This is a genomic window from Trichocoleus sp. DQ-A3, assembly GCF_039961975.1.
Taxonomy (GTDB): Bacteria; Cyanobacteriota; Cyanobacteriia; order Cyanobacteriales; family FACHB-T130; genus FACHB-T130.
The window spans coordinates 1-56,493 of the sequence record NZ_JAMPKC010000029.1 but is presented as its reverse complement, the minus strand read 5'-3'; the positions used below and the strand labels follow the sequence as shown (position 1 = coordinate 56,493).

The 56,493-nt window shown below is 47.2% G+C and carries 46 protein-coding genes and 3 pseudogenes; 29 read left to right on the top strand and 20 right to left on the bottom strand.

What is annotated here, in order from left to right; all coding sequences use genetic code 11:
• A pseudogene (locus tag NDI44_RS24995) lies at positions 1-546 on the top strand (photosystem II q(b) protein); the annotation flags it as partial.
• 232 nt (positions 547-778) lie between these two features.
• Here the strand turns inward: NDI44_RS24995 and NDI44_RS24990 are convergent.
• Positions 779-1,066 (bottom strand): hypothetical protein, encoded by a 288-nt coding sequence (locus tag NDI44_RS24990; RefSeq protein ID WP_190414334.1) that lies wholly within the window; start codon positions 1,064-1,066, stop codon positions 779-781.
• Positions 1,067-1,124: 58 nt separating this feature from the next.
• Here NDI44_RS24990 and NDI44_RS24985 point away from each other — a divergent pair, with 58 nt between their 5' ends.
• The 3 genes from NDI44_RS24985 to NDI44_RS24975 all read left to right on the top strand — a co-directional run bounded on the left by NDI44_RS24985 (position 1,125) and on the right by NDI44_RS24975 (position 6,267).
• Positions 1,125-4,148 carry a HEAT repeat domain-containing protein gene (locus tag NDI44_RS24985; protein WP_190414332.1) on the top strand — a complete coding sequence of 1,008 codons (3,024 nt, stop codon included), beginning with the start codon at positions 1,125-1,127 and terminating at the stop codon, positions 4,146-4,148.
• Positions 4,149-4,310: 162 nt separating this feature from the next.
• Positions 4,311-5,405 (top strand): chorismate synthase, encoded by a 1,095-nt coding sequence (gene aroC / locus NDI44_RS24980; RefSeq protein ID WP_190414330.1) that lies wholly within the window; start codon positions 4,311-4,313, stop codon positions 5,403-5,405.
• Between the two features lie 7 nt (positions 5,406-5,412).
• Positions 5,413-6,267 carry an MBL fold metallo-hydrolase gene (locus NDI44_RS24975; protein WP_190414328.1) on the top strand — a complete coding sequence of 285 codons (855 nt, stop codon included), beginning with the start codon at positions 5,413-5,415 and terminating at the stop codon, positions 6,265-6,267.
• Between the two features lie 41 nt (positions 6,268-6,308).
• Here NDI44_RS24975 and NDI44_RS24970 read toward each other — a convergent pair whose 3' ends face one another.
• Positions 6,309-7,247, bottom strand: coding sequence for a phosphodiester glycosidase family protein (locus NDI44_RS24970; protein WP_190414326.1), 939 nt, complete (start codon positions 7,245-7,247; stop codon positions 6,309-6,311).
• Between the two features lie 164 nt (positions 7,248-7,411).
• Here NDI44_RS24970 and NDI44_RS24965 point away from each other — a divergent pair, with 164 nt between their 5' ends.
• Together NDI44_RS24965 and NDI44_RS24960 are read left to right on the top strand one after the other, a co-directional pair.
• A complete protein-coding gene (locus tag NDI44_RS24965) occupies positions 7,412-8,473 on the top strand; it encodes a hypothetical protein (RefSeq protein ID WP_242037124.1) in 1,062 nt (353 codons plus the stop codon).
• Between the two features lie 159 nt (positions 8,474-8,632).
• Positions 8,633-9,781, top strand: a complete 1,149-nt coding sequence (locus NDI44_RS24960; RefSeq protein WP_339380736.1) for an isomerizing glutamine--fructose-6-phosphate transaminase — start codon at positions 8,633-8,635, stop codon at positions 9,779-9,781.
• Between the two features lie 27 nt (positions 9,782-9,808).
• Here the strand turns inward: NDI44_RS24960 and NDI44_RS24955 are convergent, their stop codons facing one another.
• Both NDI44_RS24955 and NDI44_RS24950 read right to left on the bottom strand, forming a co-directional pair.
• Positions 9,809-10,669 (bottom strand): SH3 domain-containing protein, encoded by an 861-nt coding sequence (locus NDI44_RS24955; protein WP_190414323.1) that lies wholly within the window; start codon positions 10,667-10,669, stop codon positions 9,809-9,811.
• 929 nt (positions 10,670-11,598) lie between these two features.
• Positions 11,599-12,714 (bottom strand): serine/threonine-protein kinase, encoded by a 1,116-nt coding sequence (locus tag NDI44_RS24950; protein ID WP_190414321.1) that lies wholly within the window; start codon positions 12,712-12,714, stop codon positions 11,599-11,601.
• A 235-nt stretch (positions 12,715-12,949) separates the two neighbouring features.
• On the opposite strand from NDI44_RS24950, the gene NDI44_RS24945 reads away from it, so the two are divergent.
• Entirely contained in the window at positions 12,950-13,699 is a 750-nt protein-coding gene (locus NDI44_RS24945) for a DUF561 domain-containing protein (RefSeq protein ID WP_190414319.1), read from the top strand.
• Between the two features lie 190 nt (positions 13,700-13,889).
• Here NDI44_RS24945 and NDI44_RS24940 read toward each other — a convergent pair whose 3' ends face one another.
• Entirely contained in the window at positions 13,890-15,014 is a 1,125-nt protein-coding gene (locus NDI44_RS24940; protein WP_190414317.1) for an aminotransferase class I/II-fold pyridoxal phosphate-dependent enzyme, read from the bottom strand.
• 346 nt (positions 15,015-15,360) lie between these two features.
• Here NDI44_RS24940 and fetB point away from each other — a divergent pair, with 346 nt between their 5' ends.
• Positions 15,361-16,140, top strand: a complete 780-nt coding sequence (gene fetB, locus NDI44_RS24935) for an iron export ABC transporter permease subunit FetB (protein WP_190414315.1) — start codon at positions 15,361-15,363, stop codon at positions 16,138-16,140.
• A 296-nt stretch (positions 16,141-16,436) separates the two neighbouring features.
• Here the strand turns inward: fetB and NDI44_RS24930 are convergent, their stop codons facing one another.
• Complete coding sequence (locus NDI44_RS24930; RefSeq protein WP_190414313.1) at positions 16,437-18,374, bottom strand: hypothetical protein; 1,938 nt, start codon at positions 18,372-18,374, stop codon at positions 16,437-16,439.
• Positions 18,375-18,617: 243 nt separating this feature from the next.
• Here NDI44_RS24930 and NDI44_RS24925 point away from each other — a divergent pair, with 243 nt between their 5' ends.
• The 3 genes from NDI44_RS24925 (at position 18,618) to NDI44_RS24915 (ending at position 22,112) form a co-directional block, all read left to right on the top strand.
• A complete protein-coding gene (locus NDI44_RS24925) occupies positions 18,618-19,535 on the top strand; it encodes an SDR family oxidoreductase (RefSeq protein ID WP_190414311.1) in 918 nt (305 codons plus the stop codon).
• 135 nt (positions 19,536-19,670) lie between these two features.
• Complete coding sequence (locus NDI44_RS24920) at positions 19,671-20,972, top strand: ATP-grasp domain-containing protein (RefSeq protein ID WP_190414309.1); 1,302 nt, start codon at positions 19,671-19,673, stop codon at positions 20,970-20,972.
• 210 nt (positions 20,973-21,182) lie between these two features.
• Positions 21,183-22,112 (top strand): CoA-binding protein, encoded by a 930-nt coding sequence (locus NDI44_RS24915; protein WP_190414307.1) that lies wholly within the window; start codon positions 21,183-21,185, stop codon positions 22,110-22,112.
• A gap of 64 nt (positions 22,113-22,176) precedes the next feature.
• Here the strand turns inward: NDI44_RS24915 and NDI44_RS24910 are convergent, their stop codons facing one another.
• From NDI44_RS24910 to NDI44_RS24900, 3 genes are all read right to left on the bottom strand, one after another.
• Positions 22,177-23,796, bottom strand: a complete 1,620-nt coding sequence (locus NDI44_RS24910) for a hypothetical protein (protein WP_190414305.1) — start codon at positions 23,794-23,796, stop codon at positions 22,177-22,179.
• A 113-nt stretch (positions 23,797-23,909) separates the two neighbouring features.
• Positions 23,910-25,640, bottom strand: a complete 1,731-nt coding sequence (locus tag NDI44_RS24905; protein WP_190414303.1) for an ABC transporter permease — start codon at positions 25,638-25,640, stop codon at positions 23,910-23,912.
• A gap of 106 nt (positions 25,641-25,746) precedes the next feature.
• Positions 25,747-26,697: an ABC transporter ATP-binding protein gene (locus NDI44_RS24900; RefSeq protein WP_190414301.1), complete on the bottom strand. Its 951-nt coding sequence runs from the start codon at positions 26,695-26,697 to the stop codon at positions 25,747-25,749.
• 908 nt (positions 26,698-27,605) lie between these two features.
• Between NDI44_RS24900 and leuB the strand changes: the two genes are divergently transcribed.
• The 11 genes from leuB to NDI44_RS24845 all read left to right on the top strand — a co-directional run bounded on the left by leuB (position 27,606) and on the right by NDI44_RS24845 (position 34,691).
• Positions 27,606-28,697 (top strand): 3-isopropylmalate dehydrogenase, encoded by a 1,092-nt coding sequence (gene leuB / locus NDI44_RS24895; protein WP_190414299.1) that lies wholly within the window; start codon positions 27,606-27,608, stop codon positions 28,695-28,697.
• Positions 28,698-28,793: 96 nt separating this feature from the next.
• Positions 28,794-29,057 carry a hypothetical protein gene (locus NDI44_RS24890; RefSeq protein WP_190414298.1) on the top strand — a complete coding sequence of 88 codons (264 nt, stop codon included), beginning with the start codon at positions 28,794-28,796 and terminating at the stop codon, positions 29,055-29,057.
• 87 nt (positions 29,058-29,144) lie between these two features.
• Positions 29,145-29,966, top strand: coding sequence for an A24 family peptidase (locus tag NDI44_RS24885; RefSeq protein WP_190414296.1), 822 nt, complete (start codon positions 29,145-29,147; stop codon positions 29,964-29,966).
• A 54-nt stretch (positions 29,967-30,020) separates the two neighbouring features.
• The gene (locus tag NDI44_RS24880; protein ID WP_190414294.1) at positions 30,021-30,233 is read left to right on the top strand and encodes a hypothetical protein; all 213 of its coding nucleotides are present in this window, start codon (positions 30,021-30,023) and stop codon (positions 30,231-30,233) included.
• Between the two features lie 42 nt (positions 30,234-30,275).
• Positions 30,276-31,214 carry an acetyl-CoA carboxylase, carboxyltransferase subunit beta gene (gene accD / locus NDI44_RS24875; RefSeq protein WP_190414293.1) on the top strand — a complete coding sequence of 313 codons (939 nt, stop codon included), beginning with the start codon at positions 30,276-30,278 and terminating at the stop codon, positions 31,212-31,214.
• 72 nt (positions 31,215-31,286) lie between these two features.
• Positions 31,287-31,481: a translation initiation factor IF-2 N-terminal domain-containing protein gene (locus NDI44_RS24870; protein WP_190414291.1), complete on the top strand. Its 195-nt coding sequence runs from the start codon at positions 31,287-31,289 to the stop codon at positions 31,479-31,481.
• A gap of 179 nt (positions 31,482-31,660) precedes the next feature.
• Entirely contained in the window at positions 31,661-32,152 is a 492-nt protein-coding gene (gene psbV, locus NDI44_RS24865; protein WP_190414289.1) for a photosystem II cytochrome c-550, read from the top strand.
• A gap of 84 nt (positions 32,153-32,236) precedes the next feature.
• Positions 32,237-32,728, top strand: coding sequence for a photosystem II cytochrome PsbV2 (gene psbV2 / locus NDI44_RS24860; RefSeq protein ID WP_190414287.1), 492 nt, complete (start codon positions 32,237-32,239; stop codon positions 32,726-32,728).
• A gap of 138 nt (positions 32,729-32,866) precedes the next feature.
• On the top strand, positions 32,867-33,286 hold the full coding sequence (petE, locus tag NDI44_RS24855) for a plastocyanin (protein ID WP_190414285.1): 420 nt from the start codon (positions 32,867-32,869) through the stop codon (positions 33,284-33,286).
• Positions 33,287-33,443: 157 nt separating this feature from the next.
• Entirely contained in the window at positions 33,444-33,776 is a 333-nt protein-coding gene (gene petJ / locus NDI44_RS24850; protein ID WP_190414283.1) for a cytochrome c6 PetJ, read from the top strand.
• 189 nt (positions 33,777-33,965) lie between these two features.
• Complete coding sequence (locus NDI44_RS24845; protein ID WP_190414281.1) at positions 33,966-34,691, top strand: rhomboid family intramembrane serine protease; 726 nt, start codon at positions 33,966-33,968, stop codon at positions 34,689-34,691.
• A 220-nt stretch (positions 34,692-34,911) separates the two neighbouring features.
• On the opposite strand, the gene NDI44_RS24840 is transcribed toward NDI44_RS24845, so the two are convergent.
• The 9 genes and pseudogenes from NDI44_RS24840 to NDI44_RS24800 form a co-directional block, all read right to left on the bottom strand.
• On the bottom strand, positions 34,912-37,083 hold the full coding sequence (locus tag NDI44_RS24840) for a tyrosine-protein kinase domain-containing protein (protein WP_190414279.1): 2,172 nt from the start codon (positions 37,081-37,083) through the stop codon (positions 34,912-34,914).
• 168 nt (positions 37,084-37,251) lie between these two features.
• The gene (locus tag NDI44_RS24835; protein WP_242037123.1) at positions 37,252-38,547 is read right to left on the bottom strand and encodes a polysaccharide biosynthesis/export family protein; all 1,296 of its coding nucleotides are present in this window, start codon (positions 38,545-38,547) and stop codon (positions 37,252-37,254) included.
• Between the two features lie 377 nt (positions 38,548-38,924).
• Positions 38,925-39,659: a cyanoexosortase B system-associated protein gene (locus NDI44_RS24830; protein WP_190414277.1), complete on the bottom strand. Its 735-nt coding sequence runs from the start codon at positions 39,657-39,659 to the stop codon at positions 38,925-38,927.
• A complete protein-coding gene (gene crtB / locus NDI44_RS24825) occupies positions 39,656-40,540 on the bottom strand; it encodes a cyanoexosortase B (protein ID WP_190414275.1) in 885 nt (294 codons plus the stop codon). Before crtB ends, NDI44_RS24830 begins: the two co-directional genes overlap by 4 nt.
• An 86-nt stretch (positions 40,541-40,626) precedes the next feature.
• A complete protein-coding gene (locus NDI44_RS24820; protein WP_190414273.1) occupies positions 40,627-41,772 on the bottom strand; it encodes a DegT/DnrJ/EryC1/StrS family aminotransferase in 1,146 nt (381 codons plus the stop codon).
• A 252-nt stretch (positions 41,773-42,024) separates the two neighbouring features.
• Positions 42,025-42,993 (bottom strand): hormogonium polysaccharide biosynthesis glycosyltransferase HpsE, encoded by a 969-nt coding sequence (gene hpsE, locus NDI44_RS24815; RefSeq protein ID WP_190414344.1) that lies wholly within the window; start codon positions 42,991-42,993, stop codon positions 42,025-42,027.
• 774 nt (positions 42,994-43,767) lie between these two features.
• Positions 43,768-43,929: pseudogene (locus tag NDI44_RS24810) on the bottom strand (Uma2 family endonuclease); the annotation flags it as partial.
• 226 nt (positions 43,930-44,155) lie between these two features.
• The gene (gene uvrB / locus NDI44_RS24805) at positions 44,156-46,153 is read right to left on the bottom strand and encodes an excinuclease ABC subunit UvrB (RefSeq protein ID WP_190414271.1); all 1,998 of its coding nucleotides are present in this window, start codon (positions 46,151-46,153) and stop codon (positions 44,156-44,158) included.
• A gap of 78 nt (positions 46,154-46,231) precedes the next feature.
• On the bottom strand, positions 46,232-46,357 hold the full coding sequence (locus NDI44_RS24800; protein ID WP_348235328.1) for a hypothetical protein: 126 nt from the start codon (positions 46,355-46,357) through the stop codon (positions 46,232-46,234).
• A 532-nt stretch (positions 46,358-46,889) separates the two neighbouring features.
• On the opposite strand from NDI44_RS24800, the gene NDI44_RS24795 reads away from it, so the two are divergent.
• The 3 genes from NDI44_RS24795 (at position 46,890) to NDI44_RS24785 (ending at position 48,333) form a co-directional block, all read left to right on the top strand.
• Complete coding sequence (locus NDI44_RS24795) at positions 46,890-47,078, top strand: CsbD family protein (RefSeq protein WP_190414269.1); 189 nt, start codon at positions 46,890-46,892, stop codon at positions 47,076-47,078.
• Between the two features lie 130 nt (positions 47,079-47,208).
• A complete protein-coding gene (locus NDI44_RS24790) occupies positions 47,209-47,661 on the top strand; it encodes a hypothetical protein (protein ID WP_190414267.1) in 453 nt (150 codons plus the stop codon).
• Positions 47,662-47,808: 147 nt separating this feature from the next.
• On the top strand, positions 47,809-48,333 hold the full coding sequence (locus NDI44_RS24785) for a hypothetical protein (protein WP_190414265.1): 525 nt from the start codon (positions 47,809-47,811) through the stop codon (positions 48,331-48,333).
• Between the two features lie 272 nt (positions 48,334-48,605).
• On the opposite strand, the pseudogene NDI44_RS24780 reads toward NDI44_RS24785, so the two are convergent.
• Together NDI44_RS24780 and rpe are read right to left on the bottom strand one after the other, a co-directional pair.
• Positions 48,606-49,343, bottom strand: a pseudogene (locus tag NDI44_RS24780) (WD40 repeat domain-containing protein); the annotation flags it as partial.
• 613 nt (positions 49,344-49,956) lie between these two features.
• The gene (rpe, locus tag NDI44_RS24775; RefSeq protein WP_190414261.1) at positions 49,957-50,664 is read right to left on the bottom strand and encodes a ribulose-phosphate 3-epimerase; all 708 of its coding nucleotides are present in this window, start codon (positions 50,662-50,664) and stop codon (positions 49,957-49,959) included.
• A 202-nt stretch (positions 50,665-50,866) separates the two neighbouring features.
• On the opposite strand from rpe, the gene NDI44_RS24770 reads away from it, so the two are divergent.
• The 4 genes from NDI44_RS24770 (at position 50,867) to NDI44_RS24755 (ending at position 56,264) form a co-directional block, all read left to right on the top strand.
• Positions 50,867-52,480 carry a S8 family serine peptidase gene (locus NDI44_RS24770; RefSeq protein WP_190414340.1) on the top strand — a complete coding sequence of 538 codons (1,614 nt, stop codon included), beginning with the start codon at positions 50,867-50,869 and terminating at the stop codon, positions 52,478-52,480.
• A 289-nt stretch (positions 52,481-52,769) separates the two neighbouring features.
• A complete protein-coding gene (locus tag NDI44_RS24765) occupies positions 52,770-54,050 on the top strand; it encodes a serpin family protein (RefSeq protein WP_190414338.1) in 1,281 nt (426 codons plus the stop codon).
• The gene (locus NDI44_RS24760; protein ID WP_190414259.1) at positions 54,047-54,445 is read left to right on the top strand and encodes a hypothetical protein; all 399 of its coding nucleotides are present in this window, start codon (positions 54,047-54,049) and stop codon (positions 54,443-54,445) included. The genes NDI44_RS24765 and NDI44_RS24760 overlap by 4 nt, the downstream gene beginning before the upstream one ends.
• Positions 54,446-54,857: 412 nt before the next feature.
• Positions 54,858-56,264, top strand: a complete 1,407-nt coding sequence (locus NDI44_RS24755) for an LCP family protein (RefSeq protein ID WP_190414257.1) — start codon at positions 54,858-54,860, stop codon at positions 56,262-56,264.
• The last annotated feature ends 229 nt before the right edge of the window (positions 56,265-56,493 follow it).

The window sequence follows — 56,493 nt, the reverse complement described above, 5'->3', positions numbered from 1 at the left end:
TTCAACTTCATGATCGTGTTCCAAGCCGAGCACAACATCCTGATGCACCCCTTCCACCAACTCGGTGTAGCCGGTGTCTTCGGGGGTGCCCTGTTCTCCGCCATGCACGGTTCACTCGTGACCTCCTCCTTGGTGCGTGAAACCACCGAAACCGAATCTCAGAACTACGGTTACAAATTCGGTCAAGAAGAAGAAACCTACAACATCGTGGCAGCCCACGGCTACTTCGGTCGGTTAATCTTCCAATACGCTTCCTTCAACAACAGCCGTTCCTTGCACTTCTTGTTAGGTGCATGGCCCGTCGTCGGCATCTGGTTCACCTCTTTGGGAATCAGCACGATGGCATTCAACCTGAATGGTTTCAACTTCAACCAGTCAGTGATTGACAGCCAAGGTCGGGTCATCAACACTTGGGCAGATGTCATCAACCGCGCCAACCTGGGTATGGAAGTGATGCACGAGCGCAACGCTCACAACTTCCCCCTCGACTTGGCAGCCGGTGAGTCCACCCCAGTGGCTCTGATGGCTCCTAGCATCAATGGTTAATCGCTAGAGACACGATATATCTCGTCTCTATAAAATAAAAACGCTCTTCCGTTAGGAGGGGCGTTTTTTTGTTTGAGGAGAAAGAGAACGCAAAAGACGCAGAGGAAGCGATCGCGCCAAAACCATATTTCGGCTATCGTCTAAATGGGCTGTCCCGTCCATATCATCAGAAGAGCTAGATTGGTCAAGAAAGCGATCGCGAGCAACCTCCAAAGATTATGAAGCCGGGAAATCAAAAGCGCGTTTTTGCTTCTAGTACAGTCTTATTTAGCTTTTTACTGGCAAGTACGAGTGTTGCCCAAAATCCAAAACCACCCGCAGCCAGTCCAGTCGCCTCACCTACTGCGAAATCTTCTCCCGCACCAAAGCCTGCTGGTACAAACAATCCAGCCGCCTCACCCACACAAACGCCCCCGCCTTCACAGTCACCCAGCACAGTTGCTTCACCAACCTCCACTTCAGTGCCAAGCATTGCTGGCAGTTGGATTGCGTTTTGGGCGAGTATCACAGTCGCTTTCATAGCTGGTGGATTTGCATTGTGGCAGTTGAGAAAAAATCATCAGCTAGAACGACAGAAAATGCAATTGCAAAAGGACTTGGAGCAAGAGAAGCTAAAGGCTCAACAAGAACTGGAGCGAGAAAAGCTAAAGGCTCAATGGGAGTTGGAGGAATTTAAGCATGAAAATACCCTGGAACTGAAAACTTGGGAAATAGAACAACAAAAGCAGCGACAGGCGGAAGAAGCTGAGGAAGCAGCAAAACGGGAAGAACAAGCCAATGCCAAACAAGTATTGATTGCCGAGGAATGCGCTAAAGCCTACCGCGAAAAACTGAAGCACGAACTCTGTCATCTGAGTATTTCCGACTTGCCTAACGTGCCGTCTACTCTGAACTTAGAGAGCATTTACGTGCAGATGCAAGTGCGGGAAGAAGAAACCCTGCGCTATGCCAAAGACGAAGAAATGGCACCACTGGCAGCAGGAGAACCCAGCCAACTGCTGCGACGCTCCCAGGTACACATAGTAAAACAAGCAGAAATTGCCCTCTCTCCAGAAGATACCTTGGTGAAATTCCGACGCATAGTGGTGTTGGGCGATCCGGGTGCTGGCAAAACTACGATGCAGCGGTATTTAGCCCTCCAAATGGCTAAACAGGCTGAACCAAAATTGCCCTATTTGCCTGTTTATGTGGAACTAGGCAAATTTGTAGAAAGCAAGAAAAATGATTTGCTCGATTTCATAGCTGATGAGTGGGAGAAGCGCTATGGCTTTAGCAATGCTCTCCCTTACCTAGAGCAACAGCTAGATGATGGCAAAGCCGCGCTGTTGTTAGATGGACTCGATGAGGTGCTGGGTGGTGGGACTCAGGAGGAGGCTCAAGCCGCTTACAAGCAGGTGGCTGATGAAATTAATCGACTAGCGACGCTGTTTTCTGCTGCTCCCATTGTGGTAACTTGTCGAAAAGCTGGCTGGCGCGGAGGATTGAAAGGATTTCAGACGCTGGAAGTGCTGGATTTCAGTTGGGAGCAGATTCAGGAGTTTGTCAATCTTTGGTTTAAATCAAACTCCGATAAGGCTGAAGGACTACGGCAAGCACTGGAAAAGAATTTGCGAATGCAGATACTGGCAGCGAACCCGCTGCTCCTCTCCCTGATTGCCATTGTTTACCAAGAAGATTTAGAATTGCCGGAGCGTCGCGCTGAGTTATACAAACGATGCCTAACAGTGTTACTGAAAGAGTGGGATTCCCATCGAGACATCAAGCGATTCAGCCAGTTTAGTACAGATGGCAAACGCAATCTTTTGAAGGAGGTGGCTTGGCATTTCCACAAGTCAGGAAAACGCTACTTCCCCGAAGATGAGTTGCTGGAGTTGATTGCCGATTTCTTGCCAACGATAAATATCCCGCGAGAAGACAACAAAGCCATCTTGGATGAAATTGCTGCTCAGCATGGGCTGCTGAAGGTGCAAGCGCATGGATGGTATGGGTTTGTGCATTTGACATTTCAAGAATATTTTGCAGCCCTAGCAGTTAAGGACAACGGTGCAGCTGCGTTGTCAGAGGTTATTGTTCATCGCCACGAGCCTTGGTGGGAAGAAGTCATCCTGCTGCTGTCTGAGATGTTAAAGGATGCCACACCACTGTTGCTGGGTATCTTGGGACATTCCACAGGTTTACCAGAATTACCAGAAGGTAACTTAGCGGCGAACGATGACCGTTTCCACAGCGATTTGCTCTTAGCAGAACGTTGTCTGGCAGGTACTCCTCAAATTCTGATGAATGGTTTGCGCGATCGCATTATTGCCGATGTTAAAAATTTGCTGCTAACCTCGCCCTACGAATTCGATTGGGATCGGGCAGCTAGAGTTTTGATCGAGATTGGTGACAAAGCCCTTATCAACGAATTGCTGGAGATGCTGACAGACAAAAGTATCGAGCCATCAGATCGCCGCGAGAGCATTGCCAAAGCCTTTGGGGATATCGGCGATCGGAGCGTGGCTCAAAGCTTGCTGGGACTCTTGAACAATCACCTCGAACTGGATTCATTGGTTCACTTGAGCATTGTAGGGGCGCTTGGTGCTTTAAAAGCAACGTTTGCAGTTGATAGTCTGCGAGACCTGCTAGAGATCGAGAAAGAACCCAATACTAGGGGACAAATTATTCAAGCTTTGGGCAAGATAGGTGATAAAAAGGTTGCTTCTTCACTTCTAGATATGTTTTTGGATACAACTACTGACCTAAAGATTAAGTCAGAAATTGCCCAAGCTCTAAAAGACCTAAACGATCCATCTTTGACTAATCCAATCTTAGAAAAGCTTAGGGATGAAACAATTGACTGGCAAGTAAGGTGGCTGTTGACGGAATCTCTTGAAGGTCTGCAAGAAACTGCAAAAGATTCCTTGATGGAAATTCTCGAAAGCCAAGACATCAACGACGGTGTCAGAGTGGGCATAGCAGCAACACTTGGAACTTGGGGAGTGAGGGAAAGCATCCCCCATCTTCGTAATGCTTTAGAAAACCAAGTTGTGCCACCCAGCCTGAAATTGGGAAATTACAGTCAGTCAGGCTATTTGTGGAGGAGGATAACTCGTGTTCTCAACGGCTTCGGTGATAATTCTGTAAAGCAGATTTTGATAGAAAAATTAAAAGAGAAGATAACTTTAAAAAACCAGGGAAAACCGTCAATAATTGAAATCATTAACGCCCTATATGAGTATAAGCCTGAGGAAATAGCTCATCAAGTATTAGCCATAGCTCGTGGGCAGGTGCAGATAACATTTTTTGATGTTGGCAAAGGAATGTTATTACTCTCCATGCAAAACTTTGCTACCAAAGCATTGCTGCCCGATCTACGAGAGCTACTTGCTGAACGCAAGAAGTACGGCATTGATGAATTAGGGCAAATTGGAATCATTACTGCAATTGCGAAAGTAGGAGATGACCTAGAAACAGTCAAGGCTCTGCGAGAAATGACATCAGTAATGGAATCTACACAAGACGAGTTTTTGCGGAATGCCATCTACCAAGCGCTTTATAACGTTAGCAGGCGTGCTGGAGTGCGTGTGAATGCTGATGGACAGATAGAGGAACTGAAAAAATAAGCGTGGTACAAGCGATCGCTTCTCTCTACTCTTACCTCTGCGTTCTCTGCGTCTTGGCGGTTCGTTTAAATAAAAACAGTTGCAGCGAGATGCGCGATCGCTCCCCACCTGAATAGCGATCGCTGTTAAGATACAAATCGCTATGCATCCTCCTTAAGTATTATGGGCAATACCTTCGGGCATCTATTTCGCATCACTACATTTGGCGAATCCCACGGCGGCGGTGTCGGGGTGATTATCGATGGGTGTCCACCGCAATTGGAAATTTCTGCCGAAGAAATTCAGGTAGAACTCGATCGGCGGCGTCCGGGACAAAGTAAAATCGTCACACCGCGCAAAGAAGCTGACACCTGCGAAATTCTTTCCGGCGTATTTGAAGGCAAAACCTTGGGAACGCCAATCGCAATTTTGGTGCGAAACAAGGACACTCGCCCCCAAGATTATGATGAGATGGCGCAGAAATATCGTCCTTCTCATGCTGATGCGACTTACGATGCTAAATATGGCATTCGCAACTGGCAAGGTGGCGGCAGATCCTCAGCGCGGGAGACAATTGGACGGGTAGCTGCTGGCGCGATCGCTAAAAAAGTCCTTCATCAAGTTGCTGGAGTTGAAATCATCGCCTATGTCAAGCGCATCAAAGACTTAGAAGGCGTTGTCGATCCCAATACTGTCACTTTAGAACAAGTAGAAAGTAATATTGTCCGCTGTCCCGATGCCGAATGTGCAGAGCGGATGATTGAAAAAATTGAGCAGGTAGGGCGAGAAGGCGACTCTATCGGTGGAGTTGTAGAATGTGTTGCCCGTCATCTACCCAAAGGGCTAGGTTCGCCAGTATTTGATAAGCTGGAAGCAGACCTGGCTAAAGGTGTCATGTCTCTACCAGCAAGTAAGGGATTTGAAATTGGCTCTGGTTTTGCCGGTACTTTGTTATCGGGCAGCGAGCATAATGACGAATTCTCGATTGACGAAAGTGGCGAAATTCGCACCAAAACGAACCGTTCCGGCGGGATTCAGGGGGGCATCTCCAACGGAGAAAATATTATTCTTCGGGTGGCATTTAAACCAACAGCCACCATTCGCAAAGAACAGCGCACCGTGACCCGCGAGGGTGAAGAGACTATACTAGCAGCTAAGGGGCGTCACGACCCTTGCGTTTTGCCCAGAGCGGTGCCTATGGTAGAGGCAATGGTGGCTTTGGTGCTTTGCGATCATTTGCTACGCCATCAGGGTCAGTGCGGTACTTTAAAGCCTTGAGAGTGAAATGGAAACCAGCCCTTCTTCCGAGTTTTTGCTTCAGTTTTGGGGTGTGCGAGGCAGTATCCCCTCCCCTGGAAAAGATACCGTTCGCTACGGTGGCAATACTTCTTGTATAGAAATGCAAATTGGTGGAAAACGCCTGATCTTTGATGGCGGCACCGGCTTGCGTCTTCTATCTAAGGATTTGATAAACCAGCAGCAGTCAGTAGAAGCTTATATGTTTTTTACTCACTACCACTGGGATCATATTCAAGGAGTACCGTTTTTTAAGCCAGCTTTTATGGAAGGCAATTGCTTCCACATTTATGGGGCAGTGCCACCAGATGCAGACTCCATGAAACAGCATTTCTGCGATCGCGTGATGCACTCAAATTCTCCAGTGCCACTGCAAGGCATGGAAGCTGACTTGAAGTTTTACGAGTTAATTTGTGGCGATACCTTTCAGGTGGATGATATCACCATTGAAACCGGCCCGCTGAACCATCCCAACGGCGCGATGGGATATCGGGTGACGTGGCAGGGGCACACAGTCTTCTACTGTACGGATACGGAACATTTGCCGGATCGTCCAGATGAAAATGTGCTGCACTTAGCCCGCGAAGCCGATGTCTTGATTTACGATGCCATGTACACCGATGAGGAGTATAACAACCCCAAATCTCCCAAAGTCGGCTGGGGACACTCTACTTGGCAGGAAGGGGTGAAAGTAGCGCAGGCAGCAGGCGTCAAGCGGTTGGCAATTTTTCACCACGAACCGAACCACAGCGATGACTTTCTCGATCAAATTGAGACACAAGTTCAAGAAGTCTCGCCGGGTTCGTTCCTTGCCCGTGAAGGGATGATTGTGCAGGTAAATTAAAAAATGCAAAATTAAAAATTAAAAAATAAGATTGTTTATTTTTAATTTTTAATTCTTATCGGTCGCGCATAAAAGCCCAGATGGTTCGCCACTGGGCGCTGTCGCATGGGGATTCGAGTATGAATCGGTGAATTGAGCGATGCTCCTAACACTTCGCTAGGCTTCTCTCCACGACGCGCTACCACCAGCGTTGTCGAACCGCCGCCATCCAAGTTCAGCGCCCGATAAACACCCAACTCGGCAAGAATATTTTGCAGCTCAATTATACTGACACCCTCACTATAGAAACGCTGGCGACCATCAACCAGAATTAACCACAATTTCTCGCCGCTTTCATCAGTCGCAACCACTGTGCGCGGAAATAACTTTTTTTGATCGCGGTTATCTTTCATCACCACTAAGTTGCCGCGTTCGATGATGATTTCGCCGCCTGCCAAAGCTTGAGCCGTATCCGCAGGACAACTCGCCTTGCTGATTTGGGCACGATTATCCTGAGAAAAACACAAAACGGGCCAGCCTCGCTCAAACGCAGAGTAGGTGACGCCGTTAGAAATCGCCTGCCCCAATACGTTCACGGGTTCGCCACTGTGGGGATAATATAACAGCCATTGCTCTTGGAATGGGTAAAAAAAGCTACCATTGATTGCCAATTGCAAGTTAAATTCCCGCAAAAAGTCACTGGTCGTTTGTGCTACGGTTTCTTTTCCTTGGGTGGGTTTTCCTGGCGTTACTAACACCCCAATTCCTGGCGCTTTTAGGTCGATAGTGACAACGTGGATCGTTAGGGGGCGCGGTGTTGAGCGGGGAATGCGCCGATAAACGATACCTTGAAATAGCGGTTGCTGAACGTCGGTGCGGGGTGGACGACTGAGACACGAAACGCCATAGAAGACACCATAGAGTCCCAGAGACAACAGCACCAGACTAAGGGCAATGGCACTGAGCGATCGCTTCCAGGAAATTTTGCGTCGTTTGCTCATGCTGGTTGAGGATTTTTCGACCACCGATTATCCCAAGATATCCTCTCATTTTGAAGCAAGGGCCGCGATCGCATTCTCAGCGCATTCTCATAGCTAAGAGCGATCGCGCATCATTGAATAGCACTTAGGATAAAAAAGAGTTTTAAGTTCGTAGGACGCAAGCCATGCGATTACAGTGGTTACTGTGGGGAGCAATCCTCAGCGTTGGGCTGTCAGCACTGCCCGCTCAAGCACAGATAACAGATGCTAAAGTAGCGGCATTCGCAGAAGCGCTCAGGAAGGCAGCACCCCAAACCGGAAAACAGGACGATGGACTCTACAGCGACTGGCAAATCAAACTAAACAACATTCCCCGCTGGTCAAAACAATGCACCGGACGTGCCCTAAGCACAGCGGAATTTGAAGCAAATCCCGCCACCGCACGGAAAGTTGTAGAGTGCATCATGGGCAATATTCTTCGCCAACAGTATCAAGCGGCGGGTAACAATGAATCCGTAGCGGTACAACGGGCGGCTGCTTGGTGGATGACAGGCGATCCCACCCGCTATAACAGTAAAGACATCGCTTCCTACATCCAAAAAGTTTCTGGTTTTTACCAGCAGTCGCGTTCAACTTCATCCGCAGTACCGCCTGCCTCAACCCCACCCAAACCTGCTACCCAACCAGCGGCTAAACCAACTCCAACTCCCACGCCATCACCATCACCCACCTCAAACCAGCCACCCGCAAAACCCCCTGTCACAACGGCGGCGGCTACCAATTCAGCAAAGATTTCTGATACCCATGTAGGGGCACTGGTGGAAGCGTTACGACGGGCAGCACCGCAAACTGGCACCGCTGATGATGGACTGTACAGCGAGTGGCAAGTTAAACCAGACAATATACCCGGCTGGTCACAACAATGTATCAATCGGGAACTAACACCAGCGCAATTTGAAAGCAGTCCCGTAACCGCACGAAGCATTCTGGTGTGTGTCATGCGCGACGTGTTGCGGGACGAGTTTCAGGCGAGTGGCAACAATGAGGTGGTAGCGGTACAACGGGCGGCTTCCTGGTGGATGACGGGCGATCCGACCCGCTATAACAGCAACGAAACCGGCCCTTATACAGAAAAAGTTCTTGGTTTCTATCAAGAGTTGCGCTCAACTTCATCGGCTTCACCACCTACCTCTAACCAGGCAGCTACAAATTCAGCGACAGAGCCGAAGTTATTTCCCCATCGCTAAACTGTTCGTAGTAGGGCATAGGAACCTAGAACAGGGAGCAATTTCCTTTTAAGGGTAGGTTATTTTTCCTTCTTCCCCAACTAAGTCCGGGAATACTGCTGATAGGAGGCTCTAGCTCCTATCGGCAGCAGCCAATCCAATTAACATTTCTAGTGCAGCGTGAATTCTCCTAAAGAAAAGGTATTTTCCCACTTCATGCTCAAGGAAATCCATGAGCAATCAGAAGTTGTCCGAACTTGTTTAGAGGCTTTCTCAGAAATTCGTTTCAACGATCAACAGCCACGACTTGAATTGACTCAACAACCTCTAAACTTAGGTTTATCATCCAACTTTTACGATGGTATAGACCAGATTAAAATTCTTGCTTGTGGCAGTAGTCTTCATGCCAGCTTGGTAGGTAAATATCTATTAGAGCAAGTGGCTAAAGTGCCAACAAGCGTACACTATGCCTCAGAATTTCGGGATGCACCATCGCCTGCAACTCCGAATACTCTCATTGTTGGCGTTACCCAATCTGGAGAAACCGCAGATACTCTCGCTGCCTTAGAAATAGAAAAACAGCATTGTTCTGGTGAAACTCGATTTTTAGGAATTACCAATCAGGCGGGAAGTTCCTTAGAAAAGCTGGTAGATCGTACAATTCATACTTTGGCAGGAAGTGAAGTAGCGATCGCTGCCACCAAAACCTTTGTCGCTCAGTTGATAGCGTTTTACTGTTGGGCGCTTGATGTAGCATACTGCCGTCAAACTCTATCGAGCGATCGCCTGCATCAAATCCTCACGCAATTGCACCGAATCCCCGATCAAATTGATTTAATTTTACAAAGCCAAAAGCACGTCATCGAGCAGCTAGCCAAAGATTTTACCCATACCCAAAACTGCATTATTTTAGGGCGCGGGATTAATTTTCCTATCACTCTAGAAGCAGCACTAAAACTGAAAGAAACTAGCTATATCCACGCAACAGGTTATCATGCTGGAGAGTTTTTGCATGGCCCGATAGCGATGCTAGATTCTTCTGTGACTGTAGTAGCGATCGCGATGCCCGGAACTGTGTACGAAAAAATCCTTGCTAATGCCCAAAAAGCAAAAGCAAGGGGGGTTCAGCTCATTGGGGTGACATCCACAAACAATCCAGAAATTACAGGCATCTTTGATCGGGTATTGACTGTCCCGGAGGCGGACGAATTACTTTCTCCGATCCTGACAGTTATTCCGCTGCAACTCTTAGCCTATTACGCGGCTGTTCATCGGGGATTGGATGTTGACCGCCCCAGAAATTTGACGAAGACTTTGGCTGTGGATTAACCTGTTGATTTCAGAAATTGCGATCGCTTAATTCCCATTTCCTGGCAAGAAGTAACGTAGTCGCCATTGTCCGCGAGTCCGCACAAAACTGACGCGGTAATCGGTTTCTGAATCGTACACATAGCGGTTGAGAACCCAACCTTTTTTACCATTCCCGAGTTTCACTGGCGTCCAACCATCGATAACCTTTTCCTTCACCTCTTTCTGCATCTGCTCTGGTAGGCTGTTAAAGGTGTTGCCATCAAACCCTACAAAATCGTAAGACACAACCCCCACAACTTTGCTACCTGCCCCAGGGTTTGCACGGACATTCACATTTTGTCCTAAAATTGCCAGTTGTCCAACATTCGGTTTATCTGGGCGAATTGACTCCAGTGCTTTTGCGATATCTGGACACACCCAAACATCAGATCCCGGTTCTTTGTTCGCCACTTTTGCCTGATTGTCGGTAGCACAACCTAAACTAAGTGCCTTATCCATATATGCCCAAAATTTAGAATTTTTGTCATCAATGTTGTAGCTGTCCAAATTGAGCGTACCGCCATAGTTCCATTCAGTTTCTGAGGTGACAAGCGTGCGAATAAAATTAGCATCCCGCCGACTAATGGCATCTAAAAGACGCACGCGAAACTGAGAAAACGAACTTTTGTCTGGCGGAGTTGTTTGAGTCCCAGTTGGTTTTGGAGTCGGCGGCGTATACGGTGGGGGCGATACCGCCACAGACGGGGGTATTTTCGGTTCTAGTGTCTCCGTTGTCGCTGGAGGAGATGGAACTTCAGTTGTGGGTTGTGGTGCTTGGCTGTTGCGGTAGCTAATCGTTGCTAAAGTGGAACCTGCAATCGCTCCTATAGCGATCGCGCATATTATTAAAATTTGATAAGGTTTCATTCTCCCCTCCTGTTCGATATTCCAAGTTCCTACGTTTTCAATGCCTTATCTTTGCCGGAACCAGTGCAAATCCTGCTTGTTTGCTTTTACTGCTTTCAGGATTAACTTGCTAAAGCGGTTGGGTATTGATTCCCATTTTTTTACTCATAGAAATACCCTCACCAATCATTTTTTGACGAGGAAATAACTTATAAAACTGATTTTGAGCTTTCTAAGTAGCAAGCTTCATCAAGGGGATGCCAGTTTGTTAAGCTGCCACATGATTTCTAAGTTATTTTCGTGACTAAAGCTTTTTTGATTGAGTGCCATTTTAAATAACTTTCACAACCTCATTGGCTTTTCTATGGTTAATGATTATGATCTAAAACAAATTATTTTCATAAGATTTTTCTTGGGTCTTTGGCGATACACATCAGATACCTCATCCCCTGAGATGGGAGTGCGGCTACGCTAGAAGAAAGAGAGATAATAAGAAACTGAAGTGTAGCGCTTAAACAGGTGAATTGATATCAGCTCGCTCTCAAACTTTTTACTAAATTAGACGCTTGATTGAGCTAAATGTTTCCCTCTGTAAGCTTGAGAAATCTAAAACAACTTTTTATATTTTATCAATTAATAATAGACCGAGATAATGCAGCGAGCCTAAACGATTCATGAAGGTGATATCCTCGAATTCTTAGAGAATTCGAGGATATGAACCGCTAGTCCGCCACTTAAATGGGATTGCTATATAAGCAACCGTTCCCCTTTTTTCTATCTTTAGGAAAATAATTTTTTAGAAGATATCTGAAAGGAATATTGGCATCTTGTTTGGGCTTTCACTCTCAGGAAATAAACTGCTGCACCCAATAGGAAACTTCGGCCCAAAAGCGAAAGCCTTTGTCGAGCAATGGTGTAATAACCAACTATAATTTTTCCACTACCAATTTCTAAAGTCCTGAGTTACCAGAACTGCTAATGATGCTATGACGGGGTCTTTTCTGATGATCTCGTTGCTTTGCCTGCCACCTAGCTTTCCAGTCTCGAAGCGCGATCGCTGTTCTGGCGGTAGGAGAAACATAATTTGGTGAATTTGCTTCTGATTTTTTCTTATCTGAATCTTTCCCTGAAGGACGCTGAGTTGTCATAAACTGCGCTAAATTGTCTTGAGGCGATTCCCAGCCAAATGCCTGCATAATCGCTGTTGCAGATTGATAACGTTCGCGCAAAGAGATTTTCAGCATTCTGTTGAGAATTTTGCCAAAGTCTTTACTGACTGATATCGTGTCCTGCCACTGAATCTCACCCGTAGAGCGATCGCTATCAAATTCTAGCGGCGCTTTCCCACTCAACAAGTAAAGACACGTTACGCCTAACGAATAAATATCGCTGGCATAAACAGGACGCAGTGAAAATTGTTCCGGCGGTGCAAATCCAACCGTGCCGATAAACTGGGTGGTTTGCTTCTGACCTCCTGTATCGCTTAAAGGAACCATCTCCTCTTTGACAGCTCCAAAGTCAATCAGCACCAGCCTCCCATCGTCCTGGCAACGGATGATGTTCTGGGGCTTAATATCCCGGTGAATTACATTATTGCCGTGGATGTACTGCAACAATGGCAGGATTTGACGGAGGAAATATTTAACGCCCTCTTCCGATAAGGGACCTCCGCGCCGCACCAAGCGTGCGAGGGTATACCCTCGTACATATTCCTGAACTAAATAGAATTCTCCCTCGTTTACAAAGTAATCTAGCAGCATAGGAATTTGGGAATGGCTGCCCAACTTACTGAGGGTTCTTGCTTCTTGCTCGAAGCGTTTCCGCGCTGTTTGCAGTCCAATCGGATCGCTAAACTTGGGACACAGCTGCTTAATCACGCACAAAGGATCGCCTGGCAAGTTGGCATCTCTGGCTAAAAAGGTGATACCAAAGCCACCTCTTCCCAACATTCGCAGGATCTCATAGCGATCGCGGAACAACTGCTCGGTACCACACAGCTGCCCTAGTTCAGTTTGCTGTAAAACATCTGAGTGAAAAGTTGACAGATTTGTGGGTGGAAAATTCATGACCGTCACTGGCAGGAGGAGGGCAGGAGGGGGGCAGGATCTGCGCTATGCTCCTAGTCTAGATCCCAGTTGTGATAAAAAGCAGAGCGTAATTTTTATTTCCTGATGGTATGGCAATCAGCGGGGATGCACAACCTTCCGCAGTAATATTCCCAGGTAGATCGTTCTGAATGTAGAGACCGGATGATTCGGTCTGTACAATTAAGATGCAAAATTTGCGAGCCGAATCGGGCTTATGACCATGAATACTACACTACAGCGTGTCTTTGACCAAGGTCGTGCTTTAAAAATTATTACCGGATTGAATAACTTCAATCCGGAGCGAGTTGCTGCCACCGTTAAGGCAGCCGACTTAGGCGGTGCTACTTTCGTCGATATTGCCGCAGAACCTAATTTGGTGCGGTTGGCTCGTCAGTTGACAAGTTTGCCAATTTGTGTATCAGCAGTAGAACCAGAACTGTTTGCGATCGCAGTGGAAGCTGGAGCGGATTTGATTGAGATCGGCAACTTTGATAGTTTTTACGCGCAGGGACGGCGGTTTGAAGCAGAAGAAGTGTTGGCGCTGACGCAAGCAACGCGATCGCTGCTGCCAAATATTACCTTGTCTGTCACCGTGCCCCATATTCTGGAGCTAGATCGGCAAGTTCAACTCGCAGAAGCATTGGTAAAAGCCGGTGCCGATATTATCCAAACCGAAGGAGGCACTTCCTCAACCCCGACTCATGCCGGTACGCTGGGACTGATTGAAAAAGCGGCTCCTACCTTAGCAGCAGCTTACGAAATTTCCCGCGCTGTTTCCGTTCCAGTCCTGTGTGCTTCCGGGATTTCCAGCGTTACCGCACCGATGGCGATCGCTGCCGGTGCTGCGGGTGTCGGCGTCGGTTCTGCCATCAACCAACTCAACAGTGAAGTCGCGATGGTAGCAGCTGTTCGTAGCTTGGTGGAAGCGCTATCCACGGTCAGCCGCGAACGTATTCATGCGTAATCCCTAAGCGGTCGGAGTGATGAGTGATGAGTGATGAGTTTTGAATTTTGAATAAATCTTGGCTAAGGAACGTGGATTAAAAAACTTACACTGATTCACGTTCTGTAGGGACATGGCAGTGCTATGCCCCTACGCCAGAAATCGAGGTTAATAAATCGACCCTCAAAACTCAAAATTCAAAACTCAAAACTTATCCCAAGCAGTCTTTCAAGCTGTAAACCACTTGCTCCTGTTCCTCCAGAGAAAGTTCTGGGAACATGGGCAAGGCCAAAACCTCGTGACAGACTTGCTCTACCACAGGGAAGTCCCCAGATTTATAGCCTAAATTCTTGTAGACCGGCTGTAGGTGTAAAGGCAAGGGATAGTAAACCATCGAACTAACGCCTTGCTGCTGTAGCTGATTGCGAACCTCGTCCCGATAGCTGCCGTTACTAGATTGGGTGAGGCGAATCGTGTATTGATTCCAGACACAGCGACCTCCTGGCGTTTCTTGCGGCTTCACCACCCCAGGCACCGGCTCTAACAATCGGTGGTACTGCTGTGCAACCGAGCGACGCAGGTCATTCCACGTATCCAGATAACGCAGTTTAATTTGCAGAATGGCGGCTTGTAGAGCATCCAAGCGGCTATTAATGCCAGTTGCTTCATGATGGTAGCGATCGCGCATTCCATGCTCCCGCAGCATCCGTATAGCAGAAGCGATCGCTGGATCGTTCGTCGTCACCGCACCGCCATCCCCACAAGCACCCAGATTCTTAGTCGGAAAGAAACTAAAGCAGCCAATATGCCCGATGCTGCCAACTCTAGATCCTGCCCACTCAGCGCCTGTGGCTTGGGCACAGTCTTCAATCACCGCTAGATTATGAGCCTGTGCTACGTCCATCACTGTCGTCATATCTACCGGCTGCCCAAACAGGTGAACTGGGATAATGGCGCAAGTTTTAGCGGTAATCGCCTTTTGCAGCTGGTCGATATTGAAATTAAACGTTTGGGCATCAATATCAACAAAAACCGGCGTCGCCCCCACCACGCTAATTACTTCAGCAGTGGCAATAAAGGTGAACGGCGTCGTAATTACCTCATCCCCCGGCCCAATCTGTAAAGCCCTGAGAGCTAGATAGAGGGCATCTGTACCAGAGTTACACGCTACACACTCTGAAACGCCTGTGTAAGCTGCAAACTGTTGCTCGAAGCCTGCAACCGAAGGACCACCAATATAACGACCAGAAGCCAAGATGCCTAGAACGGCTGCATTCACTTCTTCACTGATAATTTTGTACTGCCGCGACAGGTCTAGGGGGGGAATATTATTCACTCGTTGACACCACAAATTTTTATCTACATAGAACCAAATTTTGCTCAGAAAGGGAATCCACGCCTCACCATCCTTTTTGATTCAGAATGCCGAACTTACAAAATTGTTTCGCAGAATTTGGCAGATAGAGGGACGATAACAGGAAAACGAAGCAGACCCACAGAGGACAAGGGGAGCATTCCTATTTTCACTCAGTCCTAACTCCTAACTCCTAACTCCTCAGCACTCAGTCCTCAGTCCTCAGTCCTCAGTCCTCCGCCCTCCGCCCTCCGCCCTCCGCCCTCCGCAATCAAAACTTCCTCAACCCTGGCAGAATTAGGGAGAAAGCAAGACCTCATTTTGAACTGTGGATTCTTTAATCGCACTGAACTTTACAGACCTTGTCTTGGCGTTGGGCATGATGGCAGTTGCCATTGGTTTATCCAGGATTCAACAACTCGGATTAGAAGGGCAATTGGCGATCGCGACTGGTCGCACTATTATCCAGCTGTTGGGCGTTGGATATGTATTAGCCTTCGTCTTCGCCTGGAAAAATCCTTGGGCAGTTTTGGCACTTTTGATGGTGATGCTGAGCATTGCCGCAATTGTTGCTCGCAATCGCATCGGCAAAAAAATTCCCCAAGTATTGCCCGTGGTGTGGGGGTCGATTTTGGTGAGTAGCGCCCTGACATTGAGTTACACCACTTTGTTGATCCTTCAACCGCCCATTTGGTATGAACCCCAGTACCTGATTCCCTTAGCGGGAATTGTACTCGGAAATGCGATGAATGGAGCAGCGATCGCAGGCGAACGTTTGAGCAGCACCGTCAACGCTAGTCGCGCCGAAATTGAAACCCACCTGAGCTTAGGTGCAACGCCACAACAGGCGGTTGCACAGTACCGCAAAGATTCCATCCGCGCCGGTTTGATTCCCACTCTGAACCAAATGATGGTTGTTGGAGTCGTGACACTACCAGGAATTATCACAGGTCAATTATTGAGTGGTGTTGACCCGCTGAATGCTGCATCCTACCAAATTTTAATTATGTTTATGCTTGCTTTTACCAACTTAGTGACAACTTTATTAGTCACTCAAGGGCTTTGCCGCCAGTTTTTTACTAGCGAAGCCCAACTCAAGAATCATTAAAAATAAAAAACGAGTTTTCTTAAAAAAAATACTAGGGAGTTTAACTCAAATCTTGCCCAGTTTTATTACGACTTTGCATCTGTTGTTTATTGGTTTGACAAATGCAAGATGTAATCCTAATTTCCCTTGATGATGCTACACATTTGATCCGCTCAACTGGGAAGGAAGACGAAGCAGTAAGTGTAGCAGCACAAAAGTGAAATGGTATAAGTAGCAACAGCAAAAGCTAACCCAACCTCAGGATTTGGTGGGTTGGGACAGAAAACATAACCGACCCTAATGTGAGACTTTTATTCCTAGCTAACTTTAGGATATTTGTTAATCAACGAACCATCTGGAGTATAGAGTTCAAGAGGAATACGGGCGTTATCGCTAATCGCTTCCAGTGCATCTCCTAGCGTTCGCAAATGAGCGGCTATACCAGCTTGAGCATTAGAATCTCCCCTCAATTGTGCGGCGTTTACGGTTTGCGTCACCATCTGCATATAAGCGGGTGTCAGCTGAACTCTGATAAGCTGACTGGTGACAGTGTATTCGCAGACTTTCGGCGTTCCAGCGCAGGTTTTAATAAGATCGGTACTCGCTTTTTGGAGCAGGCTGGCATACCCTAGTTGGATTTCTGCTTGCCTGAGTTCGGCTTTATAAGAACTCATTAGGGAATCGCCTTGATTGTAGAAAAAAGTACCTCTGGGGATTTTTTGAATGTTAACGATTGCATTGCGCCAGTTCAGCACCGCTAATGTCCATTGGTTGCGCTGTTCGTAATTTTTGGCATTACGTGCGAGGGTTTGAGCAAAATTGTAGGCGTTAGCAGCAATTTGTTCTTTGTTTTTGCGATCGCGTGCTGCTGACAATTTGGGCAGATTCGTCGCCAGCAGTTGCTGCGCCTCCGGGCGGGAAGTCGTGCCGACAGGAATCGCCTTGAGCCGATTGATTGCCATCTCCCAGTTCATTTCAGCCAGCCGCCAAGTGGCGATCGAATTCGCCACTCCTTCACGGGCTTCTGCTACCTGAAGCCCTTCTTTTGCAGCGTCGAGGTTTTTAAGCGCCTGTCGTTCGGCATTCACTCGCCCGTTAATCGCGGCTAAATTTATTCGATAATCCTTAATTTTCTGCTGAGCCAGTTGGTAGACCGTGCTATTTTTGGGCACGGGTTCCAAAAGCGCGATCGCTTCTCGCCATAGCTTCTGAATTTCTAACCATTCTGTCGCTGAATGGGGAGGATTTTGGCTCTGTCTAGCCGCCGCCGAACCTTTACTCAAAGCCATTACCAGCTGATCGAGCAATTCGGCTTGCTGCGAATTGTCGTTTAATTGCTTCTGAGCTTCGGAATAAGAACCAGACCAGAATGGAATCAGCTTCAAAAGGCGGATTGCCTCTTGTTGTTTCTCTCTTGCTTCTAATATTTCTTGCCCAGATTTTGGTCTTTGAAGGGTTGCAGATGCCTCCTGGCTCAACGCTTGTGCCGTGAGTAGCGGCGTACAAGTTCCGATGACGCAGGGACGTGTCAAGGCATAGAGAGTGAGCAGAAACGTCAATAAACTTACTCCCGCGCTTGCCAACAGTACCGGCAATGGCAATCGCTGTAGTTTACCAACCAGTGAAGTCGGTGGTGCTTCGGTTTTAACCTCCCCCGGCGAATCATCCGGCTCTAAACTGAGTTCATCGGCGGGAAGGGAGGAAGATTCATCAATTGTCGGTGCTGAGCCGATTTCTGCCGAATCGGTATCCACTCCAATGCTGTCATCTGCCGCTGCTGGTGTCTCGCTGGGGAGATTTTCCGGAATTGTCTCCTTGCGCCTCAATTTTTTGGGCGGATTTTTGACTTCTGTCGAATTTGGGATTGTCTCCTCGATAACAGATGTCTCATCAGCGAGAGCAGTCGTTGACCTTGACACAGTTGACGTTGGCACAGTTGACGTTGACACAACAGGCGGATCGACACTGAAGGCATGGAAAGCATAGGGTTGCTTTTGCCCGACTACTCTTAGATACAGCTGGACTTGACGGGCAAATTCCGGTTGCAGACTTTTGAGAGTTTGCTCTAACGTTCTAAAGGTTCGTTGCGGGTCAGGCAGAAAATCCGCTGGGTGTTGCGTCAAAATAATTAACGCTTCCTGCGGTAAGGCACACCGAACTTGAAAGGGAACCTTCTCCGGTAATGCCGAGTAAAGGCGATTTTGTAGAATTCGCCCCAGTACCTCTAATTCGCTTTCGCGGGCTACTGTTTCCATCCAGCAACACCCTCCGTTTCACTTTCTTCCATTTTGAGGCAGGACAGCTAAAAAGCTTGCTCAATTTTCTACTTTCAAGCAGAGGAATCGCATCAGTAGTGCTTGCAATAATTAAAAAATCTAATCAAAAATCTAAAAATTTGTCTTGGCTACAGCGAATTGGCTATTGCTTGCAATGCTAGGGCTTACCATTAACAACTGTACGGGCACGCGGCTAAGGTGTTAGCCTACTGAACTCAAGTTATGAAGATCGATACTCCACCGCTATCTGAACAAGTCATCCTAATTACAGGAGCTTCTACTGGGATTGGCGCTGCTCTGGCGCAAGTTTTAGCGACTCAGTCGTTGGGAATCCGGCTCGTCTTAGCAGCTCGAAACCAGGAAAAATTGGAGGAAGTCGCAACTTTCTGCCGCAAAGCGGGTGCTGATGTGCTGGTTGTTCCCACCGATATCTCTCAAGTTGAGCAGGCTAAAGCTTTGGCAACTAAAACGATCGACCATTTTGGGCGCGTGGATGCCTTGGTCAATAATGCCGGATATGGACAGATGGGACCAGTAGAGTTGATTCCATTTGAGGCGGTGCAGCGGCAGTTTCAGGTCAATTTACTCGGCCCGCTTGCCTTAATTCAAGCTTTAATTCCAGGAATGCGGGACCAAGGGGGTGGACGGATCGTTAATATTAGTTCTCTAGGCGGACGGCTTGCGTTTCCCTTTGGAGGGTTATATAGTTCCTCTAAATTTGCTTTGGAAGGAATTAGCGATGCACTTCGGATGGAACTGGCTCCATTCAATATCAAAGTCAGCGTGATTGAACCAGGGCCAGTCAGTACGGAGTTTTTCGCGGTAGCAGCGCAACGGGTTGAGCAAGCGATATCAACTCCACAAGATACACCTTACCGGGCTGCTTTTGAGCGGCTAGAAGGACTAGAGGAACGAACCAGTAGTCGAGCTTGGACTTCCGAACGGGTTGCTAAAGTGGTTGTGCGATCGCTCACCGACCGTCACCCTCATCCCCGCTACGTGGCTGCTACTGGGGGAGATATTCTACTGTTTTTAATGAACAAAGTGTTGCCTACCAGGGCGGTTGATGCCTTTTGGCAGCGTTTCTATGGAATTGATAAAGTCGCCAAAGACTGGCAAAGTCGTCAGAAACAGGGGTAATCGGGATTGGGTAATTGTCACTCGTCATTATCGTTAGCCATTCGTCTTTGGTTTGCTGCGACTGCCGAATAACGAATCCCTTTTTTCTCAATTACCATTCCCCATTCCCCATCCCTCATCCTTAAATTGCCATTCATGGATTTACTAGAATATCAAGCTAAAGAATTATTTCGGGAGATGGGCATTCCCGTTTTGCCTTCTCAACGAATTGATAATTCCAGAGACCTCAAGGGTTTGCAAATTCCTTACCCGGTTGTCCTAAAATCGCAAGTGCGTGCTGGTGGACGGGGTAGAGCGGGTGGAATTCGATTTGCAGAAAATACCATCGATGCGATCGCGGCAGCACGGACGATTTTTAATTTGCCGATTCTGGGTGAATATCCCCAAGTGCTTCTAGCAGAAGCAAAATACGATGCTACTCGTGAATTTTATCTAGCCGTCACCCTAGACTACGACCTTCGTCGCCCGGTGCTGCTAGGTTCCTCACAAGGAGGCATGAACTTGGAAGCGGTGATGGAGCTTCTTCAGCAAGTTGTTGTTGACCAAGAATTTTCCTCCTTTTATGCCCGCCATCTGACCCTGAAAATGGGACTCCAAGGTTCCTTGATCCAGTCAGTTAGCACCGTTATCGAAAAGATGTACCATCTGTTTATCCAAAACGATTTAGATGGAGTAGAAATCAATCCCCTAGGTGTAAGTCCTACAGGCGAATTGATGGCTTTAGATGGCAAAATTACAGTCAATGATGCTGCTCTTAGACGGCATCCTGCTTTGGCTTCTCTAGCGGCAAAAATGCCTCAGTCCGATATCGCGAAGGAAACGCCTACAGACATCGATCCCGGTAAGTTTCTACCCATTCAGAACTGGCTGAATCGAGATGGTAATATTGGGATTCTCTGTAACGGCACCAGCTTGGCGATGGCAATGGTGGATTTGGTTTACAGCGCTGGCGGTAAGCCGAGACTTTGCCTAATTGTGGGTGAGGAGACAAGTGGAAATTTGACACCCGCATCTTGGAGAGAACAGCTCGAACAAGCGCTGGAGCGTCTCACTCAAAATAAAAATATTAAAGTATTGCTGGTTAATATTTTGGGCAATACCGCAGCGAGTCAGGAAGTCGTTGCAGTGATTGATTCATATCTGCAACGAAAAGTTAATGAAATGACAGAGCATCCGCAGCGAATGACTCGACGGGTTAGTACACCCAGCCCCAAGGACTCTCGCACCCGGATCGGCGATCGCAGACCAGAATTTCTCACCCTGCTTCCCCAATTTGTTGTCCGCTTAGCAGGTGGCGAACTCGACAAAAGCCAAGAGCCTCTAGCGACGATGCCCGTACACTGGAGTGATAATCTGGATGACGCTGTTGAGCAAGCGATTTCCCTAGCCAAAGCAGCAGCTAAAAGTAGATCCGGGACTCCCAGCACCAAATCGTGAGGCAAGGTTGTTTTAGCGGTCGAGCTTTCATGCTGCTTTGCTTGGCATTAAAGTTACATTCAGGACGTTGGCTTGCTCCTGTCAACCTGACTCGCTCATCTCAACCTGATATAGATGTATGGGAGATGTTAGATACCGACATTTGTTATTAGACCTCATGTGCTGTTCGCGCACGAACGTTGCATGGAAAATAGACTTTGGTAAAGGATCATGAAGTTAACGCCAGACAGTAAAATCCTGATACAAGGCATCGCAGAACCACTTGCGTCAACCTACACTGCCCGAATGACAGCTTACGGCACGAAGGTAGTAGCTGGGGTCAGTGCCGGTCAGGGAGGGCAAACGCTGGATGGCATTCCGGTGTTCGACCTGGTAGAGCAGGCGATACAGTCGGTCGGAGCGGTTGACATTAGCATTATCTTTGTACGACCTTACGCGGCGCTTGATGCTGCGCTAGAAGCGATCGCAGCAGGTATCCGACAAATTATTCTGATTACGGGTGGGATACCTCCCCTGGATATGGTTCGGCTGCTCAGAAAGGCAGAGGCGACTCAAACTCTCATCGTCGGTCCCAGCAGTGCTGGGATTATTGTTCCAGGCAAGGTTTTACTAGGCACTCATGAACCTGAATTTTATAGTCCTGGATCGGTGGGGCTGCTCAGCCGCAGCGGCAATCTCACCTACGAAGTAGCCGGGGAAATGACACGAGCCGGTTATGGTCAGTCGATTGCTGTCAGTATTGGCAGCGAGCCGTTTGTCGGATCTTCTGTCGTACAATGGCTGGAAATTTTGGCAGCAGATAAAAACACGAAGGTCATTGTTTTAGTCAGCCATATCAGCCATACCAGTTCTAGTGATGAACAGGCGGCAGCAGAATACATCGTTGCTACACTTGATAAGCCAGTAATTGTATATTTTGTCGGTCGCTTGCTTCCACAAGAAAAACTTTTAGGCCCAGGGAATGCACTTGGTTTTTGGCGTCAGGAAGCGATGCTCGCTTCTCCACAGGCTGAACTTGCCGCCGAACAGACACCTGAAAACCGAAAAATTGCCGCTTTCAAGCAAGCGAAAATTCCAATAGCAGAGCGCCCTTCCCAAATTCCAGAGTTGGTGAAAAAGGCGCTCAAAAAGTCGGGTTGAGGATTGAGTTAGAGCGGGAAGAGAGGGAGAAGCAGTCGCGATATTTCTCCCACTCTGAAGTGTTCTAGCGGGCGGGTGCTGATGGACGATTGGCAAAGATTGCTTTGGAGGAAGATGCGCCTGCTAATCGCATCTGCCGCGTCAATTGTAAGCTTAACAATGTCGTAACGCTCCACTGTCCCAAGATTGTCAGAAAAATGGGAATTGTGGAGGCTTCTTTTACCCCTATCCACGGAAAGGCGGTAAGCAGCCACACACCAGAGCTTTGATAAAATGGCATCGACAGCACGCTGAAAAAGATTGGGGGAAATGCAATCAAGGCTATTACAGTTATGCCAGCCCAGAGCGATCGCTTTGCTGTTTTCATAAATAGCAGCATCTGAGCGATACCCGCCAATATCAAGATCCAGTTTAGGCTCAAGATCAAACCTAAAATAGCTGAAATCTTGCCACTGTTTTGAGGCCAAAACAGAATCCAAGCACCCCAAATTACGGTTTTAATGCCCAAATTTACTGCTACTGCCACCAGTGATGGGCTTTTTTCACCCCACAGCAAATCCTGCATTAAGTCGCTTTTCCAAAAACTTTTACGGTTAGAAACCTTTTCGCGGCGGTAACGCGCCCAATCCTGTAATGCCTGACGGTGAGGGGATAAACCTGCAATTAAACCCAAGAACCATAGCAGATTTACGGTTTCCATAAAGACCAACAATCCCCACAGAAATCCAGATTCAGCAAATTGTGCCGGATTTAAGTGGTTCTTTTGTAGACAAAAACCTAGAAGCAGGAATTCAAAATAAGCGACCATCCAGTAACTTTGTTTTTTGCTGATAAGCGTGGCGTTGGCATTAGCAAAACGCCGATTTAAGGCTTGCCAAATCCAGTAAGTCCACAAACTAAAAGTTAGAATTGCAAAGGTCTCAGCTAACAAAAAGTTACTACCGAGCGGTATATAAAACCATTGCCAATAGTATAGTACTGAATCGCTCCAATCATAATTGGCCTGTGTAACCAGGGACACAGACCAATTAATTACATTTAGCCAAGGCAAAGCAAATACAAAGGTTAAAAAACTGGCTGACGAAGCTTGAAATTCGCTCAAAAATCCATAAAGTAAGGCAGCGCTATAGAAGAAATAGTAACTAGCACCTGAGAGCAAATAAAAACTCACCAGAAAGTAAAAAGGTACACCGGCACTAATCGCAGACCAGCAATGCAATGGTAGTGCTAGGGCCACACCCAGATAAAGTAAAATAGGCACTCCCAGGATTTTCCCCGTCAAAATGCTTTGACTTGATTGGGGACTCAATCGAATGAAATTCAGGGTGCCTCGACGCTCTTCTTTACCAAGGTCGCTGAGAATCATATAGACCCCAGCGAGTAATAAGATAAGAGGCAAAGTCCAATTCAAAATGCTGAATAGGGTTTGCCACCACTGCTGCCAGTCAATGACAATCTCACCGGCAGCATCCAACCGGCAGTTGTAGTTACTGGTTCTTACACAAAAGCTGCTGTAGGTTCCATCAAGATTTAGTTGTTCGTAAAAATATAAGACCAGTAAAAACTGACTAATCAAAGAGACACCGATAGCGATCGCTAACTTGCGAGTTTTCAGTTGTCCTTTGAGTTCGCGCAGAAACTGAGGGTTCCAATCGCCCAATCGCTCCATCCAAAGTAGGTTCATCTCTGTTTTCCTTGATCGCAAGTTTTGAGAAGAAACCCGTTTTCGAGGCAGAAAACGGGTTTTTCTAGATTCGTTTGTTTGTGTCCGAGAATTCGATTCGAGCGATCGCTTCTCTACAAGCCGTTAGCGGGTAAAGAGGGACGATTGGACATCAGCGATTTCGACGCAGACTCACCCGCCTGTCGCAACTGTCGCGCTGTCTGAATACTCAACAAGCTGAACATTAGCCACTGACCCAGCACTGCCAGACCCAGGCTAGTCGCAGCAGCATCTTTTACAGCACCCCAGGCGAAGACGGAAAACAGCCATACGCCAGGGATTTTAGCGGGAGAGATTGATAGTAAGCCGAACACAATCGGCGGCAATATAATCAATCCAGCCACTGTACTCGCTGCCCAGAGCGATCGCTTCGGTGTCTTCATGAACAGCACTAGCTGAGCGACGCCTGTGTAAATCAAGATTAAATTGACACTCAGCAGGAGGGTCGCCAGCGCTGATGCTTTATACGCACTTGCAGGCCAAAGGAGTATCCAAGGCACCATGATAGTTGAAGCAATCAGTAAATTCAGTGCCACTGCTACCACTGAGGGGCTTTTTTCCCCCCAAACCAAATCCTGCACCAAGTTTTTCACGCGAGAAGATGTTTTCTCCCGTCGGTAACGCGCCCAATCCTGCAAAACTTGGCGGTGCGGCGACAACGCTGCCATCAGACACAAGAACAGCGGCAAATTTAACAACAGCAAACCACCAAAATTATCAAACAGTCCGCCTGGTATAGATTCTGGATTATCTGCGCGCCATTTGGGTAAGGTTAGAGCAAATCCCAGAACAGCCACTTCAAAGCAAGCCGTCATTATATAACTCTGCCGTTTGCTGAGGAGAGTCGTACTGGGATTGTGAAAGCAACGCTTCATCCCTTGCCAAAACCATAAAGTTCCCACCGCATAGTTCAGCACGCTAAAGCCGATGACATTCCAGATGCTGGTACCTAGAGGTAAGTAAAACCATTTCCAGGCTTCCAGTTGCGCCATTCCCATTGACGTTGAATAGGCACTTCCTTGAGAACTGGCATTAATGAGGTATGCCAGCACAATTGAAGGAGAAAATAGATGCAGCCAATCTAGGGGGGAATTATGGATGATTGTGCTGCTGTTAAGGCTCAAGCCAGTCATGAGGGTCAGAAACATCAGCACGATGCCACTGCCAATCCAAGACTGAAATCCACCGAGTCCACCAGCGACCAATCCATAAAGTAAGGCGGCGCTGTAGATGCAAGCGGCGCTGGCAACCACGACACCATAAAAGCCCAGAATGAGGACTAAAGGAATTTCAGCCGACAGACCCGCAAACAAATGCAAAGGAATCGCCAGACCGGCTAGGAGATAAAGTAAAATCGGCACTCCCAGCAGCTTGCCGCTGAAAATACTGGTTGTTGACTGGGGGCTGAGGCGAATGAAATTCAGCGTGCCGCGATTTTCTTCCCGCGATAGGTCGCTAATTAGCATATAGGTGCCAGCCACCAAGACGGTCAGGAAGCCAATAACACTCAGCCAGACGAACACATCTAGCCACCACAATTGCCAGTTAATAACAATATTGCCAAGGGGGTCTAGAAGGCATTTCTGCCCATAACCAGGGCGATAGTCTAGGCAATATCTACTGTAGATATCGCCCGTACCCGTATCAACCGGCAGTTGAGTCGCGAAACTCATCAGCAGTAGCATTTGACCCATCAGCGCGATCGCTACTGCAATTAATACATTTCGGGGTTTAAGACGCCCTTTAATTTCTCGTAACAGCTGGGGATTCCAATCTCCCAGCCGGTCGCTCCAATTAATTTTCATCACTAAAAAATCTCCAGAATTAAATTCAGTGCTGAGTGAAGAGTAAGCATTGTTAATAACTCAGTCCAAAGCCTTCAGTCCTCAGCCCTCAGTCCTCAATCTTGTCTTATGATGCTTGCTGGTGTCCCAGCTTCAGGAAAATGGTTTCCAAGTCTTCCTGAGTGCAATGAAATTCGGTCAGAGGGATGTCAGATTCAACAAGCGATCGCAACAACTTAGCACAATCTTCCTGACCCCCAGAAAAGTAAAGGCGCACTCGCTCTTGTCCCGCCATCACCTCCAACTCTTCGACTAAAGGATGGTTTCTCAGCTTTGATACAAGTGACTCTAGCTTACCCAACGTAGACAAGAAAATTTGCTGGCGGCTGAGGCGGCGGCGAAGTTCCTTGAGTGGCGAACTTTCTACGAGAAAGCCGAGTTCCATGATGCCTACTGAGGTGCAAAGTTCCTCTAAGTCGCTAAGGACGTGTGACGAAATGACAATCGTCATCCCGGCTTCCTGCAATACTTTGATGATTTCCCGAAACTGCATCCTGGCAAGAGGATCTAATCCGGAAACGGGTTCATCCAACAGCAGCAAAATCGGTTCGTGAATAATTGTCCGCGCCAGACTTAGGCGCTGTTTCATCCCCCGCGAGAGAGTGGCAATCATGCTATTGCGCTTACCCGTTAGCTGCACCAGTTCTAAAACTTCCCGCAGGCGCTGGCTGCGGTGTGGTTCTCGCAAGCGGTAGAGACGCCCAAAATAGTCTAGGTAGTCCCAGACTGTCAAATCGTCGTACAGGGGGAAGTCATCAGGTAGATAGCCGAGTCGCCGCTTCAGGGTAGGGTTGCTGTGATCGCGTTGCAGGCGATCGCCATTAATATAAATTTCACCTGTCGTTGGCTCTTCAGCCGCCGCCAACATCCGCAGCAAAGTTGTTTTACCGGCTCCATTCGGTCCAATTAGTCCATAGACTTCACCAGCTTTTACCTGTAAATCAATATCATTAACTGCAATATGTCGATCGAATTGCTTGGTGAGTCCACAAGTTTGAATTGCCAGTTCTTTTGCCATAGCTGCTGAGGGTTGACTGTAAGATGGCTTGCTTGAGTGCTAGCGTAGCCTTTACCTACAGCATTTGCCACGAGCGTTTCTGAAATTTAAACAAGATTGCAGAACCGATTAGCCTTGTAATTCCTTAATTTGTCCCAATTAGGATACTTTCAGGGGGATCAGACATTTTACTATTTGGTTCAGCTAGCACCTTCAAGCATAGAAGGCTCTTACAAGAGCGATCGCACTTTTGGCTCTGTGTCAATGCCGTTCGTTAATATTCGGATGCTCTGTTCTTCCAATCCTCAAATAGCACGCCTGTAATCTTTAATAATTCTCTGCAAGCATTTTAATTAATTTTATTTAATAAAGTTTACTGTTTTTTTGGACATTCACAACTCCAATACATTACATCATTTATTGAAAAAATATTTAATAAATTTGCTTGCGAATCAGCCTTAGATATTTTATTCTTTCATCTTGAACTTTCTTACTTGCAACTATTTAATAAATTTAAAAGAGGTTCAAAAGCCAGTTAGTAAAAGACACGAGTCCTAAATCAACTTCGACAATGGCACATAAATTATCCGATATCGAGCTGATAAAATGCTGAAAAATAGTATTGACATTTTATAGAGACGAAGGATTCGAGCGGCAATTTCTCCTTGTTAGCAGCATTGACTGAATGCTTTGCCCATTACATTATGAATGGTGTTATAACCAACTTCTCAGACATTCCGCTCCTGGCTGCCCTCACCGCCTTCTTTTTTGGCAGAAAGTTAGCAATCAGAGGAATTGCTGGTATTCCCACACCTATTTAGGTCTAGCTGGGCTTTAGCTCTAGCTGGGCAGATTGTAACTGAATCTGAACGTTTTTCAGGTACATTTCCCCTGTATGATTAATAACTCGCAAGAGTTTTGAACAACCTATGACACAGCAGAACTACCGTATTACCCTACTTCCCGGCGATGGCATTGGCCCTGAAATTATGGCAGTAGCGGTAGACGTGTTGAAACTTGTCGGGAAACAATTTGAGATTCAGTTTGAATTTCAAGAAGCCCTTGTGGGGGGTGCGGCGATTGACGCTACGGGAGAACCGCTACCCGCCCAAACGTTGGAAACATGCCGCAATAGCGATGCTGTTTTACTCGCTGCTATTGGCGGTTATAAGTGGGATAACCTCCCTCGCCATCAACGCCCGGAAACGGGTTTGCTAGGACTCAGGGCTGGTCTTGGCTTATTCGCCAATTTGCGTCCCGCCAAAATATTACCCCAGTTAGTGGATGCTTCGTCCTTGAAACGGGAAGTGGTCGAGGGCGTTGATATCATGGTGGTGCGCGAATTGACTGGTGGTATCTACTTTGGGGAACCGAGAGGAGTTTTTGCTACGGAAACAGGCGAGAAGCGCGGCGTCAATACAATGGCTTATACGGAATCAGAGATTGACCGGATTGGGCAAGTAGCCTTTGAGACAGCGCAAAAACGTAGTGGAAAGCTATGTTCGGTGGATAAATCAAATGTGCTGGAAGTATCGCAGTTGTGGCGCGAGCGCATAACTGCGCTCTCTAAAGAATATCCAGATGTGGAATTGTCTCACCTCTATGTAGACGCCGCTGCTATGCAACTTCTTCGCTGGCCTAAACAATTCGACACAATTGTGACAGGTAATCTATTTGGTGATATCCTGTCTGATGCTGCCGCTATGCTTACTGGCAGTATTGGAATGTTACCTTCTGCCAGTTTAGGTGCATCTGGCCCCGGTGTCTTTGAACCCGTCCACGGTTCTGCCCCCGATATCGCTGGGCAAGATAAAGCAAATCCGCTGGCGCAGGTTCTGAGTGCAGCGATGATGCTGCGCTACGGCTTAGATCAGCCTGCTGCTGCCGACAGAATTGAGCAAGCGGTGATGCAAGTTCTGGAGCGCGGCGATCGCACGGGTGACATTATGTCTGAGGGGATGAATCTTTTAGGGTGCAGTGCAATGGGCAATGCATTAATCCAAGCACTAGAAAAGCCTTAAGAAAATTTCATCCTCAACTGCAACAAAAATTGGTATACCTATTGCAGTAATTGCACTGGTAGATTATAGACTAGCTCAAATAACAGGGGTAGATGAGTGGTTTACGCTTCACAGCAACGGTTAGAAAATCGGACGGAAAGGATAGATATCCCCGTGTTGCTAGACCCCAGCATCGTCAGAGCAGCTCGACAAATCTATCGGACTTACTCGGAAGTCCATCCAGACCGTATGCAGCGCCCTCTAGGGGTGGCAATCGATCGGTATACCTATCGGGGCAAGCTGATTTTTGCAGGCAAACCGATTCTGTTGCCGCAAGAATGTTTTGTGCCTTTTAGTCAAATTGAGTCGGAAATATATTAGTGATTAGTCTAAATTGTCCTTAGTCATGACCCATGACCCATGACTCATGACCCATGACTCATGACCCGTGACTGATAACTAATTGCTATGGATGATTTGATGGCGTTGCCTGCTGCTGCGATTGTCTTCGCATTGGGTGCCTCAATTGGCAGTTTTCTCAATGTGGTAGTTTATCGATTGCCAGCAGGTTTATCGATTCTTTGGCCCCCTTCTCGTTGCCCGCAATGTCTGCATCGACTGGGTAAAGGTGAAAATGTCCCAATTGTCGGTTGGCTGCGGTTACGAGGGCGCTGTCGCCACTGTAGAAGCAAGATTTCCATACGCTATCCACTGGTAGAAGCGTCAACAGGGATGCTGTTTTTGCTAGTTTTCTTGACGTTTGGCATTTCGGTGCAAACGCTAGGATATTGGGCTTTTTTTAGCTGGCTTTTAACATTATCCCTAATCGATTTAGACACAATGACATTGCCCAATCCACTTACTCAAACCGGCTTAATTTTGGGTTTAGTGTTTCAGGGGATCGCAGGTTTTCTGCCAGCAGCAAGTTGGGCGGAAAGTGCAAATCATTTGATGTCAGGCATTGTGGGTGGTGTAGTCGGAATTTGGTTGTTTGACATCATTGCTTTTGCGGGAGCGATCGCTTTGGGACGAGCGGCAATGGGTGGAGGAGATGCTAAACTGGCGGCAATGATGGGAGCCTGGTTGGGCTGGAAGAATTTGCTACTGGCTGGGTTTTTGGCTTGTGTAGTGGGAGCCTTTGCCGGTGGGGGAGCGATCGCGCTTGGCTGGCTTGACCGGCACCGCCCCATGCCGTTTGGTCCCTTCCTAGCACTGGGAGCGCTTTTGGCAGCTTTTTGGGGTGAGGCGATTTGGTCTGCTTACCTGCAACTCTTTTTCCCCCTCAATTAACGCATTCCCCCTGCCCTGATTTACCGCAATACTGCCGTATTGTAAGATATTCCAGTGTCTTGGATTACCCTAAAAACAAATTGCGCTCGCTGGGAAGCTGAATTAATGCAGCAAATGCTAGCGGCTCATCAAATTCCTAGTCGGATTCTCGACCTCGGTGTGGCACCTTATTTTGGTGCGGGGAGTCCTACTGCCTTACAGGTGCGATCGCAGGATCGGTGGGCCGCTCTGCTATTATTGAGTCCGATTCAGGAAGAGCAAGCTTAAAGCGTAGGAAAATCATTTTAATAAGAGGAATTAACCGTTTTCATGTCTCTATTTGATTGGTTTGCAAATCGACGAAAATCAGAGCCAATTAGTGAACAGCGGCAAGAGCGTGAGATTGCGGATGGGCTGTGGACAAAGTGCGAGGCATGTAGTGTCCTTGCTTATACCAAAGACCTCCGCTCAAACAATATGGTTTGCCTGGAGTGCAACCATCACAACCGGGTGTTCAGCGATGAACGCATCCGCCAGCTGATCGATGCCAATACCTGGATGCCGTTGGATGAACAGGTGTTTCCCACCGATCCGTTGAAGTTCCGCGATCGCAAACAATATTGCGATCGCTTGCGAGAAACTCAAGACAAAACTGGCTTGGTGGACGCCGTGCAGACAGGAATGGGGCAATTGGAAAACTTGCCTGTCGCCCTCGGTGTCATGGACTTCCGCTTCATGGGCGGTAGCATGGGTTCTGTCGTCGGAGAAAAAATTACCCGCCTGATTGAACGAGCTACTTGGGAAAGAAAGCCGGTCGTAGTTGTCTGTGCCTCCGGCGGTGCCAGGATGCAAGAGGGAATGCTAAGTCTGATGCAAATGGCGAAAATCTCCGGAGCCTTGGAGCGTCATCAAGAAGCCAGACTGCTGTATATTCCGGTTCTCACTCACCCTACAACGGGCGGCGTCACGGCTTCTTTTGCCATGTTGGGAGACATCATTCTCGCAGAGCCAAAAGCCACAATTGGCTTTGCAGGGCGTCGCGTGATCGAACAAACCTTGCGAGAAAAGCTCCCCGATGATTTTCAAACTTCTGAGTATTTGCTCCAGCACGGTTTTGTAGACGCCATTGTACCCCGCACTCAGTTAAAGAAAACCTTAGCCCAGCTCATTCGCCTACACCAATTTCTCCCCCCTGCACCGCCCCCCGTTCCCCTGTCAGAAACGATCGACTCCGAGCGTCCAGTTTCTAGATTGATCCCAAGCAACTAGACAGGGAAGGGAAAGCGACCGCAAGAGTGGGATGATATTGATATTAGAGCGGTTCAATCTCTCTCAATCATCATGGGTTTTGCAGACCTGTCCATTGCCGAAATCGCAGCAGACTATAACCTCCCAGTAGAGGAGGTTTTCAAGCTGTGCGAACAATTGGGAATCGCCTATAAAACCCAACAGAGCCGTCTGGCTCTGGAGGATGCCAAGGCCATCATTTCTAAGATTCTGTCTCAAAAGCAGGGATCGGGCACGGACGGAGGGTAAAATTAATCCCGACCAACTATCCTGAGTCCCAACAGTCGATTTTCCTTTTTGGCAATCGGCTTGCTTCTTTTTGTCCAGATGATTGGTTGAGAAGCCTGCAACTTAGGGGTCGGCTTACTAAGATTGAGTCCAGCTGTGTTGTGGATCAAAAACTCGCACCAAATTTCTTAAGGAGAACCATGCTTAAGCGATACATAAGTCTGGCTTTAGCCACTGTAATTTTCACCTTCGGATTGCTTGTCACTCAGGTAATGGCAGTCGAACTAACTGACGAAGTTCGCACTGTAAAATTAAACGATCGAGGACAGCAGGTGACATTAAACCTAAAACAAGTCGCCGAAGGCAAACGCCTATTTAACTATGCCTGCGCTTCGTGCCATGCTGGGGGCGTTACCAAGACTGATTTTAACGTCGGTCTAGGTCCGGACGATTTGGCTGGGGCAACCCCACCGCGCGACAACATTGCCGCTCTGGTGGATTACATGCATCATCCCACGACCTACGATGGGGAAACTGCAATCTCTGAAGTACACCCCAGCATAGAGAGTTCCGATATTTATACGGTGATGAGAAATCTCACAGATGATGACCTGTTTAAGATCGGCGGTCATATCCTTCTACAGCCGAAAATCCTCGGCGAACAGTGGGGAGGCGGTAAAGCCGTGCGCTAAGTAAAATTATGAGTTATGAGTTATGAATTTTGAATGCATTCATAACTCATAATTTTTACATTTTGTCAATCTGTAACACGGTCAATGCTGCGTCAATTCTTCTCACTTCGCCGTTTATTTTTGATTTTTGGCATCTGCTTGGGCGTCTGGATGGTCAGTTTACCGGCTCAAGCCGCAACCTCCTACATTCGGCAGTACCTGCGAGTTACTGAACCCATTTCTTTAGATTTAGATGGGCAAGGTCAGACCCGCCAATTCTCTGTGGAAGATTTCTCAGCAGGCAAGCAGTTATTTGAACAACACTGTCTAAATTGTCATGTCGGCGGTGCGACCTTGCCTAACCCCGCTGTATCCTTGTCTCTGAAGGACTTGACTGGTGCCACTCCACCCCGCGACACCATCAACAGCATTGTGGCTTTCCTTCGACAGCCGATGACCTACGACGGGAGCGAAGAAAGCTTTTGGTGTCGTCAAGTACCGGAAAGTTGGATGCCGCGACAGGAGGTGGAAACGATAGCAGCCTTTGTTCTAAGAGCCGCGCAGGTAGCACCGGGATGGGGTACAAATGATTTCTGATCTTCGTGCCGGTTCAGGATGCATCTGCCAATGCCTCCGATTGATAGAAAGCAAAAATGTTTTAATCTTCTACAGAATGTAAGCGTTAAAGCTAAAATATTACTAAACAAAATTAATTGACAATTTTGGGAGGAAACGATGAGATTGAGAATGGCAATTCCACGAAGCTTAGGTTTACTAATTTGCACAATTCTGCTAGTAGTCTCTAGCTTTGTGTTGTCAGCTTCTCCTGCATCAGCAGAAACCTATACGATTAAAATGGGCACAGATGCCGGGATGTTGAAGTTTGAACCGGCTAAACTCACAATCAAGCCGGGTGACACAGTAAAATTTGTCAATAATAAACTAGCTCCCCATAATGCTGTTTTTGATGATAAGGGAGTGCCAAACGGAGATAAAGCGCTGGCTAAAGATCTGTCTCACACCAAGTTGCTAAACTCTCCAGGAGAATCCTACGAAACGACTTTCCCCGCTGACACACCACCAGGCACCTATACCTACTATTGTCAACCTCACAGAGGCGCTGGGATGGTTGGTAAAATTACCGTCGAGGGTTAATAGAATCGTTCCTTTAGGCTGGCAATTCAATCATAATCACCCTTGAGGTTTAAGATTTCTTCTCCTCTTTGGTGATAGAAAAAGCCTTGAAGAAGCTTAGAATAGTTCTGCAAGGCTTTTTTTTATGACTGTACCTGTTAAGAAGAGGAGAATCAAGTTGAGGAAACTGTTATCGGTTTTACTGTTGACGATTGCGGTGTTGACAGGTGCCTTAACTCGCCCAGCCAATGCAGCTGATACAGTCAGTGGTGCTAAAATTTTCAGCGCTAACTGCGCTGCTTGCCATGTGGGCGGCGGTAACGTGATTATGGCTAATAAAACTTTAAAGAAGGATGCCCTAGACAAGTATGGGATGTACTCGATGGATGCCATTGTCAACCAGGTAATGAATGGTAAAAATGCTATGCCAGCCTTCAAAGGACGTCTGAATAAACAGCAAATTGAGGATGTTGCTGCCTATGTCATGGAAAAGGCTGCACAGGGCTGGTAGTCTGACAATAATTCCTTCATGCACCATGATTAAACCCCTCTAATGTCCCTAGAGGGGTTTATTTATTGCCTCTACCTTCTCACCGAGAGCGTCTCATACTGGATCTCTATCCAGAGGTGAAAAGACAGCTAGGAATAAATTAAGTTATGTTGTTTCCAGCTTTTGCTTGGATAGTTAGGAAAGACGCCTGTGGTTCCTTTACGTGATGATAATCCTACACGCCTCACTCCGTATGTCACTTATGGACTGATTGCTGCGAATATTTTGGCTTTTATATATGAGTTGACTTTGGCTCCACAACAGCTGGAAGGTTTTTTTCGCCTTGCCGCTGTGGTTCCTAGAGAGTTATCTGCTAGCTTTAGTGGCATACCCGTGAATCAGCCGGTACCGGAGTGGCTGACACTGGTGACATCGCAATTCTTGCACGGCGGGTTTTTACACCTTGCCGGTAATATGCTGTTCCTCTGGATTTTTGGCAATAACGTTGAAGACAAGCTGGGTCACGTTAGGTACTTAATTTTTTACCTGACTTGCGGGATTCTAGCGGCTTTAACTCAGTGGTATTTTTCAATGAACTCTGGCATTCCTTCCTTGGGGGCCAGTGGCGCGATCGCGGGTGTCTTAGGAGCCTACATTCTCAGATTCCCTAATATACAAGTGCTAACATTAATTCCTCTGGGGATCTTCTTCACCACGATTCGCGTTCCTGCTGTTTTCTTCCTCGGTTTTTGGTTTGTTCAGCAGGCTTTTTATGGTGTTGCGAGTCTGAATGCGCCTGCGAATATTGGTATGGAGCAAGGTGGAGTTGCCTATTGGGCACACGCTGGTGGCTTTGTTTTCGGGGCAATCTTAGCACCGCTGTTGGGTTTGTTTTCTTCTAATTCGGACAATCATCCAGAACAGCAAACTTTTTAGCAAGCGGTTCTTGGCGGAACTGCATATTTGGAAAATCAGGAAAAGCAGTCACTTCTTCTCCTGTGCTACAACCAAGAATCTAAACTAGTTTTTTTAGACGCTTTACAGCTTGGTTTTTTACGAATGGCTAACTGCTCATTACCTTTCTACAATGAGCGGTTAGCCTTTTGTCATTAGCGGTTTCCATTTGGGATGGATATCCGAACCAGATTTGCGATGATTAGCGCTTAATGTACTCATTTGGCACTTTTTCTGACCGAGAAGGGGAAGGTTCTAATTCTTCTTCTTCTATGTCGGCTTCAATGTCCTCATTGTTCGCGCTGGGAACCTGTACTGGCGTGTCTACCGCATTGATGAGCGCTCCCACCAGTGGTAGTTCTGCTTCGGTCAATTGATCGACTGCCTCTACCAAAATACTCTCCTGGGTGAAACCGGGTCGAGTCACCAGCACGATACCATCGGCGTAGGGTTCCAATAGGAGAGCATCGTTGCACCGGCTTAAGGCAGGGGTATCGAGAATCACCAAGTCAAAACGACCTCGCGCATCTTCGATCAGCCGCCTGAGTTCGCTGGATTCTAAAATGGCAGCAGCATTACGTACCGGGCCGGGACTAGGCACCACGTATAGGTTCTCAATATCTGGAACTAAACGGATACACTCACTTAACTGAGTGTAGTACCGTAGGGGTTCTAGACTAGCACCCGGATCGGGAGAGACTTTCAGGAATTTGGACTCAGAAGGCGATCGCAAATCAGTTTCTATCACTAGAGTGCGCTTGCCAGCACAAGCCGATGCGATTCCAAGGTTATAAGCATTGACTGTCTTACCCTCTTGGCTAATTGTGCTGGTCAATAACACGACTTTCAAAGGTTGATCGCTGGCTCGCCGCAGATTGCTGCGGAAGCGTTCGTAATACTCGTGATAAACAGAATCCTGCTGGAGTAGAACCGGCGTTTCGCCCAATTGCGGATCTTGGAGGGCAACGAAAGGCACTTCACCCAGCACCAGCACATCCCGTTGTCGTAGTGCCGCTCGCACTTCCTCGACCGTGTAGAACGTGCCATCCAGCATCGCTAACAGGAAAATCAATCCGCCACCCACTAATACCCCGACCAAAGCTCCTACTGCTACCGTTATCGGTAAGCTTTGGCTCTTCTGCTCGCTAGCGGCAACTTGTGGCGGTTGGGCAATGGTAAGACTGCTGACCGTCTCGGCTTCTGCTGCCTTAGCATCTACTAATGCCACCTGCATCTTATCGTACAGACCTTGTTTGAGCTGAACCTGCTGTTGTAGTCGGGCTTGATCCAGCTGTTTATTGGGGATTTTTACATATTCAGCACGGAGTTGCTGCTCGGTTTTGCGACTAGCCTGTAGTTGCTGTTGCAGCGTTTCGCGCTGGGTTTGTAAAGCTACCAGCGTGTTTGCCATACCTTGGCGCGTGGGGTCAAGGCTGCTGTCTCTGCGAATTTGGCTGGGGGGCAAGGGCGCTGCTACACCGCCTCCACCCATCACCTCCGATGCTCGCGACGATAGCAGTTCGTTGTAGGCTGTTAGCTGTTTTTTCAGCTGAATGATTTGAGGATGCTCCTGCCGCAAATCCCGGCTGAGAATTTGCAGCTGGGTTTCAGTTTGATGAATTTGCGATCGCAAGCTGTTAATAATTGGGTCAGCACTCAAGGCAGAAGACGTGTAAGCTTCAGCCGCCGTCAAACCCAACTTGTTTTGCAGACTGCGAATTTGGGTGTCAATTCCCTCCAAAGTCATCTGAAGCTGACGTTGCTGTTCTTGGCTGCCAGAAATTGCACCGAGTGTCCTCCCATCCTGAGCGGCAACCAGTGCGGGTCCCTCTGTGCGGATATACTGCTCTAGTCTCTGTTGCGCCTCTTTAAGTTGCATTTCAGCAGGAGATAACCGGGCACTGATAGAGTCAATAATCGCCCGTAGCCGGGAGCTGTTAATCAAACGGCTCTGTTCCACCATTCCCTGCATTAGCGCTTCCAAGGTGGCACCCGCCCGCTTCGGGTCGCTATCGCTGTAAGAAACTTGAATAACCTTCGGTTCGTCCTCCTCCGGCAGCTTTACTTTCGCATTTTTAGCAATTTGTGCTGTGTCTGCTTTCACGCGCGTTGCTGCTGCTTTGACCACATTCTCTGCTAGCAGCGTATCCTCATTCAGCTCTTGACCCTGCTTTTGAATCGCTTGCGTCGTCGTTGAAAATGGTGCAATCGGCCCGTTATAAGCCAGCACCCCTGTGGCCTTGAAAACAGGAGCTGGTGCTGGTTGTATACCCATGACGGCTGACGCACCGACAATGATAGTAAAACCAGCTAATCCAATCCATTTATGTTGATCTAGGGCGATCAGATAACGCTTAACAATAGGAGGAGTCATGGTCGTATTTGGGCCTAGGGCCTAATGAGGAAATCAGGAGTAGAAATCAAGTAGAAATCAAAAGTTCACGCTAAATATTTTCCTTATTTTGCTGCTTTGGCTTGATATTTTCTAACATTTATTTTCTTAGATATTTTTGGTTTCAGGCAGCATTTATTACCAGCTTCTCTAGTCGGAGTTATTGTTACTATCAGTCGTCGGACCAAACAGATCGGTAGCACTTTCTCTTAGTTGGTCAAAAAATAGCAGAAATCCCAAAATATCCCGGAAAGGTTGAGTAAAAGTACTCAAGGCATAAGTGATTTTCCCAACTAAGTTACGACCCACCACAATGACATCGTTGTTCCTTAGGGGGACATTTTGAGCAATGTTTCCCAGTAGCGCTGCTTTCCCATCTATTTTCTGAGTAACTGCTTTGCCGCGTTCGGGATCGAATCGAATCAGGGCGATATTTCGCAGGTTAGAATTATCTGGACTAGGGCCAATCGCGCTTAAAGCATCAACAAATGTACTACCGTTGGGCAAGCTAATACTACCAATTCCCCCACCAGCGTAGCTCAAAACTCGGATGTTGATCTGCTGCTGAGACACAGTAGAACGAGAAACTAGCGCTCGATCGTAGTTTTGCTCCGTGGCAACTTCTAGCTTCGGGATGACTACTGCATCGCCATCTTGTAAGCGTAGATTGGGGAGTGACTGTCCATTTAGCAGCGGCGTAAACAAATCAACCCGTTGCTCAATTGTCGAGCCATCGATCCGGGCGCGACGCACCAAAACCGATCGCAGATCTCCGAGATTAGTGCTGCCACCAGCGATTAGCAATGCCGCAGAAAGTTGAGCGCCAGGAGCCAGGGTGTAAAAACCAGGTCTAACGACTTCGCCGCTGATAGTAACTTGGGCTGGACGTTGACCTGCCAGCGTTACAGTGACAGCGGGATCGATGACAAAGCGGTTTAATCCCAAGCGAATTTTTTCCTGGGCTTCTTCCAGAGTCAGACCCAGTACAGATATTTTCCCTAATAGGGGTGCCACGATGTTTCCTTCCGCGTCAATGACGCTTTGAAAACTCAAGTCTGGAAAACGCTCAACCAACGCCGAAATCGTATCTCCCGTTCCCAGCAGGTAGCGATTATTAAACTGGGTCGGCTGTCCCTCAAACAGCTGAGGCGGTGGATAACCCAGCGGTGGTGGTGGACTGGTGGGATCGATAGGAGCTGCTGCTGGAATCACCACCGGCGATTGTATGTTCTCGTTGGTGTTAGGGAGAGGAGGTGGAGGCGGGAGGGGAGGCGCAACCGAGTTGGGTAAGGTGGGTAAAGCTTGACTCATCCCTCTACCAGCAAAAGTCCCTGAGTGTAGCATCCAGAGTAGGACACTACTCGGCAACGTGTAGACAGTGGTGTGGAGAGTGAAGAGAAAGAAGGCGGCGAAGCGGTGGAACCGGCCTCCAGAAGTGCGAGACATAAGTATATTCACTAAGACCTTAGGGAACCGATCATCAAATTTATCAGTTATAACTTACTGTGCAACTTTCTTTGCATTCACAACAAAGCGATCGCGTCTTGAAGTTCCTCCCCAGAAATTCATCCCGTGATGTTTTAGACTGGCACGATTGCAAATCCTAAAACCCTTATGGAGCTTTAGGTTCCCTTCCAACATCCTTGGATCAAGATGCGATAAACTTCTACCCGTTAGAAAGCCGTTTGGCTTCTAAACTCCACCGGGTTGCATCAAGGGTGACAATTCTCAAAAAGTTGCACAGATTGCACAGAGTGTAGTTATCAGTAAATTCATTCTTCAAATCCAAGCGAGTCAAGCAAATTTCTCCTCCCACTCTCAACTCATAACTCTTTCATCAAAGCAGCTTGAACCGTTTGACCGAGCGATTTAGCCAGTGGTAGAGCTGTGTCAACCTCAGCCAAAGGCTCCATCGGTATCAAGATGCTAACAGCAACCCAAGGCAAGCGGCGACGGTGCAATTGAGCCATTTGATCCGCCCAGAACCAACCACTAGGAGACGGATTGCCTCCTCCAGGCCAAGCGTACCACTGAAGCACGGCGAAGGTCTGCTGCCGAGTCCAACCGCGAAAGAAACGAGCTTTAACATCGGAAGATGTCGGACGTGTAGCAGAAGTTCCAGATTCTGTAGTGTTTTGGGTTCCCGTTTGTGCTTGAGTTTCAACCTTAAACTGCAACCGCTGCTCTTGATCGGTCTGCCACTCTTTAAACCCATTAATATCCATCCACTCAACCTCTGGTTGAGCCTTGCGATCTTCTTGAGGCAAAAGCAGCAAAGTTACCTGGGTTTTTTCATCCTGCTGGAGTTCCTGAATCGACCATTTATGACCGCCAATCGTTACGGTATCCTGTTGTTGAGTCTGCCAGCCGGGAAGCGATAGACCAGCCTGCCGTATATTTTTGAGTTGTTGGAGGTTGGTCACTCGTGGGGGATTTGCCCAAGACCAGCGTCCTGTCAAGTAACTAGGAACTGCGCCAATTGCCATCAGTCCGACAAGAAAACTCAGTAAGACGACTTTAGAAAATTGAAAGCGCTGCAATTTCTTGGGCAGTTTCATGCTTCATCCTTCTGAGGCTCATCTGAAATATATCGATCGATCGCATTGAGTAGAAGCACAATTAACCCCAACATACAGGCAGAATAAACATCACCGCCCCAGCCTTCGTGCAGCCAATCAAAAGTTTTTTCTTGGCCAGTACCATGAAAGAAAGTTAGCAGCGTATTGCGGACGATATTACCAGTAACGCTAATGACTACTGCACCGACGACTAACAAAATCGTCTTCGTACGAGATGCCCAAGCACCCGTCCAGTAAAGCAACATCAAGGTTACATAAAGACTGGTGAATAACATCTTAAGTCCAGCGCAGAAAGGCGCAACTTCTACAATTCGTCCGCCTACGAATAAGTAAATCTGGTTGACAGTAACATTCATCCCGAACTGAGTCAGGATGAAACCAGCTGTTGCAGCAATGAATCGCTGGAGGGGCAAGGTATAGGGAGCTAGTAAGTAAGGAATTTGGGTCGGCGTTGCCAAAAATACGAGTAACAAAGGAAAGCCTTGAAGTTTGAAGCCAGGAACTCCTTTCAGCCACAGACAAAGTCCAGCTAATACAGCAGGAAAGGATAAATTTATCAGGTCAGTAATGCCGCTGAGATAAAATACTCCGCCCAAGGCTAGCAAGGCTGCGCCTAGTGGATGACTTGTATCTGGTAACTGACGCCATTGTTGTCGATTTGACCAGGTTATATAGGCGGCAAAAGGCAACCCAATTAAACCGTGGCTGTAATATTCATGTTCAATACTGATATTTTTGTTCAACCAGCCATCGTACCAGTGCCATAACAGTGGAGCATACAGAATCACCAGCAAAGCAACAATGGTTCCTTCTAGCAAGTAACGCTCAATGGCAATCGGAATCTTTCGCTCAAAATGCATAGTTTGACCTTAATTTTCTAAGCTTTTTTAAAGCTAAGCGCAAAGTTAGAATCATTATTCTTAGCGTTTTTTACATTGAAAATTCATCAGGTTCTCACACACAAGGTTTGCAAAGTATCAATGACCTGATGGACTTGGGTATCGCTTAAGCCTGGATACATCGGTAAGGATAAAATTTCCAGTGCTAGAGCTTCGGCTTGGGGGAAGTCTCCGGCTTGATAGCCGAGATTCTCGAAGGCGGGTTGAAGATGACAGGGAATGGGGTAGTGGATGCCGGTTTGAATACCAACAGCCGCTAGTTTGTCTTGAATCGTCTGCCGGTCGAGGGGACAAGCTTCAGTGACACGAACAACATAAAGGTGATAAATGTGACCGTTGCCACTTTGGTTTTGGATGGGGAAAATTCCAGAGTTTGCCAGCGGCTTCAATAAGGCGTCGTACTGCTGGGCTGCTTGGTTACGTGAGTGGTTCCAGTCGGCAAGATGAGGGAGTTTGATGTTGAGGACAGCGGCTTGCAGGGTATCAAGTCGGCTATTGGTACCGGGTTCGGTGTGGTAATACTTACGGGAACACCCGTAATTGCGGAGCGATCGCATTTTCTTCGCTACTGCTTCATCATTGGTGATGACCATGCCTCCATCTCCTATGGCACCCAAATTTTTACTGGGATAGAAGCTAAAAGCTGCTGCTTTACCAATAGAACCGGCACGATAACCTTCTCGCTGTGCTAGGTGAGCCTGAGCCGCGTCTTCAAATACAATCAGGTTGTGGGTGCTGGCAAAGTCCAAAAGTTGACGGGGCGAAACCATTTGCCCATACAGATGCACTGGAACGATCGCTTTGGTTTTGGCTGTGACTGCTTTTTCGGCGGCTGTAAAGTCAATTAGCGCAGTTTGAGGATCGCAATCGACTAAAATCGGTGTGGCACCAGCGTGGACAACGCCGATCAGAGTGGCGATGAAGGTATTGGTGGGTAAAATGACCTCATCCCCGGCACCAATACCACAGGCTTCTAATCCGAGCGCTAGCGCATCTGTTCCCGAAGCGACTCCAATGCCATAAGCTACACCACAGGCACTGGCAAACGCCGCCTCAAAGTCAGCTACAGCCTGACCTAATATAAAATCTCCCCGTTGAATCGTACCCCGCACTGCCTCCTCTATCTGTGTTTGAAGAGGCTGGTGTTGGAGTTGAAGATCCACAAAGGGAATTGCTGTCGTAATATTGTTCATACGGTATGAGAATTAAAGTTACCGATAGTTCCTAGGGTTTTTGAATCGCCAACGAGAATGCCTTTTGAGGTATCAACAGCACTGATTGGAAGAAAAGCTTAGGCTTTTAGAGCGATCGCTTCCATAAATTTTTCACTGTTGATCCAGCTAAAGACCAGTTTAAGCGAGACGAATACTCCCTGTATGAAGAGAAAGTAAAGCTTTTATATTGAGAATATTTACAATATAAACGGCAAATTCTCTACACAGAATTTAATCAATTTTTATGTTATAAGTACGTAGTCGGGTTTTCCAAATATAAAAAGGGCTAATCAGGCTATTAGTAAAAAGCTCCATTTGGCAAGCAGCTACAATATCATCTTTCAAGGAAAATCTATACTTGATGAGATGAAATAATATTTTACGTAAATCGTTAACCATATACATAAAAAAAACGGCGGGTCGCTGCCAAGGTTTGAAACTTAGCATCCGAGTCCGATGGCGGCTCAAACCAATGCCGCGACATAATTTGATTAAATAGTCTTTCTCTAAGCGCCAGTGGGGAATTCGATGGTAAATACACATTTCAGGGTTGTACCAAATTTCCCATCCAGCTTGTTGAATATGTAATAGCGCTTCTAAATCTTCTCCTGCCAGCATATTGTCGCCAATTCGCCCGTGAAGAATAAAATTTTTTGGCACGCTTTCCAGCCAGACTTGGCGACGCACAACTAATCCAGCTCCAGGTGGTAGAACCTTTTTGTGGGGTTCGTAGCATAGAGCATTTGTTCCCCTGTCTGCAATAGCGAGCAGACAAGCGATTTCTTCAAAATTTTTGGGAGGAGTCCCTTGCAAGTCACCATAAATGCGGCTCCCATAACCGCCAACTTTCGGATGATTTTGCCCAAATGTGTATGCTGCTGCAACCCACGTAGATGTTGGTAAATTATCGTCATCAAGAAATCCAATCAACTTACCTCTGGCTTCTTGGACTGCACGTTGACGGGAAAAGGCAAGTCCTTGTTGGGGTTCAAAACAATATCTTAAAGGATAGGCGAAAGGCCAGTTTGCTTGGTATTCTCGAACAACTTTGGCGGTATTGTCTGAGCTGTTATTATCAACAACTAAAACTTCCCAGACAATTTGCTCGGTATGAATTTGCGATCGCAGTCGCTCTAAGACATCAGGTAAACGGTCTTCCCCGTTATAAGTCGGAATGGCTACAGTAAAATCAACAGACATCGGTTTCAGAGCAGTTTTTTCAGATACGCGATCGTAATTAAGCATATGTTACATTCCTAAGCTTAATGATGCTCTTCTATACTCTTAGTATGCCCAGAAGTACTGGTTGAAATCGCAACCCCACGAACATAATTAGGACTGCGCGAATTGCCAACATTATCGAGAAGCTCTGCCCTTTGCAAACAAGATCGAAGATGCAGATGCAAATTTAATTTTTCTGGTTTCAGCACTGCCTAATCTGGAAGATCGTCGTCAGCCGCTGATGACGCGGGGAGATGACTCGGCTGTGGGTAGATGCCGGAGAAAAATCGACATTTGACGATTCAAAGCCAGATTGACGCTCCACGAGCCGCAGGGGACGCTAGGTTTTCTCGTGGCACCCTGAACGTTGGGGTTATGAGATGGGCACGACAAAGTAAGAGTCGCCTCTTATAAAGTTTAACTGCATTGGCGGCAGTGAAGTTTCAGACAGCGATCGCCAACATTGTACGGATATCGCCAGTACCATTCACCACAATCAAAAGGTAGAAATTTAGGGTAAGGTTTATTTTCCTTGAGAGCATGATTTCTGGATGAGGGAATTAGCTGGGATGACAAAAAATTGCGCTTGCTAAATTTTCCAGAAATCCTTGGTATGCCTTATCTAGCGCCCTTCCGGAATATGCGGAACTAATGAGGTGGTGCCGCTCGTACCGAGAATTGCCATCTGTGTAGCAATGTTCTAGCAGTGAATCCCATTCGGGTTGGATGCGATCGCTTACCAAAAATCAGCTTTCACCATACCTCATCCAAATCCAACTCAAATCCAGGTAGCACATCCTCGCCAGATAGAGTTAAAGGAAACTCCAACACCTCTACATCTTGCCCTACACGGTAAATTTCTACCTGCTTCGTCTTTGGATCAATCAGCCATCCTAAGCCAACGCCGTTGGTGATGGCGTTCATAGGCTGCACGGGTGATGCCTGAGTCGGTGAACTCAATTATGAAGATTGCACTTGGCTTTCAGATGGCTGATTGGTGTATGGATGCGATCGCTCTTCACCCTGTTTTTCCAGTCAAAGTGCGATCGCTGTTGAATTTTTGAACCGCGTTGGCGAAGCCTGCGCGAAGTGCTTAGACGCGAAGGACGCAAAGTAAGAAAGGAGAGGCGCTTGAGCGTTTTTAATGACCGAGTAATTTATCTCGCAGATGCTTGATGCGATCGCGGTATTTTGCCGCTTCTTCAAACTGCAAATTCTTTGCTGCTTCCTTCATCTGCGCTTCCAGTTGGGTAATCAACTCTGGAATATTCTCTAAAGGCAAATCGTCCGCCTGTTCGTAAATTTCTTCCAACTGTTGAGAATTCAGCCGCCGCGAAACATCTAGGTAAGCCAAAATTGAGTTATTGACTTTTTTGATAATCGGTTGGGGTGTAATGTTGTGCATCTTGTTATATGCCATCTGAATCCCCCGCCGCCGATCGGTTTCGTCAATCGCTTTGATCATGCTATCGGTGAGATTATCAGCATAGAGGATCGCTTGACCCCGGACGTGACGAGCCGCACGACCAATCGTTTGAATAAGCGATCGCTCTGCGCGTAAGAAACCTTCTTTATCTGCATCCAAAATTGCCACCAGAGAAACTTCCGGCAAATCCAACCCTTCTCGGAGCAAGTTAACCCCAATTAGCACATCGAAATTACCCTCGCGCAACTCTTGCAAGATTTCAATTCGCTCAATCGAGTTAATTTCTGAGTGCAGATAGCGGACTCGAATTCCTCGTTCTTGTAAATATTCTGTCAAATCCTCCGCCATGCGCTTAGTTAAGGTAGTAACTAGCACCCGTTCTCGCTTGTCAATCCTGTCTTTAATCTCACCTAACAAGTCGTCAATTTGTCCTTCCGTGGGACGCACAAAAATTTCTGGATCGAGTACGCCAGTCGGACGGATTACCTGTTGTACAATTCGATCCTCTGACTGTTCTATCTCCCAGTTACCGGGAGTTGCAGAAACAAAAATACACTGATTTACCTTCTCCCAGAACTCTTCTGACTTCAGAGGACGGTTATCAGCCGCACTGGGGAGGCGAAAACCATGTTCAATCAGCACTTTTTTTCGTGCTTGGTCGCCATTGTACATTCCCCGGATTTGGGGGACGCTGACGTGAGATTCATCCACCACCAACAGCCAATCTTTGGGAAAATAATCAATCAAGGACTCTGGCGGTTCTCCCGCACGCCGTCCTGCTAAATGTCGGGAGTAGTTCTCAACGCCGTTGCAATATCCGACTTCCCGCAACATTTCCAAATCGTAGCGAGTGCGCTGATCGAGTCGTTGCGCCTCTAGTAATTTCCCGGCTTTTTCTAATTCTTCTAGCCGATCTTTAAGTTCCTGTTCAATGTCATTACAAGCGGCTTCTAGCCGATCTTCTGGGGTGACAAAGTGACGCGCTGGGTACACATTTACGGCGTCCATACTCTGAAGAATTTCGCCAGTTACGGGGTCAACGTAGCGAATGGCGTCAATTTCATCTCCAAAAAATTCTACGCGAATAATCCGATCTTCGTAAGCAGGGCCAATTTCCAGCACATCGCCCCGAACTCGGAACTTTCCTCGCCCCATTTCTACATCGTTGCGGCTATACTGCACGGAAGCTAAATCTCGCAGCAACTCGCGTTGATTTACTTCTCGCCCCATCTTTAGGGGAATCGCGGCTTTGAGATATTCCGAGGGAATTCCCAAACCATAAATACAGCTAATGGAAGCCACGACAATGACATCGCGCCGCTCAAAAAGCGATCGCGTGGCTGAGTGTCGCAACATATCAATTTCGTCGTTAATTGCGGCACTTTTCTCGATATAAGTGTCGGTGACGGGAATATACGCTTCTGGCTGATAGTAGTCGTAGTAACTGACGAAATACTCCACCGCGTTTGGGGGAAAGAACTCCCGCAATTCGTTACACAATTGAGCGGCGAGCGTTTTGTTGTGCGCCAGCACCAGCGTGGGTCTGCCGACATTTTCAATAACCGCTGCTACTGAGAATGTCTTGCCCGTTCCCGTCGCTCCCAGTAGGGTTTGAAAGCGATCGCCTTTTTGGACTCCTTTTGTGAGTTGCGCGATCGCATTCGGCTGATCGCCCGTCGGTTGAAAGGGAGCTTGCAGACAAAATTGCGTCATACAGTTTTAAGAAGCTTTAAGAAAATTGTTTTTCGTGCCTGGAGCTTGATCGGCACATTACCAGATATCTAGCCTCTCTCATCCTAGCCATTTGCCCTCTTCTATGCCTTGCTCATCTAAGCGATCGCCAGAAATAAATCCTAACTTGTCACTGTTATGCACGTTTATCGCCAACAGCATAATTGTTTTAACAAATATTGACAATTCTTATCTTTTGTATTCGAGCGGTAAAGCGATCGCTGATTCGTTTATTGGCTTCAACATTGCTTGCAAATGAAATTGTGTCATGCAAGTTTTTTGCAACCTCACTTTAGTCGCACTTTGGACTAAATTACTTCTCCCCCTTTACTTGATTAGCACTCCCTCTACAACTTTGAAAAGCCGCTTGTTTCTAGCGGTGCAGGGGTGCTTCCATTGCAAAGGTTCGAGAAAGCTGTTGAAGGGAACTTATGAATGGGATAATGATCCCACGTTTTTAGCCGAGACAAGATTTCCTATTGTAAAAATTAAGAATTTTTTTAAATTATCATCTACCTTTAGCCGTAGGAAATACTCATTCTTTGAGCATAGGTAAAGAGTAATAATAGCGATCCCCATTTTTTCTGTCTGGGGGCAGAAGGCTGTGTAAACAAAACTAGATACATTGAATACATAGAAGCAAAAGAAGACTGCGGCAATAACGCAAATTTAACGCATCTTCTAAATTAAAAACTGTTTGAAAGATTAGGAGAAAAAAATGAGCGTTGAAGATAGAGCTAAAGCAACCGGCAAAAATATCGAAGGCAAAGCCCAAGAAGCGCTCGGCAATATAACTGGCGATCCAGAAGATAAAGCTGAAGGAAAAGCCAAGCAAGCTGAAGCCCAAGTAAGTCACACCAAAGAAGATGTGAAAGATAAGGCAAAAGATTTGGTTGATAACGCCTAATACTTGACTTTGGAGGTCTAGTTACTGAAAAGATTCATCTAGACCTTCTCCCTTATTTAATGCAGCCAATACCACAGACAGGTAACACCCTGATTCTGTCTTGTAAAGACAAGTTTAATAGGAGACTGAGGTGAATTTTCTTCAGCAATTTCGGAAAATTTTTACGGCTTTAGTCTTGGTTCTGTTCCTCTCTACAGCTACAGCTTGTAGTGGAGCCAGCCAAGCAACTCAACCGAAAGCTCTACCGGGTGCGAGTAGCGGTGCTAACAGCATTGTCGCATATCAACAGTTGGAACGCGGTAGCACTGCCGCCGGTCAAGAATTTGGTAACTGGGTAGTCCAGACAGCGAAAGGATTAGTCAAGGATGCCTACGTCCGTGATAACAACAAATTGGGAGTTGTCATTACGCCCCAAGTCCGTCCAAATGAAGTCAAAAGTTTAGCAAGCTCTTTAGCTCAAGGATTCCACAAGAATTTTCCCAACCAAGATTTAACCATTTTGATGTATGCGCCAGATAAAAAACTGATTTTGACAGCCAAATATGATGAGCAGTCAAAACAAATTCAGTATCAAGGCGCTTAGTTTAACTAAGGGGAAATCGGTGAAAGCTGGGGAAACTCATCTAGCTTTAACTACTTTAGAAGGTGCATTTGTAGAGATGGGGTGAATCCCCTCTCTACCCAGAATTTACGATTTTTTCTTTTAGCTTTTGAATCAGGAGATAAGAAAATGACCAGCAGCGAACAATATAAGCGTCAAATCATGAATGATTTGGCTGGTGGTGACTCCGAAATGATGCAGGACGCTCCAAGCGATCCTAGCAGCGACTATCAAAATTTTGATGACTTTGCTCAACGTTCTTCTAGAGACGAACGCCGTCAACTGTTTGGGAAGTCTCTACATCCAGACAGTATTCCCGTCAGCCAGATGGAGCCAGAACTCCAAAAAGCGATCGCGCAAATTCAACCCAGCGAACGGGATGATGTGGCGCGGGAGTTCTTCAAGCGGTTAAAGGAAAGAGGACTCAATGACCGCCAGTTGGAGCAACAATTAAGTCTCTCCACGCATCACCCCAGCCGCATGAGTGCAGATGATGTTAGCAAACTGGCTACCTTTACCTATCACACTCATCCTGACATCTTTCAAGATGTATTAGCTGATAAACCAGCTATCATGAAGTTTCTGAGCAATCCAGTGGTTGCCGCTGTATTTGGCATCATGGCAGCTAAGTGGCTCGGCGGTCGCAGGCACTAGAATCCGTTACTGTTAGACAGCAATAGACAAAAAAAGGCGCTCTAATTTAACTGGAGCGCCTTTTTCGGCTTAAAAACTTAGTACTTTAAGAAATTCAATGTGTTTACTAGATGTTAGTTAGGTGGTGACTAACTGAGATGTTCGGTTTTTTGGGCTGATTTTCATTGAAAAGAGTACTGCCAACATCTCTACAATTTATTTAGCCATAATGCACTTTCCCTTTCATGTCACGCTAAATCAAAACAAACTCTTTTCTGTTTCTTTTACCTGCCTCAATCCCGCCGCCAAATCTTGATAGTGTTGTCCCCACTGCAACTCGCCAGTATCAGCCCATCCGGGCTGAAGGCGACGGAATTAACACAGTTGGAATGACCACTGAGAGTGCAGATTTCTTCGCCCGTACCCGAATGCCAAAGTTTGATAGTCTTGTCTTCACTGCCACTAGCAAGTAGCTGCCCATCCGGGCTAAAGGCGACGGAATTAACACAGTTGGAATGACCACTGAAAGTGCAGATTTCTTCGCCCGTACCCGGATGCCACAGTTTGATAGTGTCCCAACTGCCACTAGCGAGTAGCTGCCCATCCGGGCTAAAGGCGAAGGAGTAAACATAATCGGAATGACCACTGAGAGTGCGGATTTCTTCGCCCGTACCCGGATGCCAAAGTTTGATAGTCTTGTCATCACTGCCACTAGCGAGTAGCTGCCCATCTGGGCTAAAGGCGAAGGAATTAACACAGTTGGAATGACCACTAAGAGTGCGGATTTCTTCCCCTGTACCCGGATGCCACAGTTTGATAGTCGTGTCCCCCCGGCCACTACTAGCAAGTATCTGCCCGTCCGGGCTAAAGGCGACGGAAGAAACATAATTGGAATGACCAGTGAGGAGAGTGCGGATTTCTTCCCCTGTACCCGGATGCCACAGTTTGATAGTCATGTAACCACCACTAGCGAGTAGCTGCCCATCTGGGCTAAAGGCGAAGGAGTAAACATAATCGGAATGACTGAGCATCTGTACGCATCGCCAAGATTGATGCGGCTCCAGCCCTTTGTCTAACTTGGCAGGCTCCAGCCCTTTGTCTAACTTGGCAATTAGTTCATCAAGTTTGTTATTTACTTCCGTTACTGTGGTATGCAGATCGCCGACCTCGCGGATGATATTTTTTTCCATATTATCCAGCCGACTCTCAAGCCTATCAGCCCAATCACCCATTTCGTCACGGGCTGCACCTAGAATGTTGATTTCCATCTCACCCAACCGACTCTCAAGCGCATCAGCCACATGAGCCATTTTGGTGTGGAACTCCTTGATGTCGGAACTGTCCCTTTTTACAGAAACTACAAAGCTTTGGGGATTACTAATCTGTTCTGTAAGGTTCTCGACCGCAGCTTTTAAATCCGGTAATTCGTCTTTACTGTGTGACATTAGCTTCACCTGAAATTACGAGCGGCGGGGATTGATTGTCATCATCCCTGTCTTAACTTACAAGATACCTTTTGGCATACAGGGGGAGGATGCGATCGCCTTGTGCATCTAACAACAAAAAAGCCCGCGATCGCAGGCTTTTTTCATCTAGTAGGAATGCGATTCATCGCGTCTCTACAGGCAAATTATTAAATTCTTTCTACACAGTCGCTAATTCTGGTGAAGGACGCTTACTATTGCGAATCCCTTCAATTGCCTGTGCATAATCCTTCGCCTTAAACACAGCAGAACCAGCAACAATTGCATTCGCTCCTGCTTCCAAAACCTGCCAGGTATTATCTACTTTTAGTCCGCCATCCACTTCAATCCAAGGGTCAAGACCGCGTTCATCGCACATTTGACGCAACTTCCGGATTTTCGGCACCATCTCTGGGATAAAACTTTGACCGCCGAAACCGGGGTTAACGCTCATAATTAATACCAGATCGCAAATCTCCAGCACATACTCAATCAAATCCAAAGGAGTAGAAGGATTGAGAACGACACCCGCCTTTTTACCCAGTTCCTTGATTTGTCCTAGAGTCCGGTGCAGATGCGGTGAAGCGTTGTGTTCTGCATGAACGTAGATATGATCTGCCCCCGCCTTCGCAAAATCTGCGACATACTTTTCTGGTTCCACAATCATCAAGTGGACATCCAGTGGCTTTTGGGTAACAGGACGAATCGCTTCTACAATCAGCGGGCCAATTGTAATATTCGGAACAAAGCGACCATCCATCACATCAACGTGAATCCAATCTGCACCGGCGGCATCCACCGCCTGAATTTCCTCTCCCAATCGACTGAAGTCAGCTGATAGGATTGATGGAGCGATAACAATCGGCTTCTGGGATGGCGTTTGGGTCATGGTTATTTATACTCTCTTGCGTCCTCGTCTGGTATTCAGTTTAACAAAAGACGTGGCAAGCCTTAAAAAAGTATGAAGTATGAACGATGAAGTGTGAATTTAACCTTCAATCTCTAACCTTCAACCTTGAAACTAAGATTTTCAACCTTCAACCTTCAACCTTCAAAACTTCAGTGGAGAAGCTTGCGTGGCTCACCAGCAGATTTTTAAAAAACTAACATGGCTTGTTTGGGGGCTGGGAATTACCGCGTTAACCGCTCCTTCCTCTCTAGCTAACGAAACCTCATCACTAGGAGAAGCGGGCATTGATGCCCAAAGGCTACACGCTGCTCCTTATAACTTATTGGGTCGTAAGATTGCTATCGGTCAAGTGGAGATTGGAAGACCGGGACAATTTGGTTTGGATAAAGCGGTTTCCCGGAATCGAGCCTTCTCCTTGATCCGAGTCTTTTATCGAGATGCCCCAGCCAAAGCTGATAGTAATGTTGATGGGCACGCAGCAATGGTAGCAAGCGTGATGATTAGCTCGGATAAAGGTTTCCCCGGAGTGGCACCGCAGGCACGACTGTATGCTTCAGCTGTTGGCGCACCGCAAAAAACAGGTCAACCGGAAGAGTGCTTATCCACGCAGTATGTAGCAATGCAAAATGGGGGCGATGTTCGGGCAATTAACTTTAGTTTTGGAGAGTCTCTGGAGCGAGATTCTCGACCGAACCCGATTCTGGATGGCAACGCTCTACTAACCCAGTGTATTGACTGGTCGGCTCGCGTCCACGACTCGCTTTATGTAGTAGCGGGGAATCAAGGGACTGGGGGGATTCCGATTCCCACCGATAACTATAATGGCGTCAATGTTGCTTACACAACGCGCCGCGAGGGAATTTTTACGAAAGTAGATTTTGCAAACTTGAGCGCTGCGCCTATCGGGATTGCGAAGCGTCTGCTTGACCGGGAAATTAATGTTGGCCCCCGTCGCTCGATTAGTTTAGTAGCACCCGGTAGCCAGATCGAGGTATTAGATATTAAGGGTAAGGAAACTCGTGTCACTGGAACGAGTTTTGCGGCTCCCCATGTCACCGCGTCTGTCGCGTTATTACAAGAATATAGCGATCGCCAACTGCGAACACAACAGCCCAACTGGACTCCAGACGCCCGTCGTCATGAAGTTATGAAAGCTGTGCTGCTGAACTCCGCAGAAAAAATCAAAGACACTGGTGATGGACTGCGCCAAGCGATGAGTCGCACAATTTTGACCAAAGATAACCGCGACTGGTTAGCCTCCGATGCTTACAAAGACCGAAAAATCCCATTAGACTTCCAAATGGGTACCGGACAGATGAATACTTTTCGGGCTTACCAGCAATTTAGTCCCGGTCAGTGGAATTCTGAAAAGCCGGTGCCGTTGGTCGGTTGGGATTACCGCACAGTGAAGGAGTCTGCATTTCAGGATTATGTCTTGAACCAACCATTGCAGCAAGGGAGTTTTGCCTCGATTACGCTCGCCTGGGATAGGCGCGTGGAGTTACAAGATCAAAATAACAACAAGCAGTTTGATGTCGGGGAAAGTTTTAGCGATCGCGGCTTAAACAATCTCGATATCTACCTGATGCGAGCCGAAGATAATGATATCAGCAAGAGTATCTGGTCTTCGGAAAGCGATGTTGATAGTGTAGAACACATTTTTCAGGAAATTCCTGCCACGGGTCGCTACAAAATTCGCGTCCAATATCGTCAGAAATTCAATGAAAATACTCAAGCCTATGCCTTAGCTTGGTGGACGGTACCGGCGAAAGAGCTACTCAAAGGGAAAAATTAAACATAAAATCGCGATTTGAGATTGAAGAATATAGGGGTGCGTTTAACAAAATATCGCGCCTTCTATAGACACGCTCCTTAAACCTTCTTCGATCCAGTTCATACCATTTCACTTTATGTCTGCCACAAATACGTCTATTGCCCCCCTTTTGAAGGGGGGTTGGGGCGATCGCAAATGTGACATCAAAATAGTAAATTGGTATCAGTTGCCAAAACCGTAACCAGTGGAACGTCCCTGGCTGTTAGCCGTCATTCTAGAAAAGAAATGTTACGGCAATATAAACAGCTATATGAAGCGACCAATGTTCAGTTTAATGGTAGCGATCGCATCAGTCAGTATCATCCTATTCGGTTTACTGGGATGGTCGATGGTCAAAAATCCGCAGGCTGCAATGGGCGAACCCAGGCAGCCTGGAACCTCTCCTACCATCAGTCAGCGCCAGAAGAAAACCGTGGATTCGAGACTGGTTGCGGCGAATACAAAATTTGGGTTCAAACTCTTCAAGGAAATTTTAAAAGAGGACAGCGGCAAGAATATTTTTGTCTCGCCTTCTAGTGTAGCGATCGCACTCTCGATGACCTACAACGGTGCTAGCGGCGATACTCAACAAGCAATGGCAAAAACCTTGGAATTGCAAGGATTAAGCCTACAAGAAGTCAATCAATCCAATGACGCCTTGAAAGCGCTCTTAGAAAATCCAGACCCCCAAGTGCAGCTCACCATTGCCAACTCTCTTTGGGCAAAGAAAGGCGTCTCTTTTAACCCAGATTTTCTTCAAAAAAATCGCCAATTTTATCAGGCGCAAATTGCAGAACTAGACTTTAGAAAACCCAGCGCTATATCTGACATTAATAACTGGGTAAAACAAAATACTCGCGGTAAAATCAATTCAATCGTCAACGAAATTCCACCCGATCAAGTGTTATTTTTGATCAACGCTCTTTACTTCAAAGGGACTTGGAAAAAGAAATTTGACCAGAAGCAAACAACAACTGAACCGTTCTACCTTTCCGATGGAACTCAGAAACAACACCCAATGATGTCTCAAAGGGATAAATATAAATACTACGAAAACGACCAGTTTCAAGCCATTAGTCTACCCTACGGAAAAGGAAAACTTAGCTTATATGTTTTTCTACCAAAAGAAAATTTTAAACTTACAAATTTTTACCAGCAGCTAAATACTGAAAACTGGGAGGAATGGATGACTCAATTCAAAACGAAACCGGGATTCATCCAGATGCCTCGCTTCAAAATGGACTACGACATAGAACTCAACGACGCTCTCAAAGCGCTGGGTATGGAAGTCGCTTTCGACTCAAATGCTAATTTTACTCAGATGAGTTCCATTCCACTCCAGCTCAATCAAGTCAAGCACAAAACCTTTGTGGAAGTGAACGAAGCAGGAACCGAAGCAGCCGCAGTCACTGCCGTCGGAGTAATGACAACATCTGCACCGATGCCAGAGGAACCCTTCGAGATGATTGTTAACCGCCCGTTTTTCGCTTGTATTCGGGATAATCAAACTGGAACCGTTCTATTTATGGGGTCTATTGTGGAACCAAAATGAAAGACATTGACCCGTTTGAAAATCAAGACATCAAGAGGGACAGGTTGGAAACCCCACTTTACCAACTGTTTATCTATTTGATTCCTGTAGTTGGCTTTTTCCCAGCCCTCTGGACGTTATACCGACGTGATAGCGACCGGCAACAACAAACCGTGAGTAGGCTGTCGGTGACGCTGGCTCTCGGTTGGCTGTTGGCATACGGTTTATTGGGGGCTGGAGTTGCACAAGCTTCAGAAACTTTAACCTTGCGTTTGTTATTTATCAATGGTCTATTGACATCGGGTTATTTTTTGGTCAGCTTATGGTTGATGGTGCGTCTGTGGCAACGGAAGTCTGTACGTATTCCGGGTGTTAGCGGGCTTGCGGAGGGAGTCGTTCGCAAACACTTATCCTAAACGAGCGTGTATTGGTTCACCTCAGCTTGGGACGAGGCAAGAGAGGTTGTAGGCACACAGTATTTTTTCAAAGAAAGCAACCGGAGTTACCAGTGCAACCCATTTGTATCCGGATGCTTTCCTTGAACAAAAGTAAGGAATGGGGAAGGTTGAATGAAGATTCGGCCTATGCACTTGATAGCTGGTTCCCCCTATAGCCTACGCATCTCTATCGAAATGAGGTTAAACTCTTGCCAGTGTTTGCCTGATTTTGCAGTAAATCGGTAGAAAAACTGCTATGAGTGTTCTAGTGCAATCCTTCTTAAGGACGGATTTTGTTAGAAATAAACGTCCCAGCTCCAGATTGCCAGATTCCGCGCCCCTACCTTGAACACAAATTCGTGTTATCTTTTTTGCGTGTGTGAGGAAGCCAGTGTCAGCCCGAAAAATTCCTGAAAAACGCCCGTGGGGGCAAACATCCAATCAGCCCGTCAAGAAAAGACCTGTTCAAAAACGAAACCAGGTGAACTGGCTTTGGCTTGGGTTGGGCTTGACTGGGGTGGCAATGCTGTCAGCAACTGCGGGAGCTTTGTTAGCCGTGTCTTTTTCCAGTACGCCGTTGCTGCAAAGCCAGCTAAGTCCGGAAGAAGCTGCGGTGTTTGATGGCGATCGCATTTCCCGCACCAGTATGCGATTGCCAGAACTGACCCGCCCGGTAAATATCTTAGTCATGGGAATCAAGGTCATCTCCTCCGACCTGGATAACCCTCCTCCTGAAACGAAAAATCTGGGATACCACGCCCTGGTAAACTCCTTCGAGGGTCTATCAGATACCATGCTCTTGCTGCGGTTTGACCCGGAGGCGCAAAAAATCGCGGCTTTATCAATCCCACGGGATACCCGCACCTTTGTGGAGGGCGTCGGCGTTACCAAGATTAATGCAGCGAATCTTGAGGGGGGACCAGCCCTCAGTGCTAAGGCAACCAGCGAACTCCTCAGCGGCGTGGGAATCGATCGCTACATCCGAATAAACGTTCAGGGGGTAGAAAAGCTGGTGGACGCCTTGGGTGGCGTTACCGTCTATGTCCCCAGGGATATGAAATATCGAGATGATAGCCAGCACCTGTACATCAACCTGAAAGCAGGAAAACAACATCTCAATGGCAATCAAGTGCTGCAATTGCTGCGCTTCCGCTATGACAAGTATGGCGACATCGGTCGGATTCAGCGGCAGCAAATGGTAATGCGGGCACTGATGGAACAAGCACTGAATCCAACCACTTTAGCGAGAATGCCGAAGATTCTTTCGGTTATTCAGTCGCATATTGACACCAACTTGACGGTTGAGGAGTTATTGGCCCTGGTTGGCTATGGTGTTAAGACCGACCGTTCCCAAGTGCAAATGTTAATGGTACCGGGTGACTTTAGTGGCAGTGGGCATCATGAGGTAAGTTACTGGGTGCCAAATCGCCGCCGCATCCAGACGATGATGGCGCAGCATTTTGACCAGGGATTGGACGGTGGTGAAGCAACTGACCCAGCGTATATCCGGGTAGCGATTCAAGATAGTACAGGTGATATGAAGGCTGTCCAATCTTTAATCAACACGCTAAGGAATGCTGGCTACCGGAATGTCTACGTTGACGACCCGTGGCCCGAACCGTTGCGGGTAACGCACGTAGTGGCTCAACAGGGAGATGGAAATAGTGCCAAAGCCATCTACCGTTCGCTAGGATTCGGGGAAGTGCGGGTTGAAAGCACTGGCAACCTGGTTTCGGATGTGACGATTCAGCTGGGTCAGGACTGGCTTAAGCGGAGTGCTAGTCGGGACTCTTTTTAAATGGGTGATTGGTAATGAGAGTTTTGAGTTTTGAGTTGAAGAGAGTTCTTTAATTTAAAATTCAAAACTTAAAACTTTTTCTCAGCTACCAATTCCCAAACAGGGGATTTTTGTAGTATAGCAATCGCCAAGGTAATTAGGACGACAAGCATAAGACATGCTCGATTGCATCTCGCAAACAATTAAACTGGTCGAGTTGTTTGCGGATGCGGCTGTTGAGCCAAGACCA

What these genes read in the sequence shown, in the direction of transcription:
- NDI44_RS24900 (WP_190414301.1), bottom strand. Translation starts at nt 26,697, where the DNA reads ATGGCAAAAGAACTGGCAATTCAAACTTGTGGACTCACCAAGCAATTC.
- NDI44_RS24915 (WP_190414307.1), top strand. Translation starts at nt 21,183, where the DNA reads ATGAAGTTAACGCCAGACAGTAAAATCCTGATACAAGGCATCGCAGAA.
- NDI44_RS24765 (WP_190414338.1), top strand. Translation starts at nt 52,770, where the DNA reads ATGAAGCGACCAATGTTCAGTTTAATGGTAGCGATCGCATCAGTCAGT.
- NDI44_RS24820 (WP_190414273.1), bottom strand. Translation starts at nt 41,772, where the DNA reads ATGAACAATATTACGACAGCAATTCCCTTTGTGGATCTTCAACTCCAA.
- NDI44_RS24830 (WP_190414277.1), bottom strand. Translation starts at nt 39,659, where the DNA reads ATGAAACTGCCCAAGAAATTGCAGCGCTTTCAATTTTCTAAAGTCGTC.
- psbV2 (WP_190414287.1), top strand. Translation starts at nt 32,237, where the DNA reads ATGCTGCGTCAATTCTTCTCACTTCGCCGTTTATTTTTGATTTTTGGC.
- crtB (WP_190414275.1), bottom strand. Translation starts at nt 40,540, where the DNA reads ATGCATTTTGAGCGAAAGATTCCGATTGCCATTGAGCGTTACTTGCTA.
- NDI44_RS24975 (WP_190414328.1), top strand. Translation starts at nt 5,413, where the DNA reads ATGGAAACCAGCCCTTCTTCCGAGTTTTTGCTTCAGTTTTGGGGTGTG.
- NDI44_RS24760 (WP_190414259.1), top strand. Translation starts at nt 54,047, where the DNA reads ATGAAAGACATTGACCCGTTTGAAAATCAAGACATCAAGAGGGACAGG.
- NDI44_RS24970 (WP_190414326.1), bottom strand. Translation starts at nt 7,247, where the DNA reads ATGAGCAAACGACGCAAAATTTCCTGGAAGCGATCGCTCAGTGCCATT.
- uvrB (WP_190414271.1), bottom strand. Translation starts at nt 46,153, where the DNA reads ATGACGCAATTTTGTCTGCAAGCTCCCTTTCAACCGACGGGCGATCAG.
- NDI44_RS24965 (WP_242037124.1), top strand. Translation starts at nt 7,412, where the DNA reads ATGCGATTACAGTGGTTACTGTGGGGAGCAATCCTCAGCGTTGGGCTG.
- NDI44_RS24930 (WP_190414313.1), bottom strand. Translation starts at nt 18,374, where the DNA reads ATGGAAACAGTAGCCCGCGAAAGCGAATTAGAGGTACTGGGGCGAATT.
- accD (WP_190414293.1), top strand. Translation starts at nt 30,276, where the DNA reads ATGTCTCTATTTGATTGGTTTGCAAATCGACGAAAATCAGAGCCAATT.
- hpsE (WP_190414344.1), bottom strand. Translation starts at nt 42,993, where the DNA reads ATGTCTGTTGATTTTACTGTAGCCATTCCGACTTATAACGGGGAAGAC.
- NDI44_RS24840 (WP_190414279.1), bottom strand. Translation starts at nt 37,083, where the DNA reads ATGACTCCTCCTATTGTTAAGCGTTATCTGATCGCCCTAGATCAACAT.
- rpe (WP_190414261.1), bottom strand. Translation starts at nt 50,664, where the DNA reads ATGACCCAAACGCCATCCCAGAAGCCGATTGTTATCGCTCCATCAATC.
- leuB (WP_190414299.1), top strand. Translation starts at nt 27,606, where the DNA reads ATGACACAGCAGAACTACCGTATTACCCTACTTCCCGGCGATGGCATT.
- NDI44_RS24920 (WP_190414309.1), top strand. Translation starts at nt 19,671, where the DNA reads ATGGATTTACTAGAATATCAAGCTAAAGAATTATTTCGGGAGATGGGC.
- NDI44_RS24925 (WP_190414311.1), top strand. Translation starts at nt 18,618, where the DNA reads ATGAAGATCGATACTCCACCGCTATCTGAACAAGTCATCCTAATTACA.
- NDI44_RS24910 (WP_190414305.1), bottom strand. Translation starts at nt 23,796, where the DNA reads ATGAACCTACTTTGGATGGAGCGATTGGGCGATTGGAACCCTCAGTTT.
- NDI44_RS24955 (WP_190414323.1), bottom strand. Translation starts at nt 10,669, where the DNA reads ATGAAACCTTATCAAATTTTAATAATATGCGCGATCGCTATAGGAGCG.
- NDI44_RS24950 (WP_190414321.1), bottom strand. Translation starts at nt 12,714, where the DNA reads ATGAATTTTCCACCCACAAATCTGTCAACTTTTCACTCAGATGTTTTA.
- NDI44_RS24785 (WP_190414265.1), top strand. Translation starts at nt 47,809, where the DNA reads ATGACCAGCAGCGAACAATATAAGCGTCAAATCATGAATGATTTGGCT.
- NDI44_RS24870 (WP_190414291.1), top strand. Translation starts at nt 31,287, where the DNA reads ATGGGTTTTGCAGACCTGTCCATTGCCGAAATCGCAGCAGACTATAAC.
- NDI44_RS24990 (WP_190414334.1), bottom strand. Translation starts at nt 1,066, where the DNA reads ATGAAAGCGACTGTGATACTCGCCCAAAACGCAATCCAACTGCCAGCA.
- aroC (WP_190414330.1), top strand. Translation starts at nt 4,311, where the DNA reads ATGGGCAATACCTTCGGGCATCTATTTCGCATCACTACATTTGGCGAA.
- NDI44_RS24885 (WP_190414296.1), top strand. Translation starts at nt 29,145, where the DNA reads ATGGATGATTTGATGGCGTTGCCTGCTGCTGCGATTGTCTTCGCATTG.
- NDI44_RS24795 (WP_190414269.1), top strand. Translation starts at nt 46,890, where the DNA reads ATGAGCGTTGAAGATAGAGCTAAAGCAACCGGCAAAAATATCGAAGGC.
- NDI44_RS24905 (WP_190414303.1), bottom strand. Translation starts at nt 25,640, where the DNA reads ATGAAAATTAATTGGAGCGACCGGCTGGGAGATTGGAATCCCCAGCTG.
- NDI44_RS24945 (WP_190414319.1), top strand. Translation starts at nt 12,950, where the DNA reads ATGACCATGAATACTACACTACAGCGTGTCTTTGACCAAGGTCGTGCT.
- psbV (WP_190414289.1), top strand. Translation starts at nt 31,661, where the DNA reads ATGCTTAAGCGATACATAAGTCTGGCTTTAGCCACTGTAATTTTCACC.
- NDI44_RS24985 (WP_190414332.1), top strand. Translation starts at nt 1,125, where the DNA reads ATGCAATTGCAAAAGGACTTGGAGCAAGAGAAGCTAAAGGCTCAACAA.
- petE (WP_190414285.1), top strand. Translation starts at nt 32,867, where the DNA reads ATGAGATTGAGAATGGCAATTCCACGAAGCTTAGGTTTACTAATTTGC.
- NDI44_RS24835 (WP_242037123.1), bottom strand. Translation starts at nt 38,547, where the DNA reads ATGTCTCGCACTTCTGGAGGCCGGTTCCACCGCTTCGCCGCCTTCTTT.